General features: G+C 28.0%; 61 protein-coding genes and 1 other annotated feature (1 of these 62 only partly in view). Of the genes, 48 read left to right on the top strand and 13 right to left on the bottom strand.

Annotation, left to right across the window (positions count from 1 at the left end; all coding sequences use genetic code 11):
* Nucleotides 1-20, top strand: the 3' portion of a protein-coding gene (locus tag RSF37_RS00530) for a hypothetical protein (protein ID WP_332562414.1). The gene continues 334 nt to the left of window position 1, outside the view; the window shows 20 of its 354 coding nt (coding positions 335-354); its start codon lies off the left edge, out of view; it ends in the stop codon at nt 18-20.
* A gap of 12 nt (nt 21-32) precedes the next feature.
* Nucleotides 33-647: an NUDIX hydrolase gene (locus tag RSF37_RS00525; protein ID WP_332562413.1), complete on the top strand. Its 615-nt coding sequence runs from the start codon at nt 33-35 to the stop codon at nt 645-647.
* A 41-nt stretch (nt 648-688) separates the two neighbouring features.
* Here the strand turns inward: RSF37_RS00525 and RSF37_RS00520 are convergent, their stop codons facing one another.
* Nucleotides 689-2,143, bottom strand: a complete 1,455-nt coding sequence (locus RSF37_RS00520; RefSeq protein WP_332562412.1) for a cation:proton antiporter — start codon at nt 2,141-2,143, stop codon at nt 689-691.
* A 193-nt stretch (nt 2,144-2,336) separates the two neighbouring features.
* Here RSF37_RS00520 and RSF37_RS00515 point away from each other — a divergent pair, with 193 nt between their 5' ends.
* The 10 genes from RSF37_RS00515 to RSF37_RS00470 all read left to right on the top strand — a co-directional run bounded on the left by RSF37_RS00515 (nt 2,337) and on the right by RSF37_RS00470 (nt 9,300).
* The gene (locus tag RSF37_RS00515; protein WP_332562411.1) at nt 2,337-2,867 is read left to right on the top strand and encodes a DUF5662 family protein; all 531 of its coding nucleotides are present in this window, start codon (nt 2,337-2,339) and stop codon (nt 2,865-2,867) included.
* 76 nt (nt 2,868-2,943) lie between these two features.
* Nucleotides 2,944-5,112, top strand: coding sequence for a HelD family protein (locus RSF37_RS00510; RefSeq protein ID WP_332562410.1), 2,169 nt, complete (start codon nt 2,944-2,946; stop codon nt 5,110-5,112).
* Nucleotides 5,113-5,167: 55 nt separating this feature from the next.
* Entirely contained in the window at nt 5,168-5,506 is a 339-nt protein-coding gene (locus RSF37_RS00505; protein WP_332562409.1) for a nucleotidyltransferase domain-containing protein, read from the top strand.
* Nucleotides 5,484-5,882 carry a HEPN domain-containing protein gene (locus RSF37_RS00500; protein WP_332562408.1) on the top strand — a complete coding sequence of 133 codons (399 nt, stop codon included), beginning with the start codon at nt 5,484-5,486 and terminating at the stop codon, nt 5,880-5,882. The genes RSF37_RS00505 and RSF37_RS00500 overlap by 23 nt, the downstream gene beginning before the upstream one ends.
* A gap of 112 nt (nt 5,883-5,994) precedes the next feature.
* Nucleotides 5,995-6,891 carry a D-alanine--D-alanine ligase gene (locus RSF37_RS00495; protein WP_332562407.1) on the top strand — a complete coding sequence of 299 codons (897 nt, stop codon included), beginning with the start codon at nt 5,995-5,997 and terminating at the stop codon, nt 6,889-6,891.
* A 129-nt stretch (nt 6,892-7,020) separates the two neighbouring features.
* The gene (locus RSF37_RS00490; RefSeq protein WP_332562406.1) at nt 7,021-7,353 is read left to right on the top strand and encodes a PadR family transcriptional regulator; all 333 of its coding nucleotides are present in this window, start codon (nt 7,021-7,023) and stop codon (nt 7,351-7,353) included.
* Nucleotides 7,354-7,364: 11 nt separating this feature from the next.
* Complete coding sequence (locus RSF37_RS00485) at nt 7,365-7,892, top strand: DUF2812 domain-containing protein (protein WP_332562405.1); 528 nt, start codon at nt 7,365-7,367, stop codon at nt 7,890-7,892.
* A gap of 21 nt (nt 7,893-7,913) precedes the next feature.
* On the top strand, nt 7,914-8,480 hold the full coding sequence (locus RSF37_RS00480) for an isochorismatase family protein (RefSeq protein ID WP_332562404.1): 567 nt from the start codon (nt 7,914-7,916) through the stop codon (nt 8,478-8,480).
* 106 nt (nt 8,481-8,586) lie between these two features.
* Complete coding sequence (locus tag RSF37_RS00475; protein ID WP_442878512.1) at nt 8,587-9,015, top strand: peroxiredoxin; 429 nt, start codon at nt 8,587-8,589, stop codon at nt 9,013-9,015.
* Between the two features lie 102 nt (nt 9,016-9,117).
* Entirely contained in the window at nt 9,118-9,300 is a 183-nt protein-coding gene (locus tag RSF37_RS00470) for a hypothetical protein (RefSeq protein WP_332562402.1), read from the top strand.
* Nucleotides 9,301-9,313: 13 nt separating this feature from the next.
* Here the strand turns inward: RSF37_RS00470 and mscL are convergent, their stop codons facing one another.
* A complete protein-coding gene (gene mscL / locus RSF37_RS00465; RefSeq protein ID WP_332562401.1) occupies nt 9,314-9,742 on the bottom strand; it encodes a large-conductance mechanosensitive channel protein MscL in 429 nt (142 codons plus the stop codon).
* Nucleotides 9,743-10,075: 333 nt separating this feature from the next.
* Between mscL and RSF37_RS00460 the strand changes: the two genes are divergently transcribed.
* From RSF37_RS00460 to RSF37_RS00390, 15 genes are all read left to right on the top strand, one after another.
* Nucleotides 10,076-10,798 (top strand): class I SAM-dependent methyltransferase, encoded by a 723-nt coding sequence (locus RSF37_RS00460; RefSeq protein ID WP_332562400.1) that lies wholly within the window; start codon nt 10,076-10,078, stop codon nt 10,796-10,798.
* Nucleotides 10,799-10,954: 156 nt separating this feature from the next.
* The gene (locus RSF37_RS00455; RefSeq protein WP_332562399.1) at nt 10,955-12,268 is read left to right on the top strand and encodes an ABC transporter permease; all 1,314 of its coding nucleotides are present in this window, start codon (nt 10,955-10,957) and stop codon (nt 12,266-12,268) included.
* A gap of 18 nt (nt 12,269-12,286) precedes the next feature.
* The gene (locus tag RSF37_RS00450) at nt 12,287-13,033 is read left to right on the top strand and encodes an ABC transporter ATP-binding protein (protein ID WP_332562398.1); all 747 of its coding nucleotides are present in this window, start codon (nt 12,287-12,289) and stop codon (nt 13,031-13,033) included.
* A 23-nt stretch (nt 13,034-13,056) separates the two neighbouring features.
* A complete protein-coding gene (locus RSF37_RS00445) occupies nt 13,057-13,557 on the top strand; it encodes a transglycosylase SLT domain-containing protein (protein WP_332562397.1) in 501 nt (166 codons plus the stop codon).
* A gap of 172 nt (nt 13,558-13,729) precedes the next feature.
* A complete protein-coding gene (locus RSF37_RS00440) occupies nt 13,730-14,395 on the top strand; it encodes an N-acetylmannosamine-6-phosphate 2-epimerase (RefSeq protein ID WP_332562396.1) in 666 nt (221 codons plus the stop codon).
* Between the two features lie 28 nt (nt 14,396-14,423).
* Entirely contained in the window at nt 14,424-15,290 is an 867-nt protein-coding gene (locus tag RSF37_RS00435; RefSeq protein ID WP_332562473.1) for an N-acetylneuraminate lyase, read from the top strand.
* Between the two features lie 273 nt (nt 15,291-15,563).
* Nucleotides 15,564-16,889 carry an ABC transporter substrate-binding protein gene (locus tag RSF37_RS00430; protein ID WP_332562395.1) on the top strand — a complete coding sequence of 442 codons (1,326 nt, stop codon included), beginning with the start codon at nt 15,564-15,566 and terminating at the stop codon, nt 16,887-16,889.
* 84 nt (nt 16,890-16,973) lie between these two features.
* Nucleotides 16,974-17,876 (top strand): carbohydrate ABC transporter permease, encoded by a 903-nt coding sequence (locus RSF37_RS00425; protein WP_438519560.1) that lies wholly within the window; start codon nt 16,974-16,976, stop codon nt 17,874-17,876.
* Between the two features lie 18 nt (nt 17,877-17,894).
* Entirely contained in the window at nt 17,895-18,764 is an 870-nt protein-coding gene (locus RSF37_RS00420) for a carbohydrate ABC transporter permease (protein ID WP_332562394.1), read from the top strand.
* A gap of 39 nt (nt 18,765-18,803) precedes the next feature.
* Nucleotides 18,804-19,913: an ABC transporter ATP-binding protein gene (locus RSF37_RS00415; protein ID WP_332562393.1), complete on the top strand. Its 1,110-nt coding sequence runs from the start codon at nt 18,804-18,806 to the stop codon at nt 19,911-19,913.
* Between the two features lie 74 nt (nt 19,914-19,987).
* Nucleotides 19,988-20,782 carry a sialate O-acetylesterase gene (locus RSF37_RS00410; protein ID WP_332562392.1) on the top strand — a complete coding sequence of 265 codons (795 nt, stop codon included), beginning with the start codon at nt 19,988-19,990 and terminating at the stop codon, nt 20,780-20,782.
* Nucleotides 20,783-20,796: 14 nt separating this feature from the next.
* Nucleotides 20,797-21,693, top strand: coding sequence for an ROK family protein (locus RSF37_RS00405; RefSeq protein ID WP_332562391.1), 897 nt, complete (start codon nt 20,797-20,799; stop codon nt 21,691-21,693).
* Nucleotides 21,694-21,739: 46 nt separating this feature from the next.
* A complete protein-coding gene (locus tag RSF37_RS00400) occupies nt 21,740-22,591 on the top strand; it encodes a MurR/RpiR family transcriptional regulator (protein WP_332562390.1) in 852 nt (283 codons plus the stop codon).
* A 161-nt stretch (nt 22,592-22,752) separates the two neighbouring features.
* Nucleotides 22,753-23,691, top strand: a complete 939-nt coding sequence (locus RSF37_RS00395; protein ID WP_332562389.1) for a ribonuclease Z — start codon at nt 22,753-22,755, stop codon at nt 23,689-23,691.
* A gap of 26 nt (nt 23,692-23,717) precedes the next feature.
* Complete coding sequence (locus tag RSF37_RS00390) at nt 23,718-25,148, top strand: glycosyltransferase family 39 protein (protein ID WP_332562388.1); 1,431 nt, start codon at nt 23,718-23,720, stop codon at nt 25,146-25,148.
* A gap of 52 nt (nt 25,149-25,200) precedes the next feature.
* On the opposite strand, the gene RSF37_RS00385 is transcribed toward RSF37_RS00390, so the two are convergent.
* A complete protein-coding gene (locus tag RSF37_RS00385) occupies nt 25,201-25,371 on the bottom strand; it encodes a hypothetical protein (protein WP_332562387.1) in 171 nt (56 codons plus the stop codon).
* 292 nt (nt 25,372-25,663) lie between these two features.
* On the opposite strand from RSF37_RS00385, the gene RSF37_RS00380 reads away from it, so the two are divergent.
* Nucleotides 25,664-26,344, top strand: a complete 681-nt coding sequence (locus RSF37_RS00380) for an ABC transporter ATP-binding protein (protein WP_332562386.1) — start codon at nt 25,664-25,666, stop codon at nt 26,342-26,344.
* Complete coding sequence (locus RSF37_RS00375; protein ID WP_332562385.1) at nt 26,334-27,683, top strand: ABC transporter permease; 1,350 nt, start codon at nt 26,334-26,336, stop codon at nt 27,681-27,683. Before RSF37_RS00380 ends, RSF37_RS00375 begins: the two co-directional genes overlap by 11 nt.
* A 44-nt stretch (nt 27,684-27,727) precedes the next feature.
* Here RSF37_RS00375 and RSF37_RS00370 read toward each other — a convergent pair whose 3' ends face one another.
* On the bottom strand, nt 27,728-30,574 hold the full coding sequence (locus tag RSF37_RS00370) for an endo-beta-N-acetylglucosaminidase (RefSeq protein WP_332562384.1): 2,847 nt from the start codon (nt 30,572-30,574) through the stop codon (nt 27,728-27,730).
* 193 nt (nt 30,575-30,767) lie between these two features.
* Nucleotides 30,768-31,005 (top strand) — a binding site (T-box leader).
* A gap of 107 nt (nt 31,006-31,112) precedes the next feature.
* Between RSF37_RS00370 and RSF37_RS00365 the strand changes: the two genes are divergently transcribed.
* Nucleotides 31,113-32,399 carry a dicarboxylate/amino acid:cation symporter gene (locus tag RSF37_RS00365; RefSeq protein ID WP_332562383.1) on the top strand — a complete coding sequence of 429 codons (1,287 nt, stop codon included), beginning with the start codon at nt 31,113-31,115 and terminating at the stop codon, nt 32,397-32,399.
* A gap of 91 nt (nt 32,400-32,490) precedes the next feature.
* Here RSF37_RS00365 and RSF37_RS00360 read toward each other — a convergent pair whose 3' ends face one another.
* Nucleotides 32,491-32,913: a hypothetical protein gene (locus tag RSF37_RS00360; protein WP_332562382.1), complete on the bottom strand. Its 423-nt coding sequence runs from the start codon at nt 32,911-32,913 to the stop codon at nt 32,491-32,493.
* 387 nt (nt 32,914-33,300) lie between these two features.
* Here RSF37_RS00360 and RSF37_RS00355 point away from each other — a divergent pair, with 387 nt between their 5' ends.
* From RSF37_RS00355 to preA, 15 genes are all read left to right on the top strand, one after another.
* Nucleotides 33,301-34,173, top strand: a complete 873-nt coding sequence (locus tag RSF37_RS00355) for a CAP domain-containing protein (RefSeq protein ID WP_332562381.1) — start codon at nt 33,301-33,303, stop codon at nt 34,171-34,173.
* A 139-nt stretch (nt 34,174-34,312) separates the two neighbouring features.
* Nucleotides 34,313-35,089 carry a histidinol-phosphatase gene (locus RSF37_RS00350; RefSeq protein WP_332562380.1) on the top strand — a complete coding sequence of 259 codons (777 nt, stop codon included), beginning with the start codon at nt 34,313-34,315 and terminating at the stop codon, nt 35,087-35,089.
* A 224-nt stretch (nt 35,090-35,313) separates the two neighbouring features.
* Nucleotides 35,314-37,308, top strand: coding sequence for a fructose-specific PTS transporter subunit EIIC (locus RSF37_RS00345; protein WP_332562379.1), 1,995 nt, complete (start codon nt 35,314-35,316; stop codon nt 37,306-37,308).
* Between the two features lie 63 nt (nt 37,309-37,371).
* Entirely contained in the window at nt 37,372-39,984 is a 2,613-nt protein-coding gene (locus tag RSF37_RS00340; protein ID WP_332562378.1) for a glycoside hydrolase family 38 C-terminal domain-containing protein, read from the top strand.
* A 27-nt stretch (nt 39,985-40,011) separates the two neighbouring features.
* Nucleotides 40,012-40,809 (top strand): MurR/RpiR family transcriptional regulator, encoded by a 798-nt coding sequence (locus RSF37_RS00335; RefSeq protein WP_332562377.1) that lies wholly within the window; start codon nt 40,012-40,014, stop codon nt 40,807-40,809.
* A gap of 11 nt (nt 40,810-40,820) precedes the next feature.
* A complete protein-coding gene (locus RSF37_RS00330) occupies nt 40,821-42,197 on the top strand; it encodes a glycoside hydrolase family 1 protein (protein WP_332562376.1) in 1,377 nt (458 codons plus the stop codon).
* Between the two features lie 16 nt (nt 42,198-42,213).
* Complete coding sequence (locus RSF37_RS00325) at nt 42,214-43,098, top strand: ROK family protein (protein ID WP_332562375.1); 885 nt, start codon at nt 42,214-42,216, stop codon at nt 43,096-43,098.
* 114 nt (nt 43,099-43,212) lie between these two features.
* Nucleotides 43,213-43,659, top strand: a complete 447-nt coding sequence (locus tag RSF37_RS00320; protein ID WP_332562374.1) for a hypothetical protein — start codon at nt 43,213-43,215, stop codon at nt 43,657-43,659.
* A 13-nt stretch (nt 43,660-43,672) separates the two neighbouring features.
* Nucleotides 43,673-44,350, top strand: a complete 678-nt coding sequence (locus tag RSF37_RS00315; protein WP_332562373.1) for a cytochrome c biogenesis CcdA family protein — start codon at nt 43,673-43,675, stop codon at nt 44,348-44,350.
* A 17-nt stretch (nt 44,351-44,367) separates the two neighbouring features.
* Nucleotides 44,368-44,982 (top strand): TlpA family protein disulfide reductase, encoded by a 615-nt coding sequence (locus RSF37_RS00310; RefSeq protein ID WP_332562372.1) that lies wholly within the window; start codon nt 44,368-44,370, stop codon nt 44,980-44,982.
* 78 nt (nt 44,983-45,060) lie between these two features.
* Nucleotides 45,061-45,744 (top strand): response regulator transcription factor, encoded by a 684-nt coding sequence (locus RSF37_RS00305; protein WP_332562371.1) that lies wholly within the window; start codon nt 45,061-45,063, stop codon nt 45,742-45,744.
* The gene (locus RSF37_RS00300; protein WP_332562370.1) at nt 45,741-47,129 is read left to right on the top strand and encodes a sensor histidine kinase; all 1,389 of its coding nucleotides are present in this window, start codon (nt 45,741-45,743) and stop codon (nt 47,127-47,129) included. The genes RSF37_RS00305 and RSF37_RS00300 overlap by 4 nt, the downstream gene beginning before the upstream one ends.
* Nucleotides 47,130-47,245: 116 nt before the next feature.
* Nucleotides 47,246-47,629 carry a hypothetical protein gene (locus RSF37_RS00295; protein ID WP_332562369.1) on the top strand — a complete coding sequence of 128 codons (384 nt, stop codon included), beginning with the start codon at nt 47,246-47,248 and terminating at the stop codon, nt 47,627-47,629.
* A 238-nt stretch (nt 47,630-47,867) separates the two neighbouring features.
* Nucleotides 47,868-49,142, top strand: coding sequence for an FAD-dependent oxidoreductase (locus RSF37_RS00290; protein WP_332562368.1), 1,275 nt, complete (start codon nt 47,868-47,870; stop codon nt 49,140-49,142).
* Nucleotides 49,142-50,377, top strand: coding sequence for an NAD-dependent dihydropyrimidine dehydrogenase subunit PreA (preA, locus tag RSF37_RS00285; RefSeq protein WP_332562367.1), 1,236 nt, complete (start codon nt 49,142-49,144; stop codon nt 50,375-50,377). The genes RSF37_RS00290 and preA overlap by 1 nt, the downstream gene beginning before the upstream one ends.
* A 37-nt stretch (nt 50,378-50,414) precedes the next feature.
* On the opposite strand, the gene RSF37_RS00280 is transcribed toward preA, so the two are convergent.
* Both RSF37_RS00280 and RSF37_RS00275 read right to left on the bottom strand, forming a co-directional pair.
* Nucleotides 50,415-51,497, bottom strand: a complete 1,083-nt coding sequence (locus tag RSF37_RS00280) for a GyrI-like domain-containing protein (RefSeq protein ID WP_332562366.1) — start codon at nt 51,495-51,497, stop codon at nt 50,415-50,417.
* A gap of 66 nt (nt 51,498-51,563) precedes the next feature.
* Complete coding sequence (locus tag RSF37_RS00275) at nt 51,564-52,451, bottom strand: helix-turn-helix transcriptional regulator (RefSeq protein WP_332562365.1); 888 nt, start codon at nt 52,449-52,451, stop codon at nt 51,564-51,566.
* Nucleotides 52,452-52,573: 122 nt separating this feature from the next.
* Between RSF37_RS00275 and RSF37_RS00270 the strand changes: the two genes are divergently transcribed.
* A complete protein-coding gene (locus tag RSF37_RS00270; protein WP_332562364.1) occupies nt 52,574-52,861 on the top strand; it encodes a hypothetical protein in 288 nt (95 codons plus the stop codon).
* Between the two features lie 61 nt (nt 52,862-52,922).
* On the top strand, nt 52,923-53,291 hold the full coding sequence (locus RSF37_RS00265) for a hypothetical protein (protein WP_332562363.1): 369 nt from the start codon (nt 52,923-52,925) through the stop codon (nt 53,289-53,291).
* A 48-nt stretch (nt 53,292-53,339) separates the two neighbouring features.
* Here RSF37_RS00265 and RSF37_RS00260 read toward each other — a convergent pair whose 3' ends face one another.
* The 4 genes from RSF37_RS00260 to RSF37_RS00245 all read right to left on the bottom strand — a co-directional run bounded on the left by RSF37_RS00260 (nt 53,340) and on the right by RSF37_RS00245 (nt 54,994).
* A complete protein-coding gene (locus RSF37_RS00260; protein WP_332562362.1) occupies nt 53,340-53,702 on the bottom strand; it encodes a CoA-binding protein in 363 nt (120 codons plus the stop codon).
* A 50-nt stretch (nt 53,703-53,752) separates the two neighbouring features.
* Nucleotides 53,753-54,271: a permease gene (locus tag RSF37_RS00255; protein ID WP_332562361.1), complete on the bottom strand. Its 519-nt coding sequence runs from the start codon at nt 54,269-54,271 to the stop codon at nt 53,753-53,755.
* A complete protein-coding gene (locus RSF37_RS00250; protein WP_332562360.1) occupies nt 54,268-54,750 on the bottom strand; it encodes a permease in 483 nt (160 codons plus the stop codon). The genes RSF37_RS00255 and RSF37_RS00250 overlap by 4 nt, the downstream gene beginning before the upstream one ends.
* Nucleotides 54,751-54,838: 88 nt before the next feature.
* Nucleotides 54,839-54,994 (bottom strand): hypothetical protein, encoded by a 156-nt coding sequence (locus RSF37_RS00245; protein WP_332562359.1) that lies wholly within the window; start codon nt 54,992-54,994, stop codon nt 54,839-54,841.
* Nucleotides 54,995-55,188: 194 nt separating this feature from the next.
* Between RSF37_RS00245 and RSF37_RS00240 the strand changes: the two genes are divergently transcribed.
* Entirely contained in the window at nt 55,189-56,064 is an 876-nt protein-coding gene (locus RSF37_RS00240) for a radical SAM/SPASM domain-containing protein (protein ID WP_332562358.1), read from the top strand.
* Between the two features lie 52 nt (nt 56,065-56,116).
* Here RSF37_RS00240 and RSF37_RS00235 read toward each other — a convergent pair whose 3' ends face one another.
* Nucleotides 56,117-56,530 carry a hypothetical protein gene (locus RSF37_RS00235; protein ID WP_332562357.1) on the bottom strand — a complete coding sequence of 138 codons (414 nt, stop codon included), beginning with the start codon at nt 56,528-56,530 and terminating at the stop codon, nt 56,117-56,119.
* 84 nt (nt 56,531-56,614) lie between these two features.
* Nucleotides 56,615-57,565 carry an arsenic resistance protein gene (locus RSF37_RS00230; RefSeq protein WP_332562356.1) on the bottom strand — a complete coding sequence of 317 codons (951 nt, stop codon included), beginning with the start codon at nt 57,563-57,565 and terminating at the stop codon, nt 56,615-56,617.
* Nucleotides 57,566-57,671 lie beyond the last annotated feature (106 nt).

Here is a 57,671-nt window from a genome sequence, read left to right as displayed (position 1 = left end):
ATGGTATAGAATTTAATTAATGGAGATGGCTTATGAGAGATTTTTTAGAGAAAGTTTTTAAAGATTATACACCTGGTATTAATGATGAAGATAGTATGAAAAGAAGTGCTGTAATTATTCCAGTTATAAATGTTAATGGGACAAGTCATATACTATTTGAAGTTAGAACAGATAAACTTACATTAAATCCTGGAGAGATATGTTTTCCAGGGGGAGCAATTGAAAATGGAGAAAGTCCTAAAGATGCAGCACTTAGAGAGTGCTTTGAAGAAATCGGAGTTGGTGGAGATAATATTAGTATAATATCTAAATTAGATATATTTGTATCAAATACTAATATTATAATATATCCATTTTTAGCGCACATAAAGGATGATGTTAAGTTTTTAATAAATAAAGATGAAGTAAAAAACCTTTTAATAATTCCACTAGATTATTTGATAAAGCATGAGCCTATTTCAGTAAAAAACAAAGTTATAACAGTTCCTGGAGATAATTTCCCATTTGAAAATGTTAAAGATGGAATTAACTATAAATTCAGAGATGGAAATTATAGAGTTCTATTTTATAAATATGGGCAAAATGTAATTTGGGGAATAACAGCTAGAATTTTAGAGAATTTCTTAAATGTAATAAAGAATAAATAATAAAAGCCTAGATAAGAATTAATACTTATCTAGGCTTTGAATTATTTTGGTAATGAAAGGTTACATACAGTAAGCATATTTAAAGTATCATCAACAGCATGACGTACACCGGCTACAATTATTAAATCACCATCTTTTAATAGTGTATCAGCAGTAGGCATAATCTCAGTTCCATCTCTAACAATAGAGAAAACTCTACATCCGTTTGGAAGTTTCCAATCTTTTAAAGATTTTCCTATATACCATTCACTACTTAAGACAAATTCACGTATTATTATTTTTTCCTCTTCTTTAACTGTTTCAACTGTAGTTTCATCTTCAACAAAGAATTTTTCAAATAGTATAGGGAAGACAATGCATGATATAACAGTTGTTACTATAAATGCTGAGTAATCTGCTTCAGTTATGTATCCAAGGTTTACTGCCATTTGGGCACCAACTATTGTTAAACTAAGTTGTGCTGTTAATATCATTGATGCAGCAATTGAATTTTTAACTCCATATCTATTTTTAAATAAAAGGCATGGAATAAACTTAACTAAAAAGAATACAAGTAAAAATAACGGTATCTTTAAAATTGCACTTGGATTCTCAAGGATAGATCTTAAGTCTATATTAACTCCAACCATAATAAAGAATATTGGTATTAAAAAACCATATCCAATAACATCTAATTGGTGAGAAATTTCTTCTTTAGCTTTTCCAACTAGAAGTGAAAATATAATTCCAGCAAGGAAAGAGCCTAAGATTATTTCTGAGCCTGTCTTTTGAGCTATTGCAACTAATACAAGTACAAGCACAAAAGCTCCTCTAACACTTATATGAAGGTTTTTAAAAGCAAGCATTGATAAATCCTTAGTTTTAAATACAGCCTTACAAATCAAATAGATAACTATAGCAGCTAGGAAAGTTATTAAAAAGGTAAAACTTTTTAATGATAATCCATAAGTTGAAACAGATGCTATAAAAGTTATTCCTATTAAACATACGAATTCAGCTATAAGTGAAAATATAAGCAGTGTTTGACCAAAGTCACTACTTAATATACGCTTTGATTTTAACATAGGCACAATTAATCCAGGTGCAGCTGATGTAAATAACAGTGCGAAAAATAATGAGCCCTTATCTAGTCCCGCCATTTTAAGGAGAGTAAATGCTAGTACATTAGATAGTATTAGTGAAAATATAAATACCTTTATACTAGAGAAAACTTTCGAATTAAAAAAGGATTCACCTTCTGTTAATTTTAAGTCTTCAAAATTTATTTCAAGACCACTTAAAAACATTAAATAAGCAAGACCTAGATTTGATAAAAATAAAATCCAAACATCTGGCTTTATAACATTAAAAAAACTTTTACCAAGTATAATACCTATAAATATTTCACCAACTTGGTATGGAACTTTTATCTTCTTTAATTTAGCTACTAGAAATGGTGTGAAAAAGGCAACAACAGCTAAAATTAATAATGAATCATAATTTAAAATTTCTTCCATTTATAATACCCTCTTTTCTTTAGTTTCAAAATATATTGTAAGCATTGAGGAGAAATTTATCAAGGTAGTATAAATAACGTATAATTATATAGATTACATTGAAAAGGTTTAGTACTGCTTATTTTAATATAATAAAGAAAAATGGTAATATATATTATAGAATAATTAAAAGAATAGGCGGGAGAATATATTAATGAATGGAATTAATCACTTCAAGACGATTACTAATCATAAATTATTAGTAATGAAATATTGTTTTATGGTTGGATTGTACAAGCAGGGGTTATTACATGATCTTTCTAAGTACTCATGGACAGAGTTTAAAGTTGGAATAAAATATTATAAAGGAACTTCAAGTCCAAACGGAGCGCAGAAGAAAGTAGAAGGGTTATCAACGGCTTGGCTTCATCATAAAGGAAGAAATAAACATCATTTTGAGTATTGGATTGACTATGGATTAAATCCTAAAGAAGGATTAAAAGGAATGAAAATGCCCTTTAACTATGTAGTTGAAATGTTTATTGATAGGATGTCAGCATCAAAAAATTATCAAAAAGATAAATATACAGATAGAAGTCCACTTGAATATTATGATGAAAGAAAAGAATATTATGTTTTACATGATGAAACAAGGGCAACTATAGAACAATTACTTAATATGTTAGCAATAGATGGAGAAGATAAAACTTTAAAATACATAAAAAATAAAATTTTAAATAATTAAATATTACCAATTCATCTTGACATATTACTTCATACAATCTAAAATTTAATGATGTTTATGTAAGGAGAAATAAAATATGCTTATAGGAAAAGAACTTTTAGACGAAGAAAAATATTTAGAACAAACTCAAGAGGCAATAAAGGAATTATTAGATAAATATATCGATTTAAGCGAAACACAAGATAAAGAAATAGTAAAACATAGAAGATTTCTTTGGGATAATAGAAATGAATTAGATGAAATAGAAATAAATGAAAACTGTAGTCAAGTTGCAATGCAAGAAAAGATGCATTCAAGAAAAATCAATAGAATTAAAACTTTAGAGAGACAAATAGGATCACCTTACTTTGCAAGGCTTGATTTTAAAGCTGATGGAGAAGAAGCGGAGAGTTTCTATATTGGACTATCAACAGTTGAAGATGAAGATAATTTTGAATTTCTAGTATTTGATTGGCGTTCACCGGTATCAACTTTATTTTATGATTTTGAAATAGGAAGAGCTTATTATGATGCTCCAAAGAGAAGAATAGAAGGAACAATTGAATTTAATAGACAGTTTAATATAAAAAATGGAGAAATAGTATTCATGCACAATTCTAATGAATCATTATGCGATGAATCATTAGGAGAGATGTTAGGTGGTAGTGCTACTGATAAAATGAAAAATATCGTAGCTACAATTCAAAAAGAACAAAATGATATTATAAGAAATGAAGATAGTAAAGTGTTATTTATACAAGGAGCTGCAGGGTCAGGTAAAACTTCTATAGCACTTCATCGAGCAGCTTATATTCTTTATAAATATAGAAAAGAATTAAGCCCTGAAAATATTTTAATATTCAGTCCAAATGAGGTTTTTGCAGAATATATTTCTGATGTATTACCTGAACTTGGAGAAACAAATATATTACAAACAACTTTTGAAAATTATTCAAAGACTTTTTTACCAGCAAATTGTAATTATGAAAGTAAAAATGATTATTTAGAATATATATATTCAGCAGATAAGAAGGATGAAGAATTTTTAGTAAGATCTAAAGGGATGGAATACAAAAATACTATTGATTTTATGTATGTACTTAATGAATTTACAAGGGATATTCCAAGACTTTTAACTAATGCTAAGCCTATTATAATTGATGGAAAAGAAATAGTAAGCAAGAAGAGTGTTGAAAATACATTTATAAAAAGATTTAAGGATATACCATTTTTAAATAGAATTAAAGTAATAAAGGAAAGTATATTCTCACAAGTTGAGACTAAATATTTATCTGATGATGATGACTTTGAATATGTAGAAGATAAAACTCACTTCTATACTTACTGTAAAGAGCAAGTTAATATACAAGTTGATGAAATGATAAAAACAGTAAACAGTGTAACAATTTATAAGATGCTTTGGGAAAATATAAGTAAGTACACTGATGTCAATTTAGATGACATAAGAAACCTTACAATTGAGTATTTAAACTTTGGAGAGGTAAAGTATGAAGATATTACTCCAATAATTTATATAAGAGCAGCAATGGAAGGCTTTAGAAATTATTCTAATGTAAAACATATACTTATAGATGAAGCTCAAGATTATAGTCCATTATTTTATGAAATAATAAAAAAATCATTTAAAGATGCATCAATTACTATAATGGGTGATTTAAATCAAAGAATTGATAAGAATTCAAACGTTAAAAATAAAGAAGGAATAACTGATATATTCTTTGATGTAAAAACTGCAGTTTTAACTAAAAGTTATAGATCAACATATAATATAACCAATTTCACTAGAGAACTTCTAAAAACTCATGAACCTATTGAAGCTGTTGAAAGAAAAGGGGAAGCTCCAACTGTTTATATAACTAAAACTGAAACTGTAGATAGAGTTTCAAAACTAGTTAATGACATGATTAGTAAGGGATATGAATCAATTGCGATTATATCAAAAAATAGAGAAGTTTCACGTAAGTTATATGAAAGATTAGAGGGCGTAATTGCAAATATAAACTTAATTGAAGATGACAAGTGTGAATTCAAAAAAGGTATAAATATAATACCATCATATTTATCAAAGGGATTAGAATTTGACTGTGTAATTGTAGCTGATGGAGAAAATTATTTAGGTGAAAGCCATAATAATTTATTTTATACTGTATGTACAAGAGCACTTCACGAACTGCATATAATAGCAGATAAAAATATATGTGAAATATTACCAATAGATAAAGATTTATACACAATTATAGAGTAATTGTAATAAGCTTATAGTAAAGAATTAAATATTCTTAAATAGGCAGGTGAGTTAATTGAATGAAAGTATATCACTAGAGCTAGATAATGTAGTTAAAGAGATAAGAAACTCATCAAATATAAAGGTTGTATATCTTTTTGGATCATATGCATATGGTAAACCTCATTCAGAGAGTGATTTGGATATTTGCATAATAGCAGAAGATAAATCATTAAGAAAAATAGATATAATAAAGAATGTTAGAAAAGCTATATCTAAAGTTGCAACTATGCCAATAGACTTAATTGTGTACTATAGTGATGAATTTAAAGAAAGATCAAATATTAAATTCACTATGGAACATCAAATAAGTAATCATGGAGTAAAACTTTATGAGCAAATCAAAAATCTCTGACGAGTGGTTTGAATTTGCTAGACGGGATTTAGAATCTGCAAGGTTTTTAATAAGGATGGATCCATTTCCAATAGAAATTATTTGCTATCATTGTGAGCAAAGTGCAGAAAAATATTTAAAAGGTTTCTTAATATTAAATGGCAAAAAAGTTGAGAAAACCCATGATATTGTTTTACTAAATAATCGATGTATTAAATTAAATGATAAATTTAAAGAAATATATGATGATTGCATTGAATTGATTTCTTATGGAGTTCAAGTAAGGTATCCATATCAATTAGATGTTGATGAAAATGATATGCTTAATGCTATTGAAAGCGCTGAAAGAATAGAGAAATTTATATTAAGACTAATAGAAGAAAACAATATAGTTTAAGCATAAATAAGAACCATACCTTAAGAAAAGTTACTTAGGTGTGGTTCTTATTACTTTGTAAAAATATTAATATAATGTAAGTAGATATTAAATGAAAAGGAGCTTAAATTGTATGAGAATTGGAGTAATTATGGGTGGTATATCAGACGAAAGGGAGATATCACTATTATCTGGAGCAGAAATAGTCAAATATTTAAATAGAGAAAAATATGAGGAAGTAGTTCCAATTATAATAAATTCTAAAAAAGAGGTTATAGAAAAAGTTAAAAATATAGATTTTGCTTTTATTGCTTTACATGGCAGATTTGGTGAAGATGGCACAATTCAAGGACTGCTTGAAACATTAGATATTCCATATAGTGGATGTGGAGTATTAACTAGTGCAATTTGTATGAATAAGTCGATTACAAAAAAGATAATTAAAAGTGAAGGTATTATGACAGCACCTTGGACTACAGTTAAGTCTATTTCAGAAATAAATTATAAACTAATAAATGAAATAGGTTATCCTGTATTTATAAAGCCAAATTCAGGGGGATCTAGTGTTGCAACATTTTTTATTAAAAATGAAGAGGGAGTTTTAGAGGCAGTTAAAGAAGTGTTAAAGTATGATAAGGAAGTCATAATTGAAAAGTATATAAAGGGAATAGAAATTACATCTTTTATTTTAAATGGAGAGGTGTTTCCAACATTAAGCATAAAGGCTAACAATAGTGAGTTTTTTGATTATTCATCTAAGTATGATAATGGTGGAGCAAGTGAGGAATTTGTAATTCTAGAAGATGAGTTACAAAAAAATGTGAATGACTGGTCTAAAAAGATATGGAACGTTTTAGAATGCAAAGGGTATTCAAGAGTTGATATGATCGTAAGTGATGGAATACCATATTTTTTAGAAGTTAATACTTTACCTGGAATGACAAAGGAAAGTCTTATTCCTAAAAGTGCAAGATATAAAGGCTTAGATTTTAGCAATTTATTAGATAAAATAATTGAATACTCATTGTAATGTGTAAAGGTAGCTTAAATTTTAGTTACCTTTTTATAATTTGGTATATAAATTATTGACAAAAGTAAAAAAATGGATTAATATATCTTTAAACGATATATCTTTAAATGATATATAATAGGAGGTTGTATGGGAAGGAAGAAAGCTTTAGATGAGAATATTCTAACAGACTCCACATATTATATTTTACTTTCTCTAGTAGTTCCAAAGCATGGTTATGCAATAATGCAGGAGGTTAGTGATAAGTCTAATGGTATAGTGGAAATAGGTCCAGCAAGTTTATATACAATACTTAGTAAATTACAAAAGAATTGTTTGATTGAATTAATTGAGGATAATACTGATAGAAGAAAGTGTTATAAGTTAACTGAAAAAGGGAAAGAGCTTATAATACAAGATATTAAAAGAAGAAGAAAAATGGTTGCATATGGTGAAGAGTCTTTAAATATTATAAAAGGGTAGGAGATAAGTTTATGGGTAGAGCAAGTAAAAGGGTTTCAAATTTAGGATATGCATTTGATGAAAAAAGAGCGTTAGAAAGGTTTAGATGTTTATCTAAAGAAGGTTGGATACTTGAAAAAGCTAACATATTTAATTATGTTTTAACTAAGGGAGAAGAGAAGGAACAAATATATTCAATGGACTATAGGGATTTCTCAAAAGATAAGGATGGATTAGATGAGTATATAGAAATATTTAAAGGGGCAGGCTGGGAGTATGTATGTTCAAGTCAGAATGTATTCCATTTCTTTAAAGCAACTCCTGGAACAAATCCAATATATACAAGTAGTAGAGAAGATGCAGAAAAGTATATTGATGTATATAAAACGGCTAAAGTAAGTTTAATAGTATCTCTAATTGGAATTTTACTTTGCAGTATTGGTATAATATATTTAGATATTAAAACTATAGGTCTTATTTTAATGGCAGCGTCAGTTGGTATATTAATACCATCAATTATGATTATGTTTGCTATTAAAAGAAAATTAAATAAAGTATAGTAATAAAGAGGAGAACAAAAGATGAAAAAATTAAATTTAGATTTTAGTAAGACAGCACTTGTTTTAATAGATCTTCAAGAAGGAATAGTTAATATGACTAAAGGATTTGATGTAGTTAAAAAGTCAAAAGAATTAGTAAATATATTTAGAGAAAATAATGGCTTTACAGCTTTTGTACATGTTGATTTTCATGATGATAATGATAAATTAAATCCAGTTACAGATAATGATGATGTTAATAATGCAGAACAATTAAATAACTGGGCTAATTTTTGCGAAGAATTAGATGTTAAAGAAGATGATTATAAAGTTAAAAAGCGTCAATGGGGAGCTTTTTTTGGAACAGATTTAGATTTAGAATTGCGTAGGAGAAATATAGATACAATTGTATTATGTGGAATTTCTACAAATATAGGTGTTGAAAGCACAGCACGACAAGCTTATGAAAGAGGTTATAACCAAATTTTTATAGAGGATGCTATGAAAGCTGCAAATGAAGAAGTGCATAACTGTACTGTAAAAAATATATTTACTAGAATAGGTAGAGTACGTAAAACAGAAGAGTTTATAAAAGAAGTCACAATATAGATTAATGTGAAAACTTGCAAAAAGAAATATTATACTATATAATAATTATTATTAAAAGATAATTATGGAGGGTGATATTGTGAATATAGAAGTTTTAGAAAAAGGCATGATGGCTCCGGATTTTACTTTAACTGGATCAGATAATAAAGAACATAAATTAAGTGATTATAGAGGTAAGAAAGTAATATTATATTTCTATCCTAAAGATAATACTCCAGGATGTTCACTTGAAGCTCAAGATTTTAAGAGATATAATGAAAAATTCTTAGATGATAATACAGTTATTTTAGGAGTAAGTAGAGATTCACTAAAAGCACATGATAAATTCATTACAAAATATGATTTGCCATTTGTATTATTGTCAGATGAAAATGAAGAAGTTTGCAAGTTATATAATGTACTTAAAGAGAAGAACATGTTTGGAAAGAAAGTATTCGGTATAGAAAGAAGTACTTTTGTTATTGATAAGGATGGAAAAATAGAAGACATTTATAGAAAAGTTAAAGTAAAAGGACATGTAGAAAGTCTATTATAAGATTAAAAAGGAGTGCTAATTTGCATTCCTTTTTTTATTTATTATTATTATGGTATAATAATAAAAGTAAATTAACATATAAGCCAAATGGAGGAATAATACATGTTTAATAAAGAAGAACTTTCAGTTATTCAAGATGCATTAAAAATTGCAGATGCAGAATACATAAAACTAATTGATGAAAATAAAACTAATAAAGGTAGATTAGTTACTTTTAATAGAAAGCAAAAGAAATTATGGTTAGTTCAAAATAAATTAAAAAAAATAATGGAAGAAACAAAATAAAGTTGAGCAAATTTTATTGCTCAACTTTATTTTCTTTAAGTAGATCTCTTATTTCAGCTAAAAGAACTAGATTTAAATCTTCCTTTGATTCTTCAGCTTCATTCTCAATTTCTTCTTCTAATTCTTTTTTCTTATTAAACTTAGAAGCAAGTCTTATTGCCATGAAAATTGATAAAGCTATAATTAGAAAGTCTATTATATTTTGAATAAACATTCCTATATTTAGGGTAACTGCTTTGCCGTTTACACCTTCTGCTAAAACAAATTTCAAGTCATTGAAATTTACTCCTCCAGTTAATACTCCAATTAAAGGCATAATAATATCATTAACAAGTGATGATACGATTTTATTAAAGGCACCACCTATTACAACCCCGATTGCTAAATCAAAGATATTCCCCTTTAATGCAAATTCTTTAAATTCTGACATAAATTTTTTCATAGTAATCTCCTTAAGATGAAATAATAATAATTATAAAATAATTATTATTTAAGTTTACATTATACAAATAATTAAGGTTAAAGTGTATCTCAATTAATAGTATTAACAAAAAGTTTAAAAAATTTACTTTTATTTTTGGATTAAATACAAAAATAAGGAATATTAATAATTCAAAAGAGAACATTAGGTAATATGTATGAACAATAGTAATAATCGCCTTACAAAGTTTACATAAAAAACCATATATTAAAATTTAATTTGATTTGAATCAAGTTTATATAGTGCTAAATCTAGTAGTATATAAGCATACAAATAAATTAGAAGGTGATATAAATGTTTTATAAAGAATTTTCAAATTACTATGACAGTATATATCCAATGAACTGTGAGACATTAAGATTTTTAAAGGAAAGTTTCAAATTTAAGAAAAAATTATTAGATGCAGCTTGTAAAACAGGAGAATTTGCAATTGCACTTACAAAGGAAGGTCACGAAGTTCAAGCAATCGATATTGATAAGTATTTTGTCAAAGTTGCAAAGGACAAAGCTAATTATTATGATGGTTTAGATTTAAAGTTTAGAGATACTACTCTTTTAACACTTGGAAAAGATGATAATCTAAATTATTACGATGGTATTTATTATTTACATGATGAAATATCATTTTTAGAAAGTGGAAGAGATACAAGAACTGCTTTAAAGCATGTACACAAAATTTTAAATAATGAAGGTATTTTTGTACTTGAAACTTTGAATTTCGATAAAATAATAAATGAAGAAATAACAATACTAGGAAATGAATATATTGAAGATAAAAATATTAGATTAACTACAGAGCTTGAAAGAGATGGAGAATATATAAATTGTATAAATAAGTTACAAGTTAAAGGTAAAGAATTCTCTAATGAAGAATTGTTAATACCGTTAATTAGTGATGATTTAATTGAATTTTTATCAAGTATTGGATTTAGAAAAATTAGAACTTTCGGAGATTATGATGGAAGTGACTTTGATAAGGAAAATTCAATTAGATTAATTATTAAATGTGAAAAATAGAATAATAAATAGAAATCTAAAGAGATGCTATACATTTATAGCATCTCTTTTTGTATTCTTACAAAAATGAAAGAATAAAGTAATGAACTTAAATATGAGTTTTTAAGATATCACTTTATAATCAAAGTACAGTAAGAGTACAGGGGGTTTTTAAGAGTGAAATTGATTTTAAGGAATATAAATAAAAATAGATTAGATTATGGAATATATGGAATAGCAGTTATGTTAGCTGTAAGTATCTTATATATATTTAATTCAATTATATTTAGTGAAGATATTAAAAAAATACTTAATGAATACGAAGATGTAAATGGAATATTTTATGGAGCTACAATTTTAGTTATTTTTGTAATTATGATTTTTATTTGGTATTCAAATAAGTTTTTTATAAATAAGAGAAAAAAAGAAATTGGAATTTTCTCGCTAGTCGGAATGGAAAATAATAAAATAGCTAATATGATATTTGGTGAAAATTTACTTATAGGAATCGTAGCAGCAATAGGTGGAACAATTTTAGGAATATTTTTATCAAAGTATTTCACTAAGTTATATAGCTATATTTTAGGTGCTAGTTATGGAAATTCACATATGATTTTTGACTTAAAAGCAATATTCATTACAAATGCTATTTTCTTCGTATTCTATTTTTTAGTATGTCTAAATAGTTCAAGTATTATTGAGAAATACCAATTAATAGATTTGTTTAAAGGTAACAATATGTGTGAAGCAGCTTTTAAGAAAACAATAATAAAAGGACTTCCAGGCGTAGTAATAATAGCAATAGGATATATGACATATCCATGGGCCATTATGACTTTGGGGTTAAGTGTATTATTAACATTGCTATTAGTAATAAAAGGAACATACAAGTTATTTAGAACTAAAGTAATAGAAAGAATAATAGATGAAAAAGATAGAACTGGTTTTGAGGATGGAATAAACTTAGTTTCAACATCTAATTTATTATTTAGAATAAGAAGTAATGCAAGAATTTTATCAACTGTATCTATTTTAATCGCTTCAACAATAACATCTGTTGGAATATGTGCAGCTCTGTATTTTTCATATGATAGTAGTTCGGGTGTAGCATTACTTTCTAATATATTTTTTATTGGAATATGTATATCTGTAATATTTACTATATGCACAATATCTATATTGTTATTTAAATTTATCCAGGAAGCTCATGATGAAGCGCCAAGATACAAAATATTAAGCCAAATAGGCTTTACAAGAATTGATATTAAAAAAATAATAACAAAGCAATTATCATTTGTATATATAGTACCTCTTATAATTGGGGTAATACATTCACTAGCAGCCCTTAGTATAACTGTACTTAGTATGAATCATAAATACGCAGTTGCAATTCTTATAATTTATGGAATGTATACTTTAATATATTTTATATATTTTAGAATAACAAGGCGTATATATATATCAATTATATTAAAGAACATTACAAATTAATAGAAGAAAGGAGATATTATGAAAAACATATTAAAAATAGAAGAACTTAAAAAAGTATATGGTGAGAAAAATAATAAATACATAGCATTAAAAGGAATAGATTTAGAAATTAATGAAGGTGAATTTGTAGGAGTTATGGGACCCTCAGGTTCAGGTAAAAGTACATTATTAAACATTATATCAACCATAGACAAGCCATCTAACGGAAAGGTATATGTAAATGGCTTTGATATAACAAATATATCAAGCAAAAAACTTGCTACATTTAGAAGAGAAAATTTAGGATTTATATTTCAAGATTTTAATCTTTTAGATACATTAACAGTAAGAGAAAATATAGCCTTGCCATTAACATTGGCAAAGGGAAGAGGAAAAGAAATAAATAAAAAAGTAATGGAGACTTCAGAAAGACTTGGAATAAAAGAATTTTTAGATAAATATCCATACGAAATATCTGGAGGTCAAAAACAAAGAACAGCAGCATGTAGAGCTATAATAACAAAGCCGTCATTGATCTTGGCAGATGAACCTACAGGTGCATTAGATTCAAAATCAGCAGAAAGTTTATTAAATACAATAAAAGATTTAAATGAAATGAATAAAGCAACAATAATGATGGTAACGCATGATGCTTTTACAGCAAGTTATTGTAAAAGAGTAATATTCATAAAAGATGGAAGTATGTATGATGAAATTTATAAAGAAGGAACTCAAGAAGAATTCTTTAAAATATTATTAAATAAAGTATCAAAAATGGGTAATTAGGACAAACTTAAGGAGGAAATAAAATGAGAAAAATAATAAGTATAATAGTAATAGGGTTAATAGTAGTAATAGGTGCAGGATTTGCAGTTAGGGAAGTAGTGTTTCCTATAAAAGACAAAGATATAATAGAAAAATATGCGAAAGAATATAATGTAGAACCAGAATTAGTTGCATCAATAATTAATTTTGAAACAAGATTTGAGCCAGTAAAGAACACTGGTAAAAATGGAGCGGGGCTTATGAAATTAACAGCAGATACAGGAGAAAAAATAGCAAAAGAAATGGGGGATACTAACTTTAATAAAGATGATATAGATAAAGATGATACAAATATAAAACTTGGAACTTACTATATATCAAAGAATGGTGGAGAAAATTTAAGTGATTTAGTAGGTAATTGGGCTATAAGAAATGGTGAAAATAAAGAAGATAAATTTGATGATAAACAATATGCAAAGGATAATTACACAAAGAAAATAGAAACTAGAAAAGATATATATAAAGTACTATATTTTTTATTTTAAATAATAAAAGTTAATATAGAAGGTGTGAAAATATTTGATTGTATTTTCACACCTATTTTTTATATATTTTTAAAAAAAAGAAAATTATTTTCAAAAACTATTGATAATAGAAAATAAATGATTTAAAATAGAAATATAAGGAAAATAATTTTCAAAAAGGTGGTGTTTGTTAATGCTAGAGACAATAAAAAATAAATTAATTGTATCATGTCAAGCCTTAGAAAATGAACCTCTTCATAGTTCATTTATTATGGGGAGAATGGCAAAGGCAGCTAAAGAAGGTGGAGCCATAGCTATAAGAGCACAAGGTGTTGATGATATAAATGAAATAAAAAAGATAACTAAATTACCGATAATTGGTATAATAAAAAAGAACTATGAAGATTCACAGGTATATATAACGCCTACATATAAGGAAGTATGTGATCTTTTAAGTACTGAATGTGAAATGATAGCTTTAGATGCAACAAATAGGACAAGACCTAATAACGAAAATATAAAGGAATTAGTAGAATACATTCATAAAGGTAAACGTTTAGCTATGGCTGATATTTCAACTTATGAGGAAGGGATGGAAGCTGTAAAAGTTGGATTTGATTGTATATCAACAACACTTTCAGGTTATACAGATTATTCAAAGCAAAGTGATGGAGTTGATTTTGAACTACTAGAAAAATTAGTACGAGATTCAGCAATACCAGTTATTTGTGAAGGTAGAATTTCAAGTCCAGAAGAATTAAAAAAAGCATTTGAACTAGGTGCTTATTCAGCTGTAGTTGGAGGTGCTATAACAAGACCTCAAGAAATAACAAAGAGATTTATGAATGCAATAAAATAAATTTAATTAAGGAGAATCTATTATGGATATGAAAGGGATTTATTCAGCATTATTAGTTTCATTCGATAAAGAAGGAAATATAAACGAAAAAGGATTAAGAGAGATTGTAAGGCATAATATTGATAATTGTAAAATTGATGGGTTATATGTTGGGGGAAGCACTGGAGAAAACTTTATGCTTTCAACATATGAGAAGAAAAAGATTTTTGATATAGTAGTAAATGAAGTCAATGGTAAAGTTAAATTAATAGCACAAGTTGGCTCTGTAAATTTAAAGGAAGCTGTAGAACTTGCAAAATATGCTACAGAACTCGGATATGATGCTATATCAGCAGTAACTCCTTTTTATTATAAATTTGAATTTAGTGAGATTAAACATTATTATGAAACTATAATAAATTCAGTAGATAATAAACTAATAATATATTCTATACCATTTTTAACTGGAGTAAATATGTCTATCGAGCAGTTTGCAGAATTATTTGAAAATGAAAAGATAATAGGAGTTAAGTTTACAGCTGCAGATTTTTATTTGTTAGAACGTATGAGAAAAACGTTTAAAGATAAATTGATATTTGCAGGATTTGATGAAATGTTATTACCAGCAGCTGTACTTGGGATAGATGGTGCTATAGGATCAACTTTTAATGTAAATGGCATAAGAGCAAGAAGAATATTTGAGGCTGCTCAAAAAGGTGATATTAAAACAGCTTTAGAAGTACAGCATATAACTAATGATTTAATTTCAGATATCTTAAGCAATGGATTATATCAAACGATTAAACTTATGCTTGAAGAGCAAGGTGTTGAGGCTGGGTATTGTAGACAACCTATGAAAGAAGCAACTAAAGAAATGAGAAAGCAAGCAAGGGCAATCAACAATAAATACTTCTAAAAAATTACAAATACTACTATAAAGGTCAATTATCATAATTAAAATTGTATAATAGTGTAAATTTGATATAAAAAAATACACTATTATAATTTTTTTAGTTTTTAACAGTTAATTATTGTAAATGGTGTAATAAAATGATAGAATACACATAAAATGAAAAATATTTTTTATAAAAATATAGTTATAAAAAATTTTTTATTTAATATTACTAAATTATTTTTTTTAGGACATGTAGTAAACAATTACAAAAATGTATTAAAAGGGGGATTTTGTGTGAAAAAATTAAAATTATTATCAACAGTACTTGTAACTACTCTTAGCTTATCAATACTTGCTGGATGTGGTGGAAGTAATGGAGCAGGAGGAAGTACTGCCGGAAAGGGTGAAAAGACTGAAATAACTTGGTGGGCTTTCCCAAATTTTGAAACTAAAGATGGAGTGGTAGGAAAATATGAAGAGGAAATAGCAGCTTCATTTATGGAAAAAAATCCTGACATAAAAGTAAATGTAGAAATGTTATCCTTCAATGGAGGAGGAGAAAAAATAAATGCAGCTATAGCATCAAAGTCAGCACCTGATGTATTGTATGATGCCCCAGGAAGAATAATTGATTATGCGAGAATAGGAGCATTAGCACCTGTAGATGACATGATAGAAAAGTTGAATGGAGATGTATCAAAAGAAATATTACAAGGTTGTAAATTAGATGATAAATATTATATGTATCCATTTAATACTACAAACTTTATGATGGCAGCTAATAAGCAAATGCTAGAAGAAGCAGGAGTTTTAGATAAGCTTCCATTAGATAAAAAAGATAGACAATGGACTTTAGAAGAATTCGAAACAGCTTTAAGAGCTATAAAGAAAGCTAAGCCAGATGTTACACCATTAACATTCTACAGTAAGAGTACAGCAGGGGATCAAGGAACAAGAGCATTCATTGCAAATATCTGTGGTGGTAGTGTTATGAATGAAGATCAAACTGCGTACAATTTTGATAGCCCAGAAGCAATAAAAGCTATGGATTGGGTTAAAAAAGCAATTGATGAAGGTTTAATAGCTAAAGGATCAGAAGCATTAGCTTCAAATGATTCAATAGATTTATACTTACAACAAAAGGCTGCAATAACTATTCTTTATTCAACAGGACTTGCTAAGAGTAATCAATCAAAGAAAACTGAAGCTTTTGATGATATTTTATTACCAATACCTGCACCAGAAGGTAAACTTGCATTAGAATCACTTATTGGTGGTTTATGTATATTTGATAATGGTGATGAAGCTAAAATAGATGCTTCAAAGAAATTCATTGATTTCTTATGTAATGATAAAGAGTGGCAAACAAAGAACTTAAAAGCTACTGGAACATTCTCAGTTAGAGATTCAGTAAAAGGTTTATATGATGATGAAGAAATGAAGTTTGCAGAAACAATGGGTAATTATACTGCTAAATATTATAACACAGCAAATGGATTCGCAGAAATGAGAACTTTCTGGTTCCCAGCACTTCAAGAAATCACATTAGGACAAAAGTCAGCAGAAGAGGCAATGAAAGAATTTAACAAGAAAGCAAATGAGACTCTTAAAAAGAAGTAAAAAGAATTGAAATAATATATATGGGGGACGTCAGATCCCCCATTAAAACTAGGCTGAGAGAGCATGAAAGAGAGGGATATCTTAATGGCTACTAGTAATAAAAAGATAAAACATAGCAGATTAGCAAAGAAAGAGTGGGTAACGTCCTATTTATTTTTATTGCCAGCTGCAATATTTTTCATAGGGTTTGTAATACTACCAATGATTGGTGGTATAGTAATGAGTTTCTTCAATTACAATCCTAAAAGTGCAATTTTTATTGGAATGGAAAATTACATTAATATATTTAAAGATGAAATTTTCATTAAATCATTGTGGAATACGTTAGTTTTAGTTATTGGTAACGTTCCGATTGTAGTTGTATTTTCATTATTTGTTTCATTAGTTATTTATAAGAAATCTTCTAAAGTAAGATCATTCTTTAGAGGGGTATTTTACCTACCTGCTATAGCATCTGTAGTAAGTATAACTCTTGTTTGGGGATGGATATTCCACCCTAATTACGGAATACTAAATCATGTTTTAAGTTGGTTTGGAGTAGATCCTCAAGTTTGGCTTGGTAATCCAAGTATAGCAAAGTGGGCAATACTTATTGTTTTAGTTACATTATCTGTAGGACAACCTATAGTTCTTTATATGGCATCACTTGGTAATATACCAAAAGATTATTTAGAAGCAGCTGAAATTGATGGTGCAAACCCAAGACAAGTATTTAAGAACATAACATGGCCATTATTAAAGCCAACAACATTATATATAGTTATTATAACAACTATAAATTCATTCCAATGTTTCTCATTAATTCAGCTATTAACAGCTGGAGGACCAAATTACTCAACAACAACTATAATGTACCAAGTTTATGAAAAATCATTTACTCTTGGTCAATATGGACTTGCTTCATCTATGGGAGTAGTACTTGCAATTATAGTTATGGGTATATCAATTATTCAATACAAGTATTTAGGTACAGACGTAGAATATTAATAGGGAGGTGTGATGCGTATGTTTGGAAATAAAAAGAAAAAAGAAAAGGAAGTTTTATATGATTGGAGAAATCAATGGACACCAAAAAATATTACAGCTTTCTTTATATTATGTATATTTACAGTAATTTTTATATTCCCATTTTATTGGATTATAACAGGAGCATTTAAAGATCAAGGTGCAGCAATTGCAATGCCACCACAGTGGTTTCCAGCAGAGCCTACAATGCAAAACTGGGCAAGCCTTGCAAAACAACCATTATTAAGATGGACATTTAATAGTTTCTTTATTGCCATATCCACTACTTTATTAGTATGTTTAACTTCAGCTTTATCAGGTTATGTTTTAGCTAAAAAAAGATTTCCCGGAAGAAAAGTTGTATTCTGGTTACTTATTATAGCTATGGCACTTCCAAAGCAAGTAATAATGGTACCATTATTTAATATATTAACAAGTTTAGATTGGATTGATAGTTATAAATCATTAATATTACCAGCAGTTGGTTGGCCTTTTGGTATATTTTTAATGAAGCAATTTAGTGAGACTATTCCAACTGAGCTTATAGAAGCTTCAAAGATAGATGGGTGTTCTGAAATTGGAATATTTAAAAATATAGTACTACCTATAGTTAAACCAGGGGTAGCGGCTCTTGCAATATTTACGTTTATAACATCATGGAATGATTATTTTATGCAACTTATATTAATAAGAAGTAAGGACATGCAAACACTTCCATTAGGAGTTGCAACAATGCAACTTGAATTTGCAACCGATTATGGATTAATGATGTCAGGTGCGGCTCTTGCATCAATACCAATGATTATTATATTTATAATATTCCAAAAATCATTTACACAGGGTATTACAATTGGAGCAGTAAAAGGTTAAGGGATTATGTTGAATTTTGAAAATTAGGAGGAGATATTTATGGCGGGATTAGTACTTAAAAATATAGAGAAAATATATGAAAATGGGTTTAAAGCAGTTAATGATTTTAATTTAGAAATAAATGATAGGGAATTTATTGTTTTTGTTGGACCATCAGGATGTGGTAAATCAACAACACTTAGAATGATTGCAGGTCTTGAAGAAATATCAAATGGAGAACTTTATATTGATGATAAATTAATTAATGATGTGGCTCCAAAAGAGAGAGATATTGCTATGGTATTCCAAAATTATGCATTATATCCTCATATGACTGTCTTTGAAAATATGTCATTTGCATTAAAGCTTAGAAAAACTCCAAAGGATGAAATTAATAAAAAGGTTCGTGAAGCAGCAAGAATATTAGATATAGAACATTTATTAGATAGAAAACCAAAAGCATTATCAGGTGGACAAAGACAAAGAGTTGCAATGGGAAGAGCCATAGTTAGACAACCTAAAGTTTTCTTAATGGATGAACCTCTTTCAAATTTAGATGCAAAACTTAGAGTTCAGATGAGAACTGAAATAGCAAAATTATATAATGAATTAAAAACAACATTTATTTATGTAACTCATGATCAGACAGAAGCTATGACTCTTGGAACTAGAATAGTAGTTATGAAAGATGGTATAGTACAACAAATAGCATCTCCAAAAGAAATATATAGCCATCCAAAAAATTTATTTGTAGCAGGATTTATAGGAAGTCCTCAAATGAATATTTTAAAAGGAAGTACCTATGGAAGTGATGGAAAAGTATTTTTAAAAGTACTTAATAGTGAGATTGAACTTCCAGAAGATAAAGCAAAAATTATAAGAGATACTAATAATTTAAATAAGGAAGTTGTAATTGGAATAAGACCAGAAAATATGAGTTGTAAGAAAGATGATATAAAAGATGCTAAATTCATTTTGAAATCTGAAATTGAAGTATCAGAGAATTTAGGGGCAGAAACATTCTTACATGTAAAAGGTGGAGAAGGAAAGCCAATAGTTATAAAAACAGCAACTGCTGATAACGTTAATACTACAGGGATATTGGAATTTACTTTAGATGTTAGTAAACTTCATATATTTAATAAGGAAACTGAAAAAACTGTATTTTAATAATTGAAATAATACCCTGTAGTGAGTGAAATTACTATGGGGTATTCTAATATAGGGGAAAGGAGAAAAAATGGATGAATAAACCGTGTATTGATGTATTTTTTTTAATAGGGCAGAGTAATGCATTAGGTATGGGAGATATTAAAGATGCACCTATGCCTAATTCAAAGTGTTTTGAGTATGTTGAAATTGATGAAATAATACCAATGAGAAAATTTTTAGATGTGTCTAGGGGGAATGGGACTATAGCACAAAATTTTGCGTTAAGATGGACAGAGCTTACAGGAAGGTCCGTTTGTTTTATTCAAAGTGCTGTAGATGGGTCAATGATTAAAAACTGGGGACATGATAGATATAATTATTTAGATAATGCAATTAAGAAGTTCGAAAGAGGTATTAACACAATAAGTAAAATATACTCTATTAATACAAAATATACGATATGGATTCAAGGTGAAAGTGACTGTAAATATGGCACCGATCCACTTTATTATAGAGAAAGGCTTAAAAAACTAGTTAATGATTTAAGAAAAATTGATAGTTTGGAAGTATTTTTAAGTTTAACAGGTTACTGGGATGGTGTTTCAGATAAAAGGGTAAATAATATTTTAGCAACTCAATGTATTGTCGCAGATGAAGTAGAAAATCTTATTGTTGCATCAAAAAAAGCAGTAACATTTAGAGAGAGAGGATTATTAATTGATGATGTACATTACAGTCAAGAGGCCTTAAATGAGTTAGGATTGGATATAGCAAACAATATTTATAAATATGAAAATGAAGGAAAATTAAATATAGAAGATACTGTTGATTTAAATAAAAATAGAGAATATATAAGAGAAATTATAAAATTGTATGATGGTATATAGGGTGGGTGATTAAAATGAGATTATATGTAGCTTTAGATATAGGTGGAACAAATATTAAGTATGGACTTATAAATGAATATGGAAATATAATTAAAAATGGGATTAGACCTACAGAAGCATATAAAGGTGGAGTAGGTATAATGGATAAAGTAAAAGAGATTATTAAATATTACAATGAACAATATATTATAAGTGGAATTTGTGTATCTACAGCTGGTATGGTATGTAGTGAGGAAGGTAAAATAATATATGCAGGAAGTACTATACCAAACTATACTGGAACAGAAATAAAAAAAATATTAGAAGATGAATTTGATGTTACATGCGAAGTTGAAAATGATGTTAATTGTGCAGCGCTGGGTGAATTTTGGCTTGGTGTTGGTGCTATGAAACAATCAATTGTATGTATCACTGTTGGAACTGGGATTGGAGGTGCTGTTGTATTAGATGGCAAAATTCATCATGGTTTTAGCAATTCAGCAGGTGAAATAGGATATACGATAGTAAATGGATTTCAAATACAAGATATAGCATCAACTACTGCACTCGTTAATAGTGTTTCAAGAAGAAAAGGAATATTATCTAGTGAGATTGATGGCAAATGTATATTCGATGAGTATGAAAAAGGTGATATTATATGTATAGAAGAATTAGAAAAGCTAATTAATAATTTATGTATAGGAATATCAAATATAGCATATTTACTTAATCCAGAAGTGATTGTATTAGGTGGAGGCATTATGGCTAGAAGAGATATAATAGCACCATTAGTTGATAAAGCACTTAATAAATATATTATAAAATCTGTAAGAGAGAATACAAAAATAGAATTTGCAAAATTAGAAAATTCAGCTGGGATGATTGGTGCATTATATAATTTTTTACAAAGACATAATGTAAATAATGAATAGGAAATGATATACTATTATAAAAATACAAATTATAGAAGGTGTATGAATGAGATTATTAAATGAACTTGAGAATCCTAGCTTTAAGGTTACTAAGTCAGATAAACTATTAATTGATTATATAAAATCCGATTTAGATAATGTTATATATAAATCAATATCAGAAATTGCAAGAGAATCAGCACTTGGAGAGGCAACTATAACAAGATTTAGCAAGAAAGCAGGCTTTAGTGGATTCCAAGATTTTAAAGTTACACTAGCTAAAGAACTATCAATAAAAAAGCAAAAGAGTGTAATTAGTCCACATGTAGCTAAAGATGAAAGAACGAAAGAAACTGCAAATAAGCTACTAAATTCAACAGTGGATGTATTAAGAAGTACTGTTGATAATATTAATGAAGAGGATATTTTAGAATGTAGGGAATTAATATTAACAGCTAGAAAAATATATTTTGTTGGTATAGGATATTCAGGAATAACAGCAGTTGATAGTAATTACAAGTTCATGAGAATTGGATTAAATACATGTCAATTAACAGATAGTCATACAATGATTATGATGTCTTCCATTATGGAAAGAGGAGACTTAGTCATAGCAATATCTCACTCTGGAACAACTAAAGAAATATTAAAAGCAGTAGAACAAGCTAAATCTAATAAGGTTAAGATTATTTCAATAACAGAAAATACAGAAAATAAATTAAGGGAACTTTCAGATATTAAACTTACTTATGTTTCAACTGAAACTGTATTTGAAACAGGATCGGTATCATCTAAATTACCACAAATTTTTTTAATGGATTTAGTTTATACAGAAGTTATTAAAGAAATGTTCAATGAAGCATTAGATAAAAAACTTAAAACAACACGTGCAATTGAAGTTTATAGAGAAAATTATTAAAAAATATAATAATTTTATTAAAGGGATATGAAATAATTTGTAGTTTTATATCTCTTTTTTTATTTTTATGATAAATTTAAGATGTTATAGTCTATTTAAATGATAAAATATATATTATGGAAATATTTTTGGAATATTAATTATAGAATGGTGGTGAAATTATGATAGACATTTGTTTAGTAGGCTGTGGTGGGGGAATGCCAATGCCATATAGAAACCTTTCTGTAGTTTTAATTAATGTAGAAGGAAGAAAGATACTTATAGATTGCGGTGAAGGAACACAAGTATCTATGAGAATGGCATCTTTAGGATTTAAGTCTATAGATGTTATATGTATAAGTCATATTCATGGTGATCATGTAAATGGAATGACTGGACTTCTTGGAACTATTGGAAATAGTGGAAGGACTGAACCTTTAACAATTATAGGACCAGAAGGAACAAAAGAACTTATACAATCTTATAAGCTTGTAGCTAAATATATACCTTATGAAATAAATGTTATAGAAAACCCTAGTGAAGTTAACTTTAATGTTAATAAAAAAGGAATAAAAGAGAATATAGAAGACAGTAACCTTATTTTAAATACTTTAGAATTACAACACTCTGCACCTTGTTTAGGTTATAGCTTATATATAAAAAGAAAACGAAAGTTTTCAGTTGAAAAAGCTATAGAAAATAATATACCTAAAACACTCTGGAGCGCACTTCAAAAAAATAAAAGTATAGTACATGACGGGAAAAAATATGAAGGTAGCATGGTTCTAGGTGAAGAGAGAAAAGGAATTAAAATAAGCTTTGTAACTGATTCAAGACCATTAGATACAATAAAATCATTTATAAATGAAAGCAATTTATTTATTTGTGAAGGAACTTATGGAGATAATGGAGATATTGATAAAGCAATAAAGAATAAACATATGACTTTTAGTGAGGCTGCAACTCTTGCAAAGGCTGGAAATGTTAATAGATTACTATTAACACATTTTACCCCTGCGATGATGGAGCCTGAAATTTTTAAAGAAAATGCTACAAAGATATTTAAAAACACAATTATTGGGGAAGATAGATTAACTATGAGTCTAAAATATGAAAACTAATAAAATTAATGGGTATGGGTGGTAAAATGACAATAAAGTTTATAAAAAAAGCATCCCTTTATGTTGTGCTAATAATTACACTAATAAGCTTAGGTTTAATGATAAATTTAAATATTAGTGATGCAGAAAAAATTCATGTTACATCAAGTGAAAAAATATATGTTCTTATATATTTTTTACTGTCTTTATGTGCCGGGTATGCTCTATATAAGATAAAGGATCAGAAATATTTTATATTAGGGTTATTTAGTGTAGCATTTATCATAAGGCTAATTTGGGTACTTAATATTAATAGTCAGCCAGTTTCAGATTTTACTCAAATGTATGAAGGTGCACAGAACATTTTAAATGGAAATACAGATTTAGTAAGAAATAGTGAATACTTTAGTGTATGGGTTTATCAGTTAGGATTTGCATTCTTCCAATCAAATATATTAAGAATATTTGGAGATTCAATAGAAGTATTAAAGGTAACAAATGCTGTTATTTCAGCTTGTATTCCAGTAGTTATATATTTAATATGCAATAATTTAAAAAGAGGCAATGGAAGTAGAATACCAGCTTTAATATACTGTTTTTATGTAACTAGTATAGCGATGACATCAGTCCTTACAAACCAACATCTTGCAACTCTTCTTATTTATATCGGGTTATATATATTTATGAAATACGATAAGAACTACATAGGATTAATTTTTTCTGGAATAATAATATCTCTAGGTAATGTAATTAGGCCAGAAGGTATAATAGTTATGATTGGAATAGTATTATTTTTAATATTTAAAGACTTTGATAATATAAGAAATATAAAAGTGTTTGTAACTAATAATATTGCAAAATCAATACTTATTTTAATAGTATATATGATGACAACTACGCTAGTATCTGCTGCGTTTAAAGGAATGGGGCTTACGGATTATAATTTAGGAAATAGAGAGCCGTATTGGAAATTTGTCGTTGGACTAAATGTAGATCATAATGGATTATGGAATCCAGATGATGGGGATTTAGTAAATAAATATCCATTAGGTGAAGAACGTGATGAATTTGAAAAAAAATTAATATTTGAAAGATTAGAAAATAAGGAAGAAATAGTTAAATTATTCAAAAGAAAGTTCGAATATATGTGGTCAGGAAGCGACTGGGGAAGTATTTCATTTGCTTTAAACTATGAAGAAGCACCAAAAGATTTAAGACAAATACTTTTAAGGACAGAAAAACTTCAGTTTATAGGTATAGTTATATTGGCGTTTGTATCAATAATAATTAGTATAGGAAAGAGGAAATATTTAGATAACTATCATTTGTTTATGATAATATTTATAGGCTATGTTCTTGCTCATTTAATTGTAGAAGTACAAACACGATATAGATATTTTATAATTCCATGTATGATTATATTAACAGCTGAAGTTTTTACAACTATATTAAATCTATCGAAAAGTAATGAAAGATAATAACAATTAAGAAATCACCAAAGGGATTTAAATAATTCCTTTGGTGATTTTTCTATTTATTATGAGATAACTTAGATCTTTTAGTAAACTTTTTGCCATTTGCATGAGCACCAGCTTTTTTACCATTATCGATTCCTATTTCAGCACCAGACTCTGAATACATTTTTCTCATTTCCGCATTAGACTTTGGCCTATCTTTTAATCTGTTTTTATTATTATCCATATAGAACGCCTCCTATTTAAACAAATATAACTCTATATTAGCTTATCCATATTGCATAAAAAAATAAGCTTATTTAGTATGTAAATATTTAAATGTATAAGTGAATTATTAGTAAAATTAATAATAAAATTGTTACTATAATTAAAAATAAAAAATAAATTTAAATAAATAGTTAAATTTATGAACTGAAATTAACTTATTTAAAAACAATCAGTAAAATTGGATATTTTATATAACGTAATGATATATTATGTAAATATAGAAAAAATATCTAATTAAAAGGGGGCAAATAATGATAGAACTAAAAAATATAAATAAAAGTTATAAAATGGGAAAAGAAATTTTTAATGCTTTAGATGATATAAATTTAAAGATTGAAAAAGGAGATTTCCTAGCTATTACAGGACCTTCAGGGTCAGGAAAATCTACACTTATGCATATAATAGGGGGACTTGATAAGCCAACTAATGGAGAAGTTGCAATAGATGGAAAAGATATAAGCAACTTTAAGGAGAAGGAGCTTGCAAAGTATAGAAGCACAAAAACAGGTTTTGTATTTCAAAACTTTAATTTAGAAGCTTCTCAGTCTGCATTAGAAAATGTAATGATGCCTTTAATATTTGCTGGAGTATCTGGTAAAAAAAGAGTACAGATGGCGACAGATGCTTTAACAAAAGTCGGACTTTCAGATAAGCTTAAAAATAAGCCAACTGAAATGTCAGGAGGACAAAGACAGAGGGTTGCAATTGCAAGAGCACTTGTAAATAATCCAGAAATAATATTTGCAGATGAGCCAACAGGTAATCTAGATTCAAAATCTGGAGAGCAAATAATGGGATTACTTAAGGAATTAAATAATAAGGGATATACCATTATTATGGTTACTCATAATAATGAACAAGCTAAAGAAGTTAAAACTGTAGTAACAATAAAAGATGGAAAAATAGAGGGGATTAATTCAAATGAAAATTAAAGATTACATAAAAATGGCTTTTTCGAACTTAGGTAGAAGAAAGTTTAGGACATTTTTAACAGCTTTTGCAGTAGCTATTGGTGTTATGCTTATAATAACAATGGTTAGTTTAGGAAAAGGTGTTGAAACGCTTATAACTGATTCATTAGGAGAGTTTAGTAACATTAATACTGTATCTGTAATACCATCAGAATATACTTCAGCTACAGATGACAGTGCAAATAATAACAATGAAAATTCAGTAGCAAACGTAAAATATAAAAAAATAACTAAAGAAAATATAAATAAAATAAAAGGTAAAGATAATGTTGAAAATGTTGTATCAAATTTTAGTGCTGATGCAACTAGTATAAAGTATGGAAAAAAAGATACAAAAATATCATCAATAAATGGAGTAGACACTAACTATAGTATATACTCAAAATCTGATGTAGAATCAGCAATAAAAAAGAAGAATGATACTAATATAAAATATTTAGTAGCTGGAAAGTTACTTAATGATAATAATAAAAATGAATGTATGATAACAGAAAAATTAGCAAAGAATTTAGGAATTGAAAATTTAAATGATGCAGTAGGAAAAGATGTAGATATCATTGCAGATAGAAGCTTTGCATCAATAAAAGAAGATCCCTTAAAAATCAAAGTTAAAATTGTTGGAATAATAAATGAAAATGTTAATTCAACAGAAGCTGTTGTGACAACAATCAAAGTAGCTGATAAAGTTAATGAGTTTATGAAGAGAAGTAATAAGTATACGTATGAGGAAATAGGTCCTACAACATTAAGCGTAAGTGTAAAAGATGCTGGGGATGTTAAGCCTGTTAATGAATACATACAAAAAGATTTAAAATATTCAACATTCTCAATGGTAGATGTTGCAGAAAAGATAAAATCTGTATTTATAGTAGTAAAATCAATACTAGCTATAGTTGGTATAATAGTATTATTTGTTGCTGCACTTGGAGTAATTAACACAATGGTTATGTCAATTTATGAAAGAACTAAATCAATTGGGGTTATGAAAGCAGTAGGAGCATCAAAAGGCGATATTAAAGCAATATTTTTAGTTGAATCTGGAACGATAGGATTTTTAGGAGGAGTACTTGGAACTGTATTTTCTCTATTTAATCTATTTATTATTAAAATAATAGCTAAAGCATTATTAGAATCAAAAGGTGTTTCAGATGTTGCATTTTTAAATAATGTATTTGAATCACCAATTAAAATAAGTATAATAACAATAGTATTTGCTATAGTTATTACAATATTAGCAGGATTATACCCATCTGCAAGAGCAGCTAAGTTAAATCCAATTGATGCATTAAAGTACGAGTAAGATATAAAATAAAACGGGATGTTTTTAAACATCCCGTTTTTTTGTTAAATAGTATCATTCATTCCTAAAACATCAATTCCGTAAATTCTAACAGCTGAATCTGAACCTTGAGCAGGCTTTGAAACATTTACTTTTACGTATCTAGCTTTTGTTGCCTTAAATGAATTAATTGTTTCTTTTAGTGAATTTTTCTTAATAGCTACAACTTCAGTGAAATTCTTACCATCTTCACTTACTTCAATTGTGTAGTCTGAAGTATTCATGTCAGGACTTTCGCCACCGGCTTCAGCATGAGCCATACGAACTTCACTAACTGTCATAACACTTCCAAGATCTATTGTAATGTTGTGTGGAGGAGTACCTACAGCACACCATTTAGTATCAGCCTTACCATCTAATGCAAATTCTGGTGCTTCGTTTGGATTTACAAAACTTGAAGCTTCAGCCTTTTTACCTTTTGAAAGATTAGTAAGATCTTTAGATGCTTTTTTGCTTACAGTAATAAGTTCTTCCATAACTTTTACATCTTCGCCTTTATCATTTTTAGCCTTTAAAGTAACATTGTAAACTCCTTCTTTATCGTAGCTTACAGTAGGTGCTTTTTCAGTACTTGTTTCAACTTTAGCACCTGGGAAGCTCCATTCTACAGTTTCAGTAACTTGAGAGCTTAAGTTTTCAAATTTAATTTCTTCGCCAGGAGTAACTAATGTTTTTGAAACTTTAAAGTTGGCTTTTGGAATACTATTATCTGGCCAATCCATTTTTGTAGTAGCTGATTTCCCGATTTTAAAGTCTTTATTAACTGCAATTACTTCAAATTCAGTTGAATCTGATTTGTCATTTCTCTTTAATGCGTTTAAGAAATATTTGTTATTTGGAGTTGCACCTAAGAAAGTTTTTGACTTATCTCCATTCACTTTATAAATTTCATAATGGCTAAGGTTTTCTTTGTCAGCCTCGTCCCAAGATAGTTTTACTCCAGCAAACATGTTATCTTCTTCAAAACTTGTATCATCAACTTTTAAGTTTGAAGCATCAACTTTTTTAGCTTCCTTATCAGCAGATACAGAAATATTTCCTAAATTTAAGTTTAAGTTACTTACAGCTTCTTTACTTGTAAGCTTATATGAAATTGTTTTAATTGATTTATCTTTTAACTTAGAAACATCATATGAAACAGTTGTCCATTCAGATCCAACAGCTTTATCTCCAGTTATTGTTTCAGAACTTCCATCATGGAATTCTAATACTAAATCAAGGTTTACTTCTTTATCGGATTTTGCTGTAGTTGTGAATTTAGTTCCTTTTTCGATTTTTAAATCAGCACTATAAAGTTTAATAGTTGAAGATTCATCAGCTCCAAGATTTCCTGCAAGCTTTATTGAATTTCCGCCATAGAAGGCATTAGAGAAATCAAGTGATGCCTTTAAAGTATTTGAACCTTCATTATCTATAATCCATCTATATGTTGGCATTATATCTGCAAGACTTCTGTTATTCCAATCAAGAGATGAAACTTTTTCTCCATCAATGAAGAAATTGTATCCGTTACCGATATTAAAGTTAGTTGTAAATGGAAGAGAATTAACAACAGTTTTTTCAACTGCATATGTTGATATACCTTTCCATTCTTTATCTTTAGTCTCAGTAGCTTTAGATGGATCACCTAATTCATTAACCCATAATCTATTTTCTTTAGATTGGAATTCATCTACGTTACTTGAAGAGAAATATGTCCAGCTTGGGCAATAAAGACCAAGTGAAGTAAGTGGAGCATTATCTTTTCCTTCGAATAAATCCCAACGAACTGGGGTATTTACTCCATTTGCTTGTACATCTATTCCAGCATATAAATCAAATGGATTTAAGCCAAGTTCTTTAGCTTTATCATTTGAAGCTTGTAGAAGTTCTTTATCTGCATATTTTTTATTAGTCCACCAGAAGTTTAAGAACATACTATCAGCTACAGACTCTTTATCTCCATCAATTAAGAAATAATCATTTTTTTCTGTAAGAGCATTTTGCCAATCCATTTCTCCATTTTCAGTTATTGAATCATACCACATAATTTCTAAATCATCTTTAGCCTTAGCTTTGAATTGTTTTATAAATTCTTGCATAAGTTCAGAATGTTTTTTAGTAATTTTAGCGCCTTCTTTAGCCGTATCTTTTTGATCTATAAAATCATTTTCTCCCTTTGTTAAACCAGTTTCTTGGTTTATAAACCATCCATCGAAGCCTAAAGTCTTAGCTGATTCGATAAGCTTGTCTACCATTGGGAAATTACCATCTTTATCTTTTACTAAGAATTGATCAACCCATTCAGCTTTTCCACCATGTTCAGTTGTTGGGAAGAAGACTGTTCCTAATACAGGTACACCATTTTTATGAGCTGAATCTGTTACATCAGCACTAGGAGGAACAATTATACCTTCACCAGCTGATCCACCCCAATAAACAAGTTTGTCTATGTATTGCCAATATGAGAATGTATTAGCACCAAATTTATTTGAACCTTGTGATGGGTTACCACTAGTACTTCCATTCATCATTGAAATAGCTACAACATTCATATCTTTATTTTGAGTCTCATTAACTGGAGTTAGTTTTTCTTTATCAACTCTTTTAGCAAGTGGAACTACACTTTTATTATACTCAACATTTTCAGCAGACTTTCCATCCCATTCTAATAATTGATTCGGGAACCAATGTGGTGCTGTTGGTTGATTCATCATAATAAGTTCAGATGAGTCGCCAGCTTCCTCTGTAATTTGGTAAGTTGCTTTAGTATCTCTACCAGCTGTAGAACCGCTTGAACATGATATTAAACCTAAACTTAAAGAGCATGCTAAACCTACAGTAATTAGAATTTTGATTTTTTTTGAACGCATAATAGAAAATCTCCTTTGTAAATAATATTTTACTAATCTGTAAACGATTAATTAAATTTTAACATGGAGGGTATTTGTAAAATAGTGTAGTAATTTTAGAAATAGTGAAATAATTCCAATAATAAATATAATGAAATATGCTTGACTATTAAAATAAAATAATATATTATAAAAAACAATTAAAGAAGATTTTTTAAATGCGTTGAAAAGGGAAAGTAAGTAATATAAGTTACTACAGAGAGAGGTTAGTTTGCTGAGATAACCTATAATAAGTATTAGTGAAGTGCCCCTTGGAGCAGAAAAGCCGAATTAAGTAGGTTTTTATGGGAACTCCCATTATAGAGTTAGAGTATTATTGTACTTGAAATGAGATGGATATTTATTATCTAACAAGAGTGGAACCGTGGAAGTTATAACCTTCTGCCTCTGTAGTATTACAGTGGCAGAAGGTTTTTTTGTTTTACGGATATCTTTAACTATTGAATATTTGCCGGCCAGCAAAAATATAAATTAAATCTAAAATGAAGGAGTAATTATTATGGAAATAAATATAAAATTAATATTAGCAATACTATTATCAATAGCATCAGTTTATCTTATATATAAGGTGAGGGCTAAAACAAATAAGTTCTCATATGCAACACTAACAGCACTTACTTTAGGGTTAATACTTGGGATTATTTTCAAAGAAAATATTTTATTTATGGATATAGTGGGAAAAGGGTATATGTCTTTAATTAAAATGATTGTTGTACCACTTGTTATGGTTTCATTAATAACAAGTATAGTTAGACTTAAGAACTTAGAAACATTAAAATCAATAGGGATTAAAACATTTGTTATATTACTTGGCACTACTGGAGTTGCAACTGTTATAGGTCTTATTGTAGCTAATTTATTAAAACTAGGACAAGGTTTAACTTTTGTAGGAGCAGAGAATTTTAAAGCTAGAGAAATACCAGGATTTTCACAAGTTTTAATTGACATGTTACCATCAAATCCTGTTGCTGCAATTGTAGATAATAGAATAATTCCTGTTGTTATATTCTCATTATTTATTGCAGTTGCACTAGTGATCGAAGATAATATTAATAAAGAAAAGGCAAAGCCTTTTAAAGATTTCGTATTATCAGCTTATGAAATAGTTTTAAGAATAACTAAGATGGTTTTAAGATTAATACCATACGGAGTATTTGCATTAATTGTAACAGCAGCAGCTAGCAATGGATTGGATACTATTAAGTCTCTAATATGGGTTATTGTAGCAGTGTATGTAGCTGCAATATTACAGTTTATATTTGTATACACACCACTTATTTCATTTGTTGCAAGAAAGAATCCATTACAATTTTTTAAAGGGATATTACCTGCACAAACTATGGCATTTACAAGTCAAAGTAGTTATGGAACATTACCAGTAACAATTGAATCCTTAGTTAATAGAGTAGGGGTATCAGAAAATATAGCAAGCTTTGTTGCACCTCTTGGATCAACTATTGGAATGAATGGATGTGGCGGATTATATCCTGCAATAGTTGCAGTATTTGTAGCTAACGTTTTTAATATAGAACTTACAACTTACTCATATATTTTAATAGTTTTAACAACTATAATATCTTCAATTGGAATAGCAGGGGTACCAGGTGCTGCGACTATGTCTACAACAGTTGTACTTGCAACTTTAGGATTACCAATAGAAGGAATGGCTATGGTAATTGCAGTTGACTCAGTAATAGATATGATGAGAACAACAACTAATGTTACAGGGTCAGCAGTAGCTGCATTAATTGTAGATGAAACAGAAAAGAGAAAAGTTTATAATTAGGAAGTTTAATAATATATAGATAAAAAAATGAGACAAGCAAATCAATAGGATATGCTTAGTCTCATTTTTTATTGAAAGCAATTACAATATACTAAGTCTTTATTCTAAATTCATTAGAACAACGCTTACAAGTAACTATTAGTGATTTTTTACCTCTTGGCAATCTAAGTTTCTGATTACATTTAGGACATTTAACAATTTTAAATTTTCTTTTTTGATCTATAGTATATTTTAATTTGCTAAATAAGAATGGAATTGCATCCATGCTTGTCCTTGGTAAGTTATTAGGTAGTCTCTTTCCGAATTTACCTAAAAGTTTATTTACTATATTTACGAACTTATTAAGTTCAGAAGTTCTTTTATATATATTTTTAGAAAAAGCTCTATAAATAATATATATAATAAGTAGCGTTCCAAGCAAGCTAGTATACTTATTAAAGTTTAAAAACATACTCACTATAAGTAAAAATATTGAAAGTATATCAAATCCATATGTACCATAAAAAATATTCAAAATGCTATCACCCTTTCAAAGTATTAAAAAATAGTTTAACACATAAAAGGGTTTTTTGGTAACAAAATTTAATAATAATATGAAAAAAATTATTTTTAATTAACTAATTATGAAAAAGTATACCTAGTAATTAAAACCATTGAATATATTGGAATAGTTATAGAGGCTAGGTATAGTGTTAATGTACTCTTTAGTATAGTTACCAACATAGGATTAATATTAGTTTAGTGTAAGAAAAAGTAATTTATAGAAATGATTCACCAATAAGAATACATTGAAAATATGTTATAAATATACATAGTAGCGTTAGATAGGGTAAAGAGTACTTTAACTAATAAGATATTGAGCTATTTTTATAGTTCAAAAAAATAAAAAGGAGTGGTACAAATGAAAGAAAAACTAATTGCTATAATATTATCTACTACATTATTAGGAGGGGCTGCCGCCATGGTATATACCTCAAAAAATGATAAGCCTAGTGAAGATAAAAAGAGTGAAATAGTTATGGATAATGGCAACTCTAAAAATGTAGAAGAAAAAGCTGATTTAAATAAAGGCAATGATAAAAATAAAGAAGTGTCTAAAGATAATGAAATATCAAAGGACAAAGATGTTGCAAAGGCTAACATAGAAAGCAAGAATGGTACAGCTGTAAATAATACAGTTAAAGAGACTAGTAAAAAGCAAACTTCTAGCAAGGGACAAGCTCAAAAAGATGATTCTAAAAACTCAAATACTGATTGTAATACAGAAGAGTCAGGAAATACATCAGAAAATAGAAGTGTTGAAAATCCACAAAGTCAACCATCTAATAAGCCAAGTGGTGGAAATTCAAGTAATATAAGTAATAGTTCAAATTTTATGGCACAAGTAGAATCTAAAATATTTGAAAAAGTAAATGTTGAAAGAGCTAAAGCTGGAGTACCAAAATTATCATATAATAATACTATGCAAAAATATGCAAGAATAAAGTCTCAAGATATGGGAGACAGAAACTATTTTGACCATACTGATCCAAATGGAAATCTTATAACTGCTAAGATGAAAGCAGATGGCGTAAGTTACAGAGCATGGGGAGAAAATATTGCATACATAGGCGGTGTATCTGATGCAGATGCATTAGCTAATCAATTTATGACTAATTGGATGAACTCACCAGGTCATAGACAAAACATTTTATCAACTAACTTTACTGGTATAGGAGTTGGTGTATATAAATCTGGTGATAGAGTATATGCAACACAAGAATTCTTTAAGTAAAGCAGTTAAATATGAAAACTAGAATTGTTCATATTTTTATGGTACAATTTAAATATGTTATTTAGAGCCGTACACTATTAAGTTAGTGTGCGGTTTTGCTTGTAGATGGATAAAGGATTATAACAGGAGGAGTACGGAGATGAAAGCGAATTATCATACGCATAATTATAGATGTAATCATGCAACAGGAACAGTGAACGATTATGTAGAAGAGGGAATAAAGGCAGGCCTTGAGGAACTTGGAATATCAGATCATTTACCTCACCCAGGAAAAGATATAGATAACTCACATAGAATGACTTATGAAGATTTATGTAACTACATTAAAGATATTGATATGGCTATAGAAAAATATGGTGATAAGATAAGTATAAAAAAGGGAATCGAATGTGAGTATTTTGAAGATTTTTTATGGCTTTATGATGAGTTAAAGGAAAAATATAAAGTCGATTATTTAATATTAGGAGCACACTTTTTCCCATATAAAGGCGAGTGGGGATACGTTGGGGCTGAACTTACAAAAGATATGTTAGAGGCATATTCAGACTTTGTAGTTAAATCTATGAGAAGTGGAATATTTAATTATATAGCTCACCCTGATGTATTTGGACTTGGATATAAAGAGTGGGACGAATGTGCAATAAAAGCATCAAGAAAAATATTAAAAGCAGCTGAAGAAATGAATATGCCAATAGAGATAAACGTAAATGGAATGAGAAGACCTAAAGTAAACTATAATAATGGTGAAAGATATGCATATCCAATGAAGGATTTTTGGGAATTATCAAAAGAATATAACGTAAAAAGAATTGTTGGAATTGATGCACATAATCCATGTGAACTTAATGACTTAGAGATGGGAATTAAATTTGCTAAAGAAAATGGACTAGAAATTATAGATAAATTAGAACTTTAAACAATATATTAAGGGAGTATATACGAATGTCGTGTATACTCTTTTTTTATGTAGATGATAATACTATCAAAATATATATGAATAAGGAAAAAATATTTTGAATTGATGAAAGTATTTTCGGTTAAAAAATAAAAGAAGAAAATCAAATCTAAAGGCTTTGAAAACATTTGCAAAGGAGAATAAATGTGCAATAATAAAAACATCAAATGGGAGGTGCACAAAAAATGAACAAAAAAATAGTAGCAATTACAGCATGTGCAGCAGGAATAGCACATACATATATGGCAGCTGAAAGTATAAATAAGGCTGCAAAGAAAAAGGGGTATATAGCTAAAGTAGAAACTCAAGGGTCTATTGGAGCTGAGAATGTACTAAGTGAAAACGATATAAAGGAAGCTGATGTAGTAATTATTGCAGCTGATATAGATATTGATTTATCAAGATTTTCTGGAAAGAGAGTTTTAGGAGTAAAGTCAATTGATGCAATAAAAGATGCTGAAGGATTAATTCTTAAAGCATATGATGAAGCGTTACTTTATGGAGAAAAGGGCGCAAAGGTTGGTAGTGTAACTTTAGGAAAAACAGATAATCAATTTATAAAGCATATAATGAGTGGTATATCATATATGGTTCCTATGTGTATTGCTGCAGGATTACTTCTTGCAATTGCAAATATATTTGCATTCCAAAAAGATGATCTTGGAAGAATAGTAAACTGGGGATTTGATAATACAACATTCATGGGATACTTTATGTCAAAATTATTTGCAGTAGGACAAGTTGGATTTAAATTAATGATTCCACTATTTGCAGGATTTGTTGCTAACTCAATAGCTGATAAACCAGCAATTGCACCAGCAATGATTGGAGCTTACTTAGCAAACGATCCAGAATTTTTAGGAACACAAACAGGTGGAGGATTCCTATCAGCTATATTAGTAGCATTTATAGTAGGATACATAGTAAAAGGGCTTAAGAGCATAAAGTGGCCTAAAATATTACAACCATTATTAGCAATTATGATTATTCCATTAATAGCTACTTTTGCAATTACAGTTATAGTACTTTTCTTAATAGGACAACCAATTGCAGGTATGATGGATTGGTTATATAACGGACTTACAATGTTAAATGAAAGATATGCAAGTGCACCATTTATAGTTGGAGCAATAATTGGAGCTATGATTGGATTCGACTTTGGTGGACCAGTTAATAAGACAGCATTAATATTTGGTACAGCAGTATTTACAGATACAGTAGCTAAATTTGGTATCCAAGATGCGAATTTTGTTCCAGGAACAGCAGCACAAGCTGCAATATCAGTTGCACCACTTGGTATATGGTTAGCATCTATAATGTTTAAAAATAAATTTACAAAAGATGAAAAAATATCAGCTAATTCAGCATTTGGTATGGGAATGGTTGGAGTAACAGAAGGTGCAATACCTTTTGCAGCAGCAAATCCAGTACAAATGATAATCGCATCAGTTGCAGGTTCAGCACTAGCAGGTGGACTAGTTGGATTATTTGGATGTAAGTTCTATGGAGGTATAGGATCACCCCTTGGAACGTTTATAGGATATATAGAACAGCCAATCCCATTTATAACATGGATAGGCTCAGTTTCAGCAGGTATATTAGTTACAGCATTAATACTTGGAGCACTTAAAAAACCAGTAGTTCAAGAAGAAATTGAAATAGATGAGATGATGGATGTTATTAATGAAGAAGGAATTCCATCAAACGTAATTACAGAGATAAGTAATATAAATAATGATGTTTTTAAAGAAACTCATATATATGTAGATGAAAATTCAAAAACACAAGATGAGGCATTTGAATTTCTAGCATCAGTTGCTTATGAAAATGGATTTGTTAAGAGTAAAGAAGAATATTTAAAAGGACTTTATAAAAGAGAAGACGAAGCTACAACAGGATTCAATGATGGTATAGCAATACCTCATTGTAAAAGCAATACAGTTAAAAAATCAGGGGTGTTTTTAATAAAGTTTAAAAACCCTATTGAGTGGGACTCATTAGATGGAAGTCCAATTAAAGTAGCATTTGGATTAACAATACCAGAAGATGGTGCAGATAATCACATTAAAATATTAAGTTCAATTGCAACTAAATTAATTGATGATGATTTTAGATATAAGATAGCAAATGAAAATGATAATAAAAAATTATACAACTTAGTTTCAACAATAGAGTTTTAAATAATTAAATTTTGACCTAAGTAGACTATTCTATTTAGGTCTTTTTATAAAAAGGAGAAAATTATGAAGAAGGTGCATGTTTATTCCCACACGCATTGGGATTATGAGTGGTATTTCACATCAAATGAAACAATTATACAGTTAATATATCATATGGATGAGGTTATAGAAGCTCTTCAAAATGGAAAAATTAAAAATTATCTTTTAGATGGACAGGTAAGTATATTAGATGAATATATAAAATTTATGCCAAGTAAATTTGAAACAGTTAAGAAGCTTGTTCAAGAAGGTAAGTTAATTATAGGACCTTGGTATACTCAAACTGATGAACTTATTATTTCAGGAGAGAGTATTTTAAGAAATTTATATTATGGAATAAAGAGTGCATCAAATTATGGAGATTATATGAAAATTGGATACTTACCTGATTCCTTTGGTCAAACAAAGGATCTTCCTAAAATATTAAATGGATTTGATATTAAAAGATCGATATTTTGGAGAGGTGTATCAAAGGATGAATGCCCATATAGAGAATTTAGATGGAATAGTGAAGATGGAAGCTCAGTTCTAGTTTATAACATTAAAGATGGATACTATTATGGTGGAAATCTAATATATAATGATGATGTTAAAGCAGTTGAGGAAACTATGCTAAATGGAGTTTTAACAGATAAGTTATTATTACCAGTTGGTGGAGATCAAAGATATGTAGATTTCAATTTAAATGAAAGAATTGATTATTATAATGTAAATACAAAAAACAATTTTAAATATGTAGAAAGTACTTGTGATGAGTTCTTTGATGAATTAGAAAAAGAAGATGGATTATTAGAAGTAAGTGGTGAATTTGTAAATCCATCAAATTCTAAAATCCATAGATCTATATATTCTTCAAGATATGATCACAAATATTTAAATGACAAAATTGAAAGAAGACTTATATATGTATTAGAACCACTTATGGTAATGGCAAGTAATTTAGGGTTAAATCCAAAGAGAGAAATGATTGAAAATATATGGAAGAAGCTTCTTATGAATCATGCTCACGATAGTGCTTGCGGATGTAATAGTGATAAAACAAATGAAAGTATACTATCAAGATTAATAGAGGTAGATGAACTTTCATATTCAGCTTGTGATTATATTACTAGAAAAATAAGTGAGTCTTTAAAAGGTAAAGGTAATAATGATTTAATATTATTTAATACATTACCGAAAATGAGAGATGAAGTTATTAAATTAAATATTACAACTAAGAAAAAAGATTTCAAAATATTTGATGATGAAGATAATGAAATATTAAGTGAGGTTTTAGAAGTTGTAAAAGAATATGGTGGAAGTATTAATAGAACATCAGAAGAAAATGATGAAAGCTTATATTTCTATATAAGCAAAGTAGCAATAAAATGTAATATTAAACCTTTTAGTATAAAAAGATTAAAGGTTATTGAAATTGATACAGCTAATATAGAAAAAGAAAATAGAGATAATTTTATAGAAGATAATTATTACAAAGTTGAACTTAAAAATGGTAATATAGATGTAACTAAAAAGGATACTTATGAAATTATTAAAGATTGCATAGTTATTGAGGAGTCTGGAGATGATGGAGATACATATGATTATTCACCCCCTATGAATGATGTGAGATATGTTCTTGATTTTAAAGATTCTAAATGTGAAATTTTAAATGGAGAACTATATAAAGAACTTAAGATAACAGGAAAGTTTAGTGTCCCTACTAACTTAACTGATAGAAGTGATTTAAATAAAAGTTCTTATATACCTTATATTATGAAAGTTATATTATCAAATAAAGGTATTATAGAATGTCATTTAGAAATTGATAATAATGCAGAAGACCATAGAATGAGAGTTGTAATTAACAGTAATGTTATTACAAATAACTCTATTGCAGATACCCCTTTTGGAATAATTAAAAGAGAGAATGTTCCAAAACATATTGATAATTGGAGAGAACTTAAATGGAAGGAAGAGCCATCACCTATTTATCCAATGTTACATTTTGTGAACTTAAATGATAATAAAAGGTCCCTAACTGTTATGTCAAAAGGAATTAAAGAATATGAAATTTTAGATAATTCAAAAGTTGCATTAACATTATTTAGAGGAGTTGGATACCTTGGTAAACCTGACCTTGTAAGAAGACCTGGAGTTGCATCAGGGAACGAATTTAAATATATAGAAACACCGAAGAGTCAGTTAAAAGGAAAACTTAAATTTAAATTTGCTATAAATTTAGATAATACGTTTGATAGTGCTAAAGTGAATGATATGTTTACGAAGTATGCTGTAACAGTACCATATTATCAAATACAGGAATTAAATAGATTTACAACTACATTAAAATATTTTGTAAGTCATCCTTTAGATAAAGAGATAGAACTATTTGAAAACTTAATCAATTGTGATAATTTAGAAGGGATTTGTGTAACTTCAATAAATGCATCAGATGATAAATCATATACAATTAGATTATTAAATTATTGCGATAAACGGGATAATACGGGATATATAGAAGTTAAGAATGGAAAAACTTATGAATGGGTTAATTTAAACAACAGAACATTAACAGAAGAAGTTGATGTTGATTGTAAAATAATAATGCCATCATTTAAAAAAGGTGAAATAAAAACAATTAAGATAAATTTATAGTTAATTATAACGAGTATTGGAGGAGTCATGAAGAAGGAGATAGTTTTAAGAATCAATCATTCTAAGATTAATTTTACATTTGTTGAGGAACAAATAGCTGAATATTTTTTGCAAGGAAAAGAGAGTGTCCCTATAAGTGAATTATCAAAGAAACTTAATGTATCACCTGCATCAATAACAAGGTTTTGCAAAAAAATAGGTCTTTCTAATTATAAAGAACTTATTTATTTATATAATGAGCAACTAAAAAATGAGAAAGAACATAATTTAAATAATATTGCAATAGATCTTCAAACAGAGTATTTTAATCTTTTTGATGATATCGATAAAAGTTTTGATGAAGAAAAGATTGAGAAGGTATGTAGTTATATTTATTCTCATAGACTTATCCATGTATTTGCATTAGGTCTTAGCGCAACGGCAGCACAAGATTTTAAGTTTAGATTTTCTAGAATGGGCAAATTTATCGAGGTAATCCATGATAGAAGTGCTATAGAAATGGCAACATCAATTCTAGAAAAAGGTGATTTAGTATTTTTATTTACTCTTAGAGGAAATAAAGCTTTAGAGAAAATTGGAGAAGATTTAAAGGAAAAAGATATAACCGTAATCACTATAACAGCAAATAAAAAGTCAAGTTTAAATAAAACATCTGATATTACGATAAATACATCAAACTTTAAAGGTGAAGAAGCAACAGGAATAATGTCTGCTCAAATTCCAATACTTGTACAAATTGACTTAATACATTATTACTATATAAGAAAATATAAAGAAGTACTAAATAGTTGGGTTTCAACTGAGAAGGTATTTAATAAGGAGTAGGAGAGAATATTATGGTTAAATTTCCTGAGAAATTTTATTTTGGAAGTGCATCTTCAGCAACTCAAAGTGAAGGTGCAATACATGAAGGAAATAAAGGAGAAAACATTTGGGATTATTGGTTTAAAACAGAAAAACATAGATTTCATAATGGAATAGGTACAGAGAATACATCAACTTTTTATAATAATTATAAAAATGATATAAAGTTAATGAAAGAGACAGGTCATAATTCATTTAGAATGTCTATAAGTTGGTCTAGATTATTTAAAAATGGATATGGTGAAGTTAATGAAGATGGTGTTAAATTTTACAATAACGTTATAGATGAATTAATAAAAGAAGGTATAGAACCTTTTGTTAACTTATTTCATTTTGACATGCCAATGGAACTTCAAAAAATTGGTGGATGGGAAAATAGAGATATAGTAAAATATTTTGCCGATTATGCAAAGACCTGTTTTATGCTATTTGGAGATAGGGTGAAAAGGTGGTTCACATTCAATGAACCGATGGTTCATGTGGAATGTGGATATTATCTAGGATTCCATTATCCATGTAAATTCAATCCAAAAGCAGCAGTTCAAGTAGCTTATAATACTGCTTTAGCTAACGCAATTGCAATAAAAAATTATAAAGAAATTTGTAAGGATGGAAAGATTGGAATTATTATAAATCTTTCACCTTGTTATCCAAGAAGTGAAAATAAATGGGATTTGAAAGCTGCTAGAATAGCTGATTTATTTGCTAATAAAAGTTTTTTAGATCCAGCAGTAAAAGGAGAATTTACTGAAGAATTAGTTGAGATTATAAAAAAGCATGATTTAATGCCAGAGTATGATAAAGCTGATTTAAACACAATAAAAGAGAATAGAGTAGACTTCTTAGGTGTTAATTATTATCAACCTAGAAGAGTTTGTGCAAAGGCAAATATGCCAAATGATGAAGCTCCATTTACTCCAGAATATTATTATGATAATTATGATATGCCAGGAAAAGTGATGAATCCATATAGGGGATGGGAGATATACCCTAAAGGAATATATGATATTGCTTTAAATATAAAAGAAAATTACGGTAATATTGAATGGATGATAACAGAAAATGGAATGGGAGTAGAAGGGGAAGATAGGTTTATAGTTGATGGAAGAATTGAAGATGATTATAGGATAGATTTTTATAAGGATCATTTAAGATGGTTAAATAAATCTATATTAGAAGGATCGAATTGCATTGGATATCATGTGTGGACATTTATAGATAATTGGTCATGGCTTAATGGTTATAAAAATAGATACGGATTAGTATCATTAAATATTGAAAATGGCGAGAGAACAATTAAGAAAAGCGGAAGATGGTTTAAGGAACTATCAAAAAACAAAGGATTTTAAATGAGGTGAATACTATATGTATGCATGTTTAGATATTGGAGGAACATCCATTAAAGTAGCAGTTGCAGATGATAATGGAAACCTTATAGAAAAGGATATGTTATATCCAAAGCATGAAATAAAAGAATTTACTGAAACAATAATAGAGTTTGTTTCTAGTATGAAGAATAAATATGATTTAAAGGGAATTGCAATAAGTTCTCCAGGAGCTGTAAATTCTAAAACAGGAATTGTTGGTGGAGTAAGTGCAGTACCTTGTATACATGGACCAAACTGGAAAGAAATATTGAAAAGTAGATTAGGCTTAAATGTTAGTATTGAAAATGATGCAAATTGCGTTGCACTAGCAGAAGTTTTTTCAGGTGTTGCAAAGGATGTAAGTGATATATTATTTGTAGTATCAGGAACTGGAATTGGTGGAGCAATTATTAAGGATAAGAAGATTCATCACGGGAAACATTTATATGGTGGAGAGTTTGGATTTATGATAATGGAAGACATAGATGGTAATTACAAAACTTTCAGTGAAGTTGCATCTACTATGTCTTTTGTAAGAAAAGCTAGGAAGTACTTTAATGATGAAACTTTAGATGGTAAAAAAGTATTTGAAATGGCTAGTTTAGGAGATGAAATCTGTATAAGTATATTAGATAAGTTTTATAATGAACTTGCAAAAGGTATATTTAATCTTCAATATATGTACGATCCAGAGTTAATATTAATCGGTGGTTCTATAAGTGAGAGAGAAGATTTTATTTCAAATATAGATAGGAAAATTGATGAAATACTTAAAGAAATTACAATAGCTGAAATAAAACCTAAAATATGTACTTGTACCCATAAAAAAGATGCAAATCTTATTGGAGCGTTAGCTCATCATTTAGAAGAATACAATATTTAAAAAGTATGACAGTCATTAAATTTAATGGCTGTCTTTCTTATCTTCATAAAATCAACAAATAATTTAGTTATAGTGGTATTCTAAAAAGGAGTATAATAAATGGGAGGAAATATTTTGAAAAATAAGAAAACGGTAATATATATATTAGTAGCTTTTACATTTATAATTTCAGGAGCGCTAATATTTAAAGAAAATAAAAATGCTAGAGTAGAAGAAGGTACGACTAGAAAAAGTGAAGCTAGCTCTATAAAAGCAGTTTACAAAGAAGGAAGAATGTATCCTATGGTAAATATAATTAATGATACAGAAAGTCTAAACCTTAAAATAGATGGAGTAGAAAAAAGTAACAAAGTAAGGATTGTAAATCCTAAAAATGGTGAGAGTATAGACATAAATAATGGTGAGATAACACTTAATAATGTAATAGAGAAAGATATAGACTATGGTATCTTATTAGATAATGATTTAATCGGAATAATAAGATCTGTAAACAATAAAGATGAAATTGATGAAGAAGCATTAACAGAAGAAATATATAATAGTTTAAAGTGTGCTTTATAGAGAGGAGTTTTTTATGAATTATTTAATACTATTTTTAGAAGGAATAATAACATTTATTTCTCCGTGTATATTACCTATGATACCAATATATATATCATATTTCATGGGAAGCAATGAAGAAAATAATAAAAGTAGAGCTTTTATAAATTCAATATTCTTTGTTATAGGGTTTGCATTTATATTTACTATGTTAGGTGGGGCAATAGGTACTTTTGGACATTTATTAAAAGATAATATTAAAGTTTTCAATATTATATCAGGTGGTATATTAATAGTACTTGGGCTTAATTATATAGGTATTTTAAAAATTGGAATATTACAAAGAAGTTTTAAAATGAAAACTAATGTGACAGAAAAGAAAAAGGGTAAAGCATCATCTTTATTGTTTGGAATGGTATTTGGAATTGGTTGGACTCCATGTGTTGGGCCATTTTTAGGATCTGCATTAATGATAGCTGCAAATTCAGGAGGATCTACAGAAGGTATATTAATGCTTTTAACATATAGTTTAGGTCTTGGAATTCCATTTATACTGTCTGCAATTTTAATAGATTCATTAAAGAATGCATTTAGTTTTATAAAGAGAAATTATAAAATAATAAATGTAATTTCAGGGCTTATTTTAATAATTGTAGGTATTATGATGGCAACTGGATATTTGAATTTAGTTTTATCTGTATTAACGTTTTAGGGTAAGGAGTTAGAAAGATGAATAATAAAAAAAAATTAATAATTTCATGTTTATCAATAATTTTACTATTAGTAGTTGGTGGAGTTGCTTATAAATATTTGAGTAATAGTTATTTAGAAAAAGAAAAAAGCTATGGTAAAGTTAGTGAAGAGTTTAGAGGTGGTAATTCAGGATTTAATGATAAGGCTAAAACTAATAATAGTGAAAAGGTAAATGCTACTGACTTTAAAGCTTATAATATAAATGGTAAAGAAGTTAAGCTGTCAGATTATAAAAATAAAAAAGCTGTAGTAATTAATTTCTGGGCAAGTTGGTGCCCTCCATGTAAAGCCGAAATGCCTTATTTCCAAAAAGCAACGGAAAAGTACAAAGGGAAAGATGTAGAGATACTTATGGTTAATCTTACGGATGGAATGAGAGAAACCCAAGGAAAAGCATTAGATTTTTTAGAAGAAAATAATTATAATATGAATATATTGTTCGATACAGAATTAAATGCTACAAAGGCTTATGAAATTGAAGCACTTCCAAGAACGTTATTTATTGATAAAGAAGGACAGATTGTAAATGACCATACTGGCCTTATATCTGAAGAGATTTTAAATGATAATATAGAAAGTCTTATAAAATAATATATTTAGCCTACAAAAAAAGATTAGTTTAAGAAAGTTTGGCTAATCTTTTTTTCTTATGGCTTAAGGAGGGAGATTATGAAAGAAAATATATTAGTTATTGATGATGAAGAGAAAATAGTTGAAGTTGTTAAAGGATATTTAGAAAAGGACAATTATAATGTTTTAACAGCATACAATGGCAGTGATGCTATAAAAAAATATGAAAATGAGAATATAGATTTAATTATACTCGATTTGATGCTGCCAGATATTTCAGGGGAAGAGGTGTGTAATATAATTAGAAAAACATCTAATGTTCCAATTATAATGCTAACTGCTAAAGTACAAGAAGATGAGGCATTACATGGATTTAATATTGGTGCTGATGATTATGTAACAAAACCTTTTAGTCCAAAACTTTTAGTATCTAGGGTGAATGCTATTTTAAAGAGAGTTTGCTACAATGAAAAGAAAAAATTGAAGTTTAATAATGGAGATTTAATAATTGACACAAATACTTATGAAGTTTTTAAAAGTGGTAATGAAGTAACATTAACACCTTCAGAATACAAAATACTTATGGAATTTGCAAAGAATCCTAAAAGAGTTTTTACAAGAGATGAGCTTATGGTTAAGACAATGAAAGAAGATAATTTCGTATATGATAGAATAATAGATTCTCATATTAAAAATATAAGAAATAAAATAGAAGATGATAATAAAAATCCGAAATATATTATAACTGTACATGGTATAGGATATAAGTTTGGATACTTATGAAGATTTTAAATAAACTTAAAAGTAGACTTACAATTATATTTATTTTATTTTCTTTAGTTATTATTGTATCAGTTGGAATAGTTGCAAATCTTTCAATTAAAAGTAATTTTAATAAGTATATTCAAGAGGGAATAGAGCAAAGAAAAAGCGATGTAGTAAAAAGCATTGATAATTCTTATAAAGATAATAAGTTCGATAAAGATAATATAGATTTAATAGGTAGAGAAGCAATAGAGAAGGGGTTAATTCTTAAAATAAAAGATTCAAATGGAAAAATCATATGGGATGCAAGAGATGAAAACAATCTTTTATGTGAATCGGTGCTTAAAAAAACAAGAGCTAATATAAATAAAATTAATCCTACAGTAAATGGAACTTATACTGTAGAAAAATTTGATTTAAAAGTAGAAAATAAGAATATCGGTAGTGTTGAGATTGAATATATTGGACCATTTTATTACAATGATTCTGATTTAATATTTTTTAAGACATTAAATAATGTGTTACTAGCAGTTGGAGTTTGTGCAATAATACTTTCTACAATTATTGGAGTAAGTATTTCGCATTCGATAAGCAAGCCTGTACTTAATATTATACATAATACCAATTTGATTGCAGAAGGAGAGTATTTAAATGATATTAATGTAAAAAGTAATATAGAAGAAATTAATAAAATGATTATATCAGTAAATAAATTAGCAAATAATCTAAATGAACAAGATAAGTTAAGAAAGATATTAACAAGGGATATATCTCATGAACTTAGAACTCCACTCACTACAATACAGATTCAAGTAGAAGCTCTAATGGATGGGATATGGGAACCTTCAGAGGAAAGACTTAAAAGTATATATGATGAAATAGAGAGACTAAATAGGCTAGTTGGTTCATTAGAAAAGTTATCTAAGTATGAAGAAGATAGCATAATTCTAAATAAAGAGGAGATTTATATAAATGAACTTTTAAAAATGCTAGTAATTAATTTTGAAAAGCAACTATTTGATGAAAATATAAAACTTTCATTAGATTTGAAAAGTATTAAATATTATTGTGATAAGGATAGACTAAGTCAAGCTATAATAAATATTATATCTAATAGTATAAAGTATACGACATTTGGAGGGAAAATTAATTTATCATTAGATAGTAATGATAAAAATATATTTATTAAAGTAAAAGACAATGGAATTGGAATTGAAAAAAGTGACCTAAAATATATTTTTGAAAGATTTTATAGAGCAGATAAATCAAGGACTAGAAAGTCTGGGGGAGTAGGTGTTGGACTTACAATAGCTAAGGCAATCGTAGAAAGTCATGGTGGAAAAATTATTGTAAATAGTGAACTTGGAATTGGAAGTGAATTTATAATACAACTGCCTAAATAATAAAGGCACCGAAAAAATTAATTAGAATATACTAATGTAAAGGGGAAATCTTAAAAGTGAATATTAAACTTTTAAGACTTCCCCTTTAAGCTTATACAAAGGCAGGTGTGATTCTAATGGAGAGATTAGAAAGAATTTTCAAAGAAGCATCCCTTAGAGCTGTAATTTTCTCAAAGAAGAACTTAGGAATAAATTTAGATTTTACAGAGGAAAGCCTTAGCATAGTTGATGAAATTTTAGAGATATTTCATAAGGCTAACGAAGCTAAGGAAGTGGATGATGATAGATTATTAGATTTATCAATGACTTTTGGAGGGTATCTTGGGGAAGTCATTAGTAAAAATATAGGTGGAGACTGGGAAGAAAACGATGGTAAAATGATATTTTTAAAAGTAAATGAACAAAAAGTTTTACCGCTTAATATTGTATATAAAAGAATAAATATTGGAGAGAGGGCATCTGTAAAAGGATGGTATTATAGATTTAAAGAAAAATTATGATTGAAGAGGAGAGCTCTTAAAAGCAACCTATAAGTTAATTATAAGGTTGCTTTTAAGTTTTAAAATAGAGTTATGGAGATAAAAGGAGATAAACTGTTAAATAATTAACAGAACGGTTGGTCATTAAAAAATTAAGGGATATTTGCCAAAATATAATAAATATAGAAGTTAGACAAGCATATAATTATATTGTTACAATGTAAACGTAATCACAAATAGTTTGATAGGAGGAGTTATTTTGGGAAGAGATGAGAAGATACTAAAAGAGTTTAAAGAAAAGACATTTCCACCATTTTTTGCAATGGAGGAGTCAGCAAGGTGTTTATTATGTCATGATGCTCCATGTTCAAAAGCATGCCCTGTAGGAACAGATCCTGCAAAATTTATTCGTTCACTACGTTTTAGAAATTTGAAAGGTGCTATTGAAACTATTAGGGAGAATAATATACTTGGAGGCGTTTGTGCTAGAGTATGCCCTACATCTAAGTATTGTGAAGGTGCTTGTAGTAGAACAGGAATAGATAAGCCTATAGAAATAGCAAAATTACAAAGATACTTAACTGATTATGAAAAAACTATTGGATTTGAAGTCTTAGAAAAGATTGAAGCTACAAAGGATAAAATAGCTATAATAGGTTCAGGACCAAGTGGACTTTCTGCAGCAACAGAACTTGCAAAGCGTGGATATAAAGTTACTGTATTTGAAGAGAGTGTGAAGCTTGGCGGATTCTTAACTTATGGAATTCCAGAGGAAAGATTACCTCAAGCTGTAGTTGATAATGAAATAGGATACATAAAAAATTTGGGAGTAGAATTTATTACTTCATGTAAAGTACCACAAGAAAAAAGTATTAAAGATTTAAGAGATGAAGGATTTAAAGTAATATTACTTTCAACTGGAATGCAAAAGAGTAAGAAGATTAGTATTGAAGGGTCAGATTTAAATGGAGTATTAAACGGAATAGATTTTCTTTCAGAAGTTAAGATAAATAGAAAGGCTATGATCGGTGATAGAGTAATAGTTATTGGTGGCGGAGATGTTGCAATAGATTGTGCTGTAACAGCTAAAAATTTAGGTGCAGCAGATGTTAAAATAGTTTATAGAAGAAAAATAGAAAATATGCCAGCAGAACAATCTAGTATCCTAGAGGCACAAAATCTTAATATTCCAATATTTACTGGATTTAAACCTACTGAAATAATTGGAGACAATAGCTTTGTCAAAAGATTTAAAGCAACTGGAATGTTTGATGATGGAGAATTAAATATGCCCGCTGACAATGTAATATTTGCAATAGGGCAGGAGCCAGAAAATATAAAGAAAATAGAAGAAATAAAGATAGATGATAAAGGACTTATACTTACAGATAACTATAAGACAAATATAGATTATATATTTGCAGCAGGAGATATAGTTGAAGGTGATAAAACGGTAGTATATGCACTAAAGACTGGAAAAGAAGCGGCAATAGCGATAGATGAATATTTAGAAAATAAGGAAGGTGTTAGATAATGAAGAAGAAAGATTTATCAATAGAATTCTGTGGAGTTAAATGTGAAAATCCATTTTTCTTATCATCATCTCCAGTAGGAAATTGTTATGAGATGTGTGCAAAATGTTTTGATGTTGGTTGGGGAGGCGTAGTTTTTAAGACTATAGGTTTTTTTAAACCTAATGAAGTATCACCACGTTTTACTAATTTAAGGAAGGAATCTACATCTTTTGTTGGATTTAAAAACATGGAACAAATAGCAGAACATTCATTAGAGGAAAATTTAAATGATCTTAGAAAGCTTAAAGAGAACTATCCAACAAAAATAGTAGTTGCATCAATAATGGGTCAAAATGAAAAAGAGTGGGAAGAACTTGCAAAGCTTGTTACTGAAGCTGGTTCTGATATGATAGAATGCAATTTTTCTTGTCCGCAGATGACAAGTCATGATATGGGTTCAGATGTAGGGCAAAATCCCGAACTTGTTAAAAAATATTGCGAAGCTGTAAGAAGAGGAACAAACCTTCCTATACTTGCAAAGATGACTCCAAATATAGGGGATATGTCAGTACCAGCTATAGCATCAATTGATGGTGGAGCTGATGCTATAGCAACAATAAATACAATTAAGAGTATAACTGATATTGATTTTAATACTATGACAGCACTACCAGTTATAAATGGTAAGTCCTCAGTGTCAGGATATTCAGGAAAGGCTGTTAAACCAATAGCACTTAGATTTATATATGAGCTATCTAAAAATGAAAAACTTAAGAATATACCTATAAGTGGTATTGGTGGAATAGAAACATATGAAGATGCATTAGAATTTATACTACTTGGAGCAAGTAATTTACAAGTAACAACAGGAATAATGCAATATGGATATAGAATTGTTGAAGATATGATTAGTGGAATATCACATTTCATGGATGAAAGAGGTTTTGATAAATTAGAAGATATGGTTGGGCTTGCAGTTAAAAATATAATACCAGCAGAAGATTTAGATAGAGGATATGTTGTTTATCCAAAGTTTGATTATGAAAGTTGCGTAGGATGTGGAAGGTGTTATATATCATGTTTTGATGGTGCACACCAAGCTATCGAATGGGATGGTGAAGAGAGAAAGCCTATTTTAAATGAAGAGAAATGTGTTGGATGTCATTTATGTGCAAATGTCTGTCCAACTTTGAGCATATCATGGGGAGATATAAAATTCAAAAAAGGTGAAAAAGAAAGAGAAGTTATATTATAAGTAATCAAAAGGGACTGTTTATTCAGTCCCTTTAATTTTATAAAAGTAAGTATGGTTTTTTATAAGCAAATTTATTTATAAAATCTATGAATTCTAGATATAAATCATTGCTTTCATAATTATATGTGGATATTTTACTTGGACTTATTTCGAATACTCGGTTTCCCATTAATTTTGAATAAGCATCATAGGAGTTTTTATTCAAATTTTTATATAAAGATTTAAATTCTGAAGCTTCATTACTGTATATTGAAAAATTATTAGTTACAGTTCCTTCAATTTGAATATTGTTAATGCAAAGAGCAACGTGTTTATTATTTTCTATTTGCTTGCATTTAGTAAATTCTAAAGCAGTTTGAAAATAAAATTTATTATTAATGACTATTATGCTCATGTTTCTTGAAGTAACTATATCATTAGAGGATGTAGAGAGAACCATAGTACTTTTATTTCCAATTGTATTAAAAATATTAGAAACTCTATCATCGAAGTCTAATAAATAATCGGTATCTTTGTATACAGGTTGTCTAATAATAGTTTTAAGTTTATCTTTAGATGTTTTTCTTGGATCATTTAAGTAAATTTCATGGTGTCTACCTCTTAGTTTATAGCCTTTTTCTTTAATTTTTGCATGCATTAGATTAACAGCAGTCTCCTCTTCATTATAAGGGCCTATGTGTAATACTTGAAATGATTTTCCTTCATTTAATTCTCTATTAAGTATTTCTAAAATAAGAGTATTACTATTTTTTTTAAAAGCTATATTTTTTGATAACTCAATATCTTCTTCAGAAATGAACTTTGGAATTTCAATCATAGCTCTAAAGTTCCAAGTATCCTTATTACTTTCATTACAACCATCTCCTGAATCTGTCCACCAAAGGCTACTAAGAGGCATAACAACAAAGTCTAATCCTTTTTCCTTATACATGAATTTAAGAGTATAGCATGTTTGATAAAGGGCTTCAATTGCCTTTTTGTATAAAGGATTAGTGTTTGGGTCGCAAGTACCATCAATACATATATATGAAGACTTTTTGCAAGTAACTTCACATACTTCTAAAGGCTTTCCTTTAAATAAATCTTTATTTTCTTTTTTTAAATCCAGTTTACTATTCAATTATTAACACCATCTTTCAATATTTATAAACTCATTATAAAGTTATAAATAAGACAACTGTATGTCTTATTTGTATAAATTATTCATAGATAATATCCTTTTTTTTATCTCTTCCCTTAAGTAACTTGGGCTTATAACTTCAACATCATGTCCAAAGCCTAGTATGAAACTATACAGCCATTCATCAATTGGGAGTGACACTGTAAGGATTTCATTATTTAGCTCATATTCATCAAAGTAGTCATCTATTTTTTTTATGAAGTTTGGAAAGATCTTAAATTTAATAGTATCTACATCAGAGGTTCTATTTTGAAATATGTTATTAGGTACAGATTCATGAGAAGGTATAAAATTCCCTTTGAGTTTTATATCCTTCATACGCTTAACCTTAAATACTCTGTCTGCGCATTTATCTTTGCAGTAAGCATATAAGTACCAACTGAAGTTTTTAAATATAAGATTCATAGGTTCTACAGTTCTCAGTGAATGTTCCCCTTTTAGATTTATGTAATTAAATGAAAGGATTCTATTAGATGATAGAGCATCATCTAGCTGTGATATTTTATCTTTAATTTTATCATTATTTCCCCATGGAGAGAAATCAATTAAAAGGGTGTTATTAGAAGACTTATTATTAATAGCAATAAACTTTTCTTTTAAAGCCGCTAGAGCTTTTGATTTATATGTAGTACTTAATCCTTCTAATAATTTTGTTATAAGGTATATATCCTCTTTTTTCATTGCACTATTATTTATTTTGTAATCTGATAATATTTCATATCCGCCATCTTGACCTTTATAAGATACTATAGGAACTCCAGCCCTATCTATTGCATCTATGTCTCTTTGGATAGTTTTTATGGATACTTCATATTTTTTTGATAATTCCTTTGAAGTTACCCTTTGATTATTGTTAAGAAACATTATTATACTTATTAATCTATCAATTTTCATGTTTATACCAACCTTGCATTATGTATTTTAAATTATTTTATTTTTATTATAACTTACAGTGATGAAATTAAATAGAAAAATATTCCATGTATAGTATATAATTTAAGAGGGGGTGGAAAGTTATGAAATATAAATTTGGAGAAATGGATTCTAAAAAAATAGTAAAGAGAACTTCAGTGACATTAGGAATATTTATTTTATTACCAATTGTGATGGAAATATGCTCTATTATGATTAAATCAGGAATTACAGGAAAGATGGCCGCATTAGGATTTATGTCTTATATCTATATAATAATTATTATTTTAAAACCAATACTTATTGTTATTTTATTAATATTAGGTGGAGAAGGGTTATATAAAATATTAAAAGCAGCGCAGATAGTAATAGAAAAAGAAAAAAATAATTGAATTTTAATGAAGAAGTATAAAAGGAAATGATAATCATATTAATATAGCAGGAGGTGGTTTAATGAATAAATCTAATTTAATAACTTTAAGTAAGTGTATTTTAATTGGTATTCTATTTAGTATGCTAGCGGCTTTTGCAGCGGTAATAATAAATAATATTAAAAATTATGCTTTAGTCGATGTTGTTTTTTTTGAAGGAATTGTATTATTAGTAATAGGGGTATTATCTTGTATTGGAGGAAGTAACAGAGGACTGTTTTTCAGAGAAAATTACACCTCAAATGTACAATTTACAACTACTGACTTAGAAGGAAATACTAAATATGAAAGAGATAATAAGTTAATAAAAAATATTTTACCTTTAAGTGTAATTAAGCTTTCTTTAATTATCTCCGGAATAATATTAATTATAAGTACATTCATAATATAAAAGAAAAAAAGCTAATGTGTTATTAATTTACACATTAGCTTTTATAGATTATCGCAGTTTTACTAGGGCACAGCCTTCTACTACTTCTATATTATTTTCTTTACAGTAATCTAAAATTTCAGTGCTTTCAGCACCAGGCTGAATTAATACATGTTCTATATTTAATTCATGGGCTTCTTTTATAAATTCTAATCCGACTTTGGAATTAATACAAAGGTCAATAGCATCAATTTTATAAGGAACATCCTTTAATGTTTTATAAACTGAATCAAACCCATTAGGATGAACACCTGAAGCATTATAACCTTTGCTTTTAAATGCATTTAAAATTTTGTGAGCATATTTACGTTCGTTTGTTACATCACCAATTACTACCCAGTTTTTAAAATCAATTATATCTTTTGTTTTCATAAATAAATACCTCCTTTTAAATTATTATATACCTTTTTTAATATATTATTTTAGCTAATTGCTTCATGTTTTCTCATAAAGAAAGATACTAAATAACCCATTAGAATAATTCCAGGAATATCTATTAAAAGTCTAACAAATGTAAATTTAAAACCAAGAGATGATATTTCAAAAAGTAGGGTGGATATTTTAGTTACACACCAAGCATTCATGAATATTATTATATTAAATAGTGAAGCACCTTTTTTTAGTAATACAGCGGTGAAAGGAAAGGCTGCATACATAGGACCAGCACCTAAGGAGCCAATTATAATAGAAATAAATATACCAATAAAATGAGAGTCTTTCCCCATATATTTTATAAAATAGTCTTTAGGAATCCAAACGTCCATAAGACCTAGAAGTAGCATTATAGGAGGAAGAACCTTTAACATTTCTAAGAAGCTAGATTTTGCATTTAATATAGTTTTATGTGCAATAGTATCATTTATAAAAAATAAAGCTAATGTAACTAGTATACAAAAAATAAATAAGTAATATCTTTTAGCAACCTTTAAAACTATATTCATAATAACATCACCTTTCCGATAATTATAGCTACCATAAATGAAAATAAAAATGCGATAAAGTTTCTTAAGAAAGCGGCACGGGCTCCAATATATTTGCTTTCTAGAGTAAATGTCATAACTCCAACTAAAGTAAGAGTTGACACTAGTGCGCCAATTTGAGTAAAGCCTGCACCATTTTGAAGGAGAGTACTGCAAGTTGAAAAGGCTACAAAAGTTGGCATTATAGTTATAGAACCAATTATTGAAGAAAATAAAATTCCTAGGAATCCAGAGGAATCTCCAATTAAGTTAGATATAGTAGTTGTATTTATAAAAGATAGAATTGTACCAATAATAAATATAATACTTAGAAATTGAGGCATTATATTTTCAAAAGATTTTAGTGCAATCTTAAGTGCGTTGAATGTTTTTTGTCTATCTTTAAAAAATGAAATTATAAATAGAACAAATGCTAATAAATATAAAATTGTTGCTGTCATTTTAAATCACCTATAAAAATTAATAAAACCCTATGAATTATAATATTCATAGGGCGTTTATGTTGATAAAAATTATAGATTATTTTAATTAAAAGCCTTTTTTCTTAGCTTCAAGACCACTTTCATTAATTCCAGGTTCTTTTGTTGTCGTAGTAAAACTATTTTTAGACCATTGGTTCTGTGTCTTATGACCATTAGCTAAATAATTTTCCTTAGAATAGACTCTTTTATTTTCGCCTTTCATTAGATCACCTCCTAAAAATTTATTACATTAATAGTATGGTGAAAATCATATATTTTATATTATAATATTACTTCATAATTTAATAATAAAAGGTTATTTTGAAAAATTATTAGAAGTAATAATTAAAAAAGTTCTGTAAAATAGGAGCAAAATAAAATATAATAGACTTTGAGTATTTTTAAAGGAGGATATATATGAAAAGATTTAAAAAAGTATATATAGAAATAACAAATGTTTGTAATTTAAGTTGTAATTTCTGCCCGAAAACTAGCAGAAAGCTACAATTTATGGATGAAGAATCCTTTAAAAGAGTTATAGAAGCTGTAAAACCATATACAGATTACATATACCTTCATTTAATGGGAGAGCCATTTTTAAATGAAAATTTAGAAAGATTTTTAGAAATTGCTCATGAAAATGAATTAAAAGTAAATATAACAACAAACGGAACTTTAATAAATAAAGTTAAAGATATACTTATAGAAGCAAAGGCGTTAAGACAAGTTAATATATCACTACATAGCTTTGAAGCTAATAATAGCGAAGTTAAGCTAGATGAATATGTAAAAGATATATCAAAATTTATTTTAGAGGCAAACGAACAAAGTAACATTATAGCATCAATGAGACTTTGGAATATGGATAGCGAAGAGTTAAAAGCATGTAATGACTTGAATAAAGATATATTTACTATGCTTGAAGATGGATTAGAAATTCCGTTTAGTTTAAAAGAAAAGTTAAGAGATAGTAGTGGTATAAAGATAAGAAAAAATATTTATTTAAATATGGCTGAAAAGTTTGAATGGCCAAATATTGATAAAGATTGTGAAGATACAGAAATATTCTGTTATGGATTAAGAGATCAAATGGGTGTACTAGTTGATGGAACTATTGTACCTTGTTGCCTTGATAGTGAAGGAAATATTCCACTTGGAAATATATTTAAAACACCGTTAAATGATATATTAGAAGGTGAGAGGGCTAAAAACCTTTATGATGGATTTTCAAGAAGATGTGCAGTAGAAGATTTATGTAAAAAATGCGGTTATGCCAAAAGATATAAAAAGTAATAAAAAACAGGCAATTCAAATTAGAATTGCCTGTTTTTATTAGCATTTAAGTTTATTTTTCAGGTAATAACCTTGTAATTACAAGTATTGCCCAATCACTATTAGAAGATTCTTTCCATTCACATTCAACTAATAGTTTTTTTAGCCATGCATTAAGTCCGTTACTTTCTTTTGAAGCATTAGGGTATTGTCTGCCATAAGATTCTTTGATGCTTTCAAGTAAGTCTTTTTGAGCATCTTTATCTAATTCTTCATTTAACATATTTAATAACATGCTACGACAACTATAAAATGCTTTATGATCTTCAGCATAAAGTACATCAGCTGCAAATTGTCTTTCTCTATTTAATTCGTCTCTAACTTCTTTAATCTCATCAGTATTTGATAAATACTTTAATGCTACCTTTAAAGCATCAATTTCCTTATCAAGTTTTTTAATTTTTCTTTCTAATTGAAAATTTTCCATTCAGTATTCTCACTTTTCTTTAAATTATTAATTATCTAATTACGATAATTAATACATTATAACATTAAATAGAACAATATCAAATTATGATTTAATAATTAGAAGTATTTTTGATATTATAAATAGTACTGGAAGCTCAATTAATGGTCCAATTATTAGAACTAATGATATGAGTGGTACATCCGGAAAAGTAGCAACAGCTATTGCAAGGGCAACAGGAGAATTTCTAGCAAGTGTTGTTAAAGTTAAAGATACTGTATCTTCATTAGTTAAATTTAAAAACTTTCCTATAAATTGCACTAAAATAAAATTTATAATGAAAAATAATAATATTGGAATTAACATCTTAATTATTATTGAAGGATTTTCTAAAAGAGAATTACCTTCAGAAGCAAACATAGCTATAATTGATATATTTAGAAAGTAGCTTTGAAACCCTGAAATTTTATATGTAATAGTTTCTTTAAACTTAGAAGTTTTCTTTAAATTGCTAATAAATTTTCTATACAAAATTGCGCTAAATAGTGGTATTCCTAAACTTAGAAATACACCCAAGGTTAAACTTAAAACATTTATTTCTATTGTAGAACCGCCAATTAAAAATACGTACACTGGAAGAAGTATTAGCTGAAGGAAAAAGTTAAGTGGCAATATGGAAGTGCCTAATGCAACATTTCCTTTGGCTATACGAGTGAAAATTAAGTACCAATCTGTACAAGGCGTTACCATAAGCATAACAAAGCCAATTAATAACTCAGGGTTATTTTTCAAAAATAATTTACCTAATATAAATATTAGGAGAGGTGTCCATACAAAATTTATTAATACTGATGTAAAAGTGAATTTTATATTTTTAAATGAAGATGTTATATCTTTTAATGGTATTTGAATAAATACTAAAAATAGCATTATTATTAATGATGGCATAATAATAATGCTAGCATAACGTTGTATAAAATTTATTTGCCCTAAAATCAATCCTAAAAATGCCATTAATAATATGATTAAGCCTTGAAATTTATTTATATTGTCCATAAAAATAAGTCCTCCTTACAAAGTCTTATAAATTATAACACAAGTGATATAGATTATCATTATTAAAACTAAAATTCATAATTAAAAGGATAAAACTATTAAGTTA

Origin of the sequence: Clostridium sp., assembly GCF_036643715.1 — a bacterium.
Lineage (GTDB): Bacteria > Bacillota > Clostridia > Clostridiales > Clostridiaceae > Clostridium.
Note: the sequence above shows the minus strand (reverse complement) of the source record. Positions and strands in the feature narration are given on the sequence as shown.

Excerpts from the sequence above, each read along its gene's own strand:
- RSF37_RS00525 (WP_332562413.1), top strand. The coding sequence starts at position 33 with ATGAGAGATTTTTTAGAGAAAGTTTTTAAAGATTATACACCTGGTATT.
- RSF37_RS00520 (WP_332562412.1), bottom strand. The coding sequence starts at position 2,143 with ATGGAAGAAATTTTAAATTATGATTCATTATTAATTTTAGCTGTTGTT.
- RSF37_RS00515 (WP_332562411.1), top strand. The coding sequence starts at position 2,337 with ATGAATGGAATTAATCACTTCAAGACGATTACTAATCATAAATTATTA.
- RSF37_RS00510 (WP_332562410.1), top strand. The coding sequence starts at position 2,944 with ATGCTTATAGGAAAAGAACTTTTAGACGAAGAAAAATATTTAGAACAA.
- RSF37_RS00500 (WP_332562408.1), top strand. The coding sequence starts at position 5,484 with ATGAGCAAATCAAAAATCTCTGACGAGTGGTTTGAATTTGCTAGACGG.
- RSF37_RS00495 (WP_332562407.1), top strand. The coding sequence starts at position 5,995 with ATGAGAATTGGAGTAATTATGGGTGGTATATCAGACGAAAGGGAGATA.
- RSF37_RS00490 (WP_332562406.1), top strand. The coding sequence starts at position 7,021 with ATGGGAAGGAAGAAAGCTTTAGATGAGAATATTCTAACAGACTCCACA.
- RSF37_RS00485 (WP_332562405.1), top strand. The coding sequence starts at position 7,365 with ATGGGTAGAGCAAGTAAAAGGGTTTCAAATTTAGGATATGCATTTGAT.
- RSF37_RS00480 (WP_332562404.1), top strand. The coding sequence starts at position 7,914 with ATGAAAAAATTAAATTTAGATTTTAGTAAGACAGCACTTGTTTTAATA.
- RSF37_RS00475 (WP_442878512.1), top strand. The coding sequence starts at position 8,587 with ATGATGGCTCCGGATTTTACTTTAACTGGATCAGATAATAAAGAACAT.
- RSF37_RS00470 (WP_332562402.1), top strand. The coding sequence starts at position 9,118 with ATGTTTAATAAAGAAGAACTTTCAGTTATTCAAGATGCATTAAAAATT.
- mscL (WP_332562401.1), bottom strand. The coding sequence starts at position 9,742 with ATGAAAAAATTTATGTCAGAATTTAAAGAATTTGCATTAAAGGGGAAT.
- RSF37_RS00460 (WP_332562400.1), top strand. The coding sequence starts at position 10,076 with ATGTTTTATAAAGAATTTTCAAATTACTATGACAGTATATATCCAATG.
- RSF37_RS00450 (WP_332562398.1), top strand. The coding sequence starts at position 12,287 with ATGAAAAACATATTAAAAATAGAAGAACTTAAAAAAGTATATGGTGAG.
- RSF37_RS00445 (WP_332562397.1), top strand. The coding sequence starts at position 13,057 with ATGAGAAAAATAATAAGTATAATAGTAATAGGGTTAATAGTAGTAATA.
- RSF37_RS00440 (WP_332562396.1), top strand. The coding sequence starts at position 13,730 with ATGCTAGAGACAATAAAAAATAAATTAATTGTATCATGTCAAGCCTTA.
- RSF37_RS00435 (WP_332562473.1), top strand. The coding sequence starts at position 14,424 with ATGAAAGGGATTTATTCAGCATTATTAGTTTCATTCGATAAAGAAGGA.
- RSF37_RS00425 (WP_438519560.1), top strand. The coding sequence starts at position 16,974 with ATGGCTACTAGTAATAAAAAGATAAAACATAGCAGATTAGCAAAGAAA.
- RSF37_RS00420 (WP_332562394.1), top strand. The coding sequence starts at position 17,895 with ATGTTTGGAAATAAAAAGAAAAAAGAAAAGGAAGTTTTATATGATTGG.
- RSF37_RS00415 (WP_332562393.1), top strand. The coding sequence starts at position 18,804 with ATGGCGGGATTAGTACTTAAAAATATAGAGAAAATATATGAAAATGGG.
- RSF37_RS00410 (WP_332562392.1), top strand. The coding sequence starts at position 19,988 with ATGAATAAACCGTGTATTGATGTATTTTTTTTAATAGGGCAGAGTAAT.
- RSF37_RS00405 (WP_332562391.1), top strand. The coding sequence starts at position 20,797 with ATGAGATTATATGTAGCTTTAGATATAGGTGGAACAAATATTAAGTAT.
- RSF37_RS00400 (WP_332562390.1), top strand. The coding sequence starts at position 21,740 with ATGAGATTATTAAATGAACTTGAGAATCCTAGCTTTAAGGTTACTAAG.
- RSF37_RS00395 (WP_332562389.1), top strand. The coding sequence starts at position 22,753 with ATGATAGACATTTGTTTAGTAGGCTGTGGTGGGGGAATGCCAATGCCA.
- RSF37_RS00390 (WP_332562388.1), top strand. The coding sequence starts at position 23,718 with ATGACAATAAAGTTTATAAAAAAAGCATCCCTTTATGTTGTGCTAATA.
- RSF37_RS00385 (WP_332562387.1), bottom strand. The coding sequence starts at position 25,371 with ATGGATAATAATAAAAACAGATTAAAAGATAGGCCAAAGTCTAATGCG.
- RSF37_RS00380 (WP_332562386.1), top strand. The coding sequence starts at position 25,664 with ATGATAGAACTAAAAAATATAAATAAAAGTTATAAAATGGGAAAAGAA.
- RSF37_RS00375 (WP_332562385.1), top strand. The coding sequence starts at position 26,334 with ATGAAAATTAAAGATTACATAAAAATGGCTTTTTCGAACTTAGGTAGA.
- RSF37_RS00370 (WP_332562384.1), bottom strand. The coding sequence starts at position 30,574 with ATGCGTTCAAAAAAAATCAAAATTCTAATTACTGTAGGTTTAGCATGC.
- RSF37_RS00365 (WP_332562383.1), top strand. The coding sequence starts at position 31,113 with ATGGAAATAAATATAAAATTAATATTAGCAATACTATTATCAATAGCA.
- RSF37_RS00355 (WP_332562381.1), top strand. The coding sequence starts at position 33,301 with ATGAAAGAAAAACTAATTGCTATAATATTATCTACTACATTATTAGGA.
- RSF37_RS00350 (WP_332562380.1), top strand. The coding sequence starts at position 34,313 with ATGAAAGCGAATTATCATACGCATAATTATAGATGTAATCATGCAACA.
- RSF37_RS00345 (WP_332562379.1), top strand. The coding sequence starts at position 35,314 with ATGAACAAAAAAATAGTAGCAATTACAGCATGTGCAGCAGGAATAGCA.
- RSF37_RS00340 (WP_332562378.1), top strand. The coding sequence starts at position 37,372 with ATGAAGAAGGTGCATGTTTATTCCCACACGCATTGGGATTATGAGTGG.
- RSF37_RS00335 (WP_332562377.1), top strand. The coding sequence starts at position 40,012 with ATGAAGAAGGAGATAGTTTTAAGAATCAATCATTCTAAGATTAATTTT.
- RSF37_RS00330 (WP_332562376.1), top strand. The coding sequence starts at position 40,821 with ATGGTTAAATTTCCTGAGAAATTTTATTTTGGAAGTGCATCTTCAGCA.
- RSF37_RS00325 (WP_332562375.1), top strand. The coding sequence starts at position 42,214 with ATGTATGCATGTTTAGATATTGGAGGAACATCCATTAAAGTAGCAGTT.
- RSF37_RS00315 (WP_332562373.1), top strand. The coding sequence starts at position 43,673 with ATGAATTATTTAATACTATTTTTAGAAGGAATAATAACATTTATTTCT.
- RSF37_RS00310 (WP_332562372.1), top strand. The coding sequence starts at position 44,368 with ATGAATAATAAAAAAAAATTAATAATTTCATGTTTATCAATAATTTTA.
- RSF37_RS00305 (WP_332562371.1), top strand. The coding sequence starts at position 45,061 with ATGAAAGAAAATATATTAGTTATTGATGATGAAGAGAAAATAGTTGAA.
- RSF37_RS00300 (WP_332562370.1), top strand. The coding sequence starts at position 45,741 with ATGAAGATTTTAAATAAACTTAAAAGTAGACTTACAATTATATTTATT.
- RSF37_RS00295 (WP_332562369.1), top strand. The coding sequence starts at position 47,246 with ATGGAGAGATTAGAAAGAATTTTCAAAGAAGCATCCCTTAGAGCTGTA.
- preA (WP_332562367.1), top strand. The coding sequence starts at position 49,142 with ATGAAGAAGAAAGATTTATCAATAGAATTCTGTGGAGTTAAATGTGAA.
- RSF37_RS00275 (WP_332562365.1), bottom strand. The coding sequence starts at position 52,451 with ATGAAAATTGATAGATTAATAAGTATAATAATGTTTCTTAACAATAAT.
- RSF37_RS00270 (WP_332562364.1), top strand. The coding sequence starts at position 52,574 with ATGAAATATAAATTTGGAGAAATGGATTCTAAAAAAATAGTAAAGAGA.
- RSF37_RS00265 (WP_332562363.1), top strand. The coding sequence starts at position 52,923 with ATGAATAAATCTAATTTAATAACTTTAAGTAAGTGTATTTTAATTGGT.
- RSF37_RS00260 (WP_332562362.1), bottom strand. The coding sequence starts at position 53,702 with ATGAAAACAAAAGATATAATTGATTTTAAAAACTGGGTAGTAATTGGT.
- RSF37_RS00255 (WP_332562361.1), bottom strand. The coding sequence starts at position 54,271 with ATGAATATAGTTTTAAAGGTTGCTAAAAGATATTACTTATTTATTTTT.
- RSF37_RS00250 (WP_332562360.1), bottom strand. The coding sequence starts at position 54,750 with ATGACAGCAACAATTTTATATTTATTAGCATTTGTTCTATTTATAATT.
- RSF37_RS00245 (WP_332562359.1), bottom strand. The coding sequence starts at position 54,994 with ATGAAAGGCGAAAATAAAAGAGTCTATTCTAAGGAAAATTATTTAGCT.
- RSF37_RS00240 (WP_332562358.1), top strand. The coding sequence starts at position 55,189 with ATGAAAAGATTTAAAAAAGTATATATAGAAATAACAAATGTTTGTAAT.
- RSF37_RS00235 (WP_332562357.1), bottom strand. The coding sequence starts at position 56,530 with ATGGAAAATTTTCAATTAGAAAGAAAAATTAAAAAACTTGATAAGGAA.
- RSF37_RS00230 (WP_332562356.1), bottom strand. The coding sequence starts at position 57,565 with ATGGACAATATAAATAAATTTCAAGGCTTAATCATATTATTAATGGCA.